Source organism: Planobispora longispora (assembly GCF_016863135.1).
Lineage (GTDB): Bacteria > Actinomycetota > Actinomycetes > Streptosporangiales > Streptosporangiaceae > Planobispora > Planobispora longispora.
The window spans coordinates 1-56,755 of sequence record NZ_BOOH01000009.1; the positions used below are offsets into that span (position 1 = coordinate 1).

Below are 56,755 nucleotides of genomic sequence, written 5' to 3' on the forward strand. Positions count from 1 at the left end.
CTCGGACACCGGTACGGCCTCGGGCACGGACACCTCCGTCCTCCCCGACCGCGCCGTGCCCGACGACGCGGGCGCGCGCGACTCCGGGAGACCCGCGGACCTGTACGGCGCGGCGGGCCCCGAGGGGAGAGGCCGTGACGGCGCGGGACCGGACGAGGAACGGCGCGACGCCACAGAAACGGACAGGTCGGAACAGGGAAGAGCGGAACAGGGCAGTCCGGATGGAGAAGGACGGGAGAACTCCGGGAAGTCCACCGGCGAGGGCGCCGAGCAGTCCGGGAAGGGCACAGGAGAGGCCGGGAAGGGCGCCGAACAGTCCGGAGGCGGGGGCGCCGAGGAGACCGGGGAGGCCGGGAAGGGCGCCGAGCGGGACGCCGGGGAGGCGGCCGGGGACGGGACCGGTGAGCGGGATGGCACGCCGGGCATGCTGGACTACCTGGCGGGGGCCTCGCTCGCGGCGGCGGGACTGCTGGCGGCGCTCGGCCGCAGGCGCAGGGAGCAGCTCTGGCGCCGGGCGTTCGGACGGAGGATCACCCGCCCGCGGGAGGACGCGGCCCAGGCGGAGCTGGCGCTCCGGCTCGGCGCCGACGCCCCGGGCAGCCGGATGCTGGACCTGGGGCTGCGCCTCCTCGGCCGGTCCCTCGCGGCAGGCGGGCGGGTCCCGCCCACGGTCTACGCCGCCCACCTGTCCCCGCGCCATCTCGACCTGTGGATCCACCCCCCGGACTCCGACGCCCCCGAGCCGTGGGGCGCGCACGACGGAGGCCAGGTCTGGCGGCTGCCCGCGCACGAGGGCCGGATGCTCGACGAGCACGCGCTGGCCGACGCGCCCGCGCCGTACCCGGGACTGGTCTCGCTCGGTTCCACCGAGGACGGCCGGGTGCTGGTCGACCTGGAGGCGGCGCACGGGCTGATCGTCGTCACGGGGACCCGGACCACCGCGGCCCTGGCCGCGCTCGCCGTCGAGCTGGCCACCAACCGGTGGTCGGACCGGATGCGCATCACCCTGGTCGGCTTCGGGGAGGAGCTCGTCGAGATCGCCCCCGACCGGATCAGGTGCGCGGGCGGTCTGGCCGAGGTCCTGCCGGAGCTGGAGGCGCAGGCGAACGATCACGGGACCGGCGCCGAGGTGCTCACCGGCCGGATCAACGGCCGTGCCGCCGACCCCGCCTGGTCGCCGCACTACCTGCTCTCGGCGATCCCGCCGAGCGCGGAGGAGGCCCGGCGGCTGGTGGTGCTGGCCAGGAAGGGCGCCCGGACGGCCGCCGGTTACGTCGTCGCGGGTGACGTCCCGCACGCCACGTGGACCTGGGAGATCACCGAGGAGGGCACGGCCAGGGTGGACGCGCTCGGCTTCGAGGTGGACGCCCAGCTGCTGCCCCGCAGGCAGTACCGCGCGCTGGTCGAGCTGTTCGCGACGGCGCGGCGCTTCGAGGGCGAACCCCTGCCGGAGGAGCCCGAGCGCGAGCCCGTCACCGAGGCCCCCTCGATCGAGGTGCGGATCCTCGGCCCCGTCGAGGTCTCCGGCCCGCCGCCGCTGGAGGAGGGCCGGGCCGACCTCGCCGTCGAGCTCGCCGTCTATCTGGCGACCCACCCGGACGGCGTGCACCCGGTCGTGCTCGGCGGCATCCTGTGGCCGCGCGGCGTCCAGTCGGTGGTGCGGGACGCCACGATCGCCCGCGTCGCCGCCTGGCTCGGCTCCGACGCCGCCGGGCGGCCCAACCTCTTCACGGACGAGGCGGGACGGCTCCGGCTCGGCCCCGGGGTGCGGACCGACTGGGCGCTCTTCCGCGAGCTCGTCCGGAGGTCCCACGCGGACGAGGCCGCGCGCGCCGTACTGCTGGACAAGGCGCTCGGGCTGGTGCGCGGACCGCTGCTGAACGGCCGTCCCCGCGGCCGGTACTCCTGGCTCGCCGCCGACGACCTCGAGTACGACGTGACGGCGAGCGTCGCGGACGCGGCGCACCGGCTCTGCGAGGTACGGCTGGCGCACGGCGAGGCCGACCAGGCGGTGGCGGCGGTACGGGCCGGACTGCTGCTGGCCGCCGACGACGAAGGGCTCTGGCGGGACCTGCTGCGGGCCACCCACATGACCGGTGACCTCGCCCGCCTGCGGGCCGTGGCCGACGCCCTGCAGCGCAGGGCCGCCTCCCATCCCTACGGCGGCGGGATGGCGCCCGAGACCGAGGCGCTCATCGACGAGCTGCTGCCCACCTGGCGGATGCGCGCGGCTCCGTCGGCATGAACGGGCACGCCACGCGGACACCTCATGAACGGGCACGGCATGAACGGGCACGGCATGAACGGGCACGGCTCGGACAGGCACGGCATGAACACGTACGGAATGAACGCGGCATGAACACGTACGGCGTAGACACGTACGGCGTGAGCGCGCCGCCGATCGCGCCGACGGCGAGGGCGGCGCGATCGGCGGGCGGGACGTCGGAGGGAGTGCTTTCCCGGTGGAGGCCGAGATGAGGGGTGGCGGAGGCGGGACGCGGGCGGCCATGCCGATCCGCGCATACCGCTGGTCCCGCGCGGCGCGCGCTTCTAGCGTGATCGGCGTGGGTGCCGTGATCGCGCTGGCGCTGACCGGGCTGACGGGCTGCTCCTCGCCGGCCGATGAGGCGTTCGTCCCGGCCGACCGGGTGGCGGGCGCCTCCGGCCCGTCCGGCCCCGGCGACCCGGCGGGCGCCTCCGGCTCGCCGTCGCCCGCCGGGAGCACGCCGGAGCCCGAGACCGTCCAGGCGGCGCCGGGCGTGCGGGTGGTCGTCGAGCCGCCGGCCGCGGCCGACCCCGCCACCGCCGACATGGTCGCCGCCTTCCGCGACTACTACGCCGGATCCCTCCGCGTGATCGCCGCGGGGGAGAACGGCGCGGGGGCGGGCGACACCGCCTATCTCGGCCTTCTGGGGAAGGACGCGGTCCGGCAGGACTACGAGTGGGTGTCCGCCTACCGGGAGAAGCACCGGGCGCTGCGCGGGACGACCCGGCTGTACGGGTTCGAGGTCGAGCCGCTGGAGGACCGCGGCGTACGGCTCAACGTGTGCGTGGACATGTCGCGGACCCGCACGGTGGACACGCGCACGGGCAGGGCGGTCGCAGATCAGGACGAATGGATGCGCAAGCCCTTCCTGCACGCCGCCGACATGTGGGAGGACGGCGACGGCGTCCGCCGGATCCAGTACCTGCGCCACGCCCTGTATCCCAGCGAACGAGCGGAGAGGTGCATACGATGATCGTCAAGGGGATCGCCGTGGGAACCCTGCTGCTCGCGGTGGGGGCGGCTCCGGGGACGGCGGGTGCGGCGCCCGCCGCGGAGACCGGGCGAGCCCCGGCGGCGACGGGTGAGCCGCCGACCGGAGACGGGTTCCAGGACGGCCGCACGGCCGGGGTCCGCCTGCGGAACTCCCAGATCGTCATCACCGGCAACGGCCTCGGCGGCCGGAGCGACGGCTACCGCATCAAGCGTCCCTGCTGGTACGAGCCCGGCCGGAACGCCTCCGACATGCTGAAGAAGCAGGAGGAGGTGCGGGAGTGGTGGTTCCGCTTCACTCCGAACCCGACCGAGGAGAAGTTCCAGAAGTTCCTCGAGCAGTTCAAGGACAAGATCGGCAAGCCGGGGCGCTGGTGGGAGCCCGCCTACAACGCCGCCGATCCCGACGGCACGTCCTGCTGGAACGGGCTGGACCCGTTCGTGTGGGCGGCGCCCGGCGCCACCCCGCCCGGCGGCATCACCCTGGCGGAGCTCGTCGAGATCGCCCGCGCCGCGCTGACCGTGCCCGAGCCGAAGATCAAGCTGAATCCCGACGTCAAGAGCTACGTCAACCTGCCGACCTGGGTCTGGCTGGACGGCGTCGGCCAGACCACCCGGTCGGTGACCGCCACCATCCCGGGCGTCATGAGCGCCACCGTGACCGCCACCCTCTCCGACATCGAGATCGACCCCGGCACGACCGCCGACCGGGCCGAGGTCCGGGAAGACTGCGGCCGGGGCGGCCGGCCGTACGCCAAGGGGGCCGAGTTCACCTGCGGCGTGCGCTACCTGCGCGCCTCGGCCGACCAGCCCCGCGAGGTCTACGAGCTGACGGTGACGGCGGTCTGGCCGATCGAGGTCGAGGACGACGTGGTGCCCTTCGCCTACGATCCCGTCGAGGTCGGGGCCACCCGCGACGTCCCGGTGGGCGAGGTGCAGAGCACCGTCAGGAAGGGCGGCTAGACCGCCCGGCCCGGCCTGCCGGGCGTCCACCCGCCGCGGCGGGGCCTCCCGGCGAAGGCCCCGGGCCCTCGTGGCGGGGAATCCGGCAGGACCCGGGCCCCCGCGAGAGGGACCCGGGCCCGCCGTGCCGGGAGCGGAGGTCAGGCGACGCCCGACTCGTGGGTCAGGAGCCACTGCTTGACCGGGGTGCCGTAGTAGTAGCCGCCGTAGCCGCCCGCGGTCGGCAGGATGCGGTGGCACGGCACGAACGGGGCGATCAGGTTCTGCGCGCAGGCGGATCCGGCCGCCCGGGCCGCCGTGCGGGGCAGGCCCGCGCGCTCGGCCAGCTCGGCGTAGCTGATCGTGGTCCCCGGCGGCACCTCGCGCAGGGCCGTCAGCAGCCGCTGCCGGGTGGGCGTGCCGGGCTGGCTCACCGGCACGGCGTCCAGGGCCTTCAGATCGCCGTCCAGGTAGTCCCGTACGGCCTGGGCGGCCTGCCCCAGGTCGTCGACCCGGGTCAGGCCCTCGGCCCGGAGCGCGGGCGAGAGCCGGGCGAACATCTCCTCGGGGTCGGCGGTGAAGCCCGCCGCGACGATGACCCCCTCGCGGGAGAGGAGCGCCAGCGGCCCGGCCGGGGTGGGGAGGATCTGTGCCTCGATCATGGTGACTCCTTCGGTCGTCGGGCTCGTCAGGGGTGCGGGGAGCGCCGGAGGCGGCGCCGGTGCGGAGGCCGTCACGGGGGTCATTCGGAGCTCCAGAGGTGCAGGGCGGCGTACGCCCGCCAGGGGCGCCAGCGTTCGACGTGGTCGTCGGGGATGCCCAGGCACGCCATGGCCCGCCGGAGCCCGAGGTCGCCCTCCGGCCAGGCGTCCGGGTCACGCAGCGCCCGCAGCGCGATGTAGCCGGCCGTCCACGGCCCGATCCCGGGGACCTCCAGGAGCGCGGCGACGGCCTCGCCCGGCTCCTGCGCCCCGTCCAGGTCGATCTCGCCGCCCGCGACCCTCGCCGCGAGCGCCTTCAGCGTGGCCACCCGCCGCCCGGTCATCCCGAGCCCGTCCAGGTCGGCCTCCAGCAGTTCCCCGGCGGTGGGGAACAGGCGCATGGACTCCCCGGCCGGGGCTCCGTCCGGGGCGCCGGCCGGGGGGCCGCCGGGTCTCCCGGCGCGGGCGACGACGCGGCCCAGGAGCGTGCGGGCCCCGGCGACGGAGACCTGCTGGCCGATCACGGCGCGCACGGCCACCTCGAAGCCGTCCCACGCGCCGGGGACCCGCAGGCCCGGCCGGGCCTCGACGAGCGCGCGCAGCGAGGTCTCCCCCAGGGCGGAGGCGATGGCCTCCGGATCGGCGTCGAGGTCGAGCAGGCGGCGGCAGCGCGCGACGATGTGGGCCAGCCGCCGCGTGTCGTCGATGCTCGCCTCCAGGCGGATGTGCCCGGGGAGCGGCGTCAGGGTGATCACGCCGCCGGGGACGGCGCGGGTGTAGCTCCAGCCGGCCCCGGAACCGTCCGGACCACCGGATTCGCCGGAGCCGTCCGGACCGCCGGATTCGCCGAGCCCGGCGGCGGTGGGCCCGCCGGGCCCGTGCGGGGCCTCGACGCGCTCCAGGCCGGGGATCGCGCGGGCGCGCAGGAACCGCATCAGGGTCTGCGCGTCGTACGGCTCCCGCCGGTGCAGCCGGAGCGTCAGCGCGTCCCCGGAGACCCGCCCGCCCGCCGTGGCCCTCAGTTCGCCGGGCGTGAAGCCGTACGTCTCCTTCATGGTCGCGTTGAACTGCCGCACGCTTCCGAACCCCGCGGCGAACGCCACGTCGGTGATCGGCAGGCCGGTCTCGGTGAGCAGCTGCTTGGCCAGCAGCAGCCGTTTGGTCCTGGCCACGGCCAGCGGTCCCGCGCCGAGTTCGGCGGTGAACAGCCGGTGCAGGTGCCGTTCGGTGATGTGCAGCCGGCCGGCCAGGGCGGAGACCCCGCCGTCGTCGGCCGCGCCCTCCTCGATCAGCCGGAGCGCCCGGCCGATCAGGTCGCCCCGGTGATCCCAGCCGGGGTCGCCCGGGCTGAGTTCGGGACGGCACCGCTTGCACGGGCGGAATCCGGCCGCCTCGGCGGAGGCGGCGTGGCGGTAGAAACGCACGTTGCGCGAGGCGGGCGTGCGCGCCGGGCAGATGGGGCGGCAGTAGATGCCGGTCGAGGTGACCGCCGTGTAGAAACGCCCGTCGAAACGGGCGTCCCGCGCGGCCACCGCGCGGTAACAGGAATCGAAGTCGAGCTCTCTCACGGACACATGAAAGACGTTATCCGCAGCTCCACCCGGACGGCTGGCGGAAATCGGACGCGACCGTCACGATCTTGCGGGGCTCGGCGGGGTACCCGGGAGCCGGCCGCCCGTCAGGGGCCGATCGGCTTCGGAGAGCCGGCGGCCGTCCGGCTCCGGCGGGCTTGCCGGGACCCGGCGGGGGCCGTCACTTGGACGAGATGCCGACCCCCAGGTCGAACTCGCGGTAGACGCGGGCCCAGAACCCGTCGCGGAGCCAGACGCGGGCCTCGGGGAACGGGCGCAGGGAGTGGCCGAGCTCCTTCTCCGCCTCGATCAGCAGCTCGGTATCGATCACCGTCGGCAGCAGCGGTCCCGGGAGCAGGTCGCGGATGTTGTCGCGGCCGCGGGTGAGGATCCACTTCTGGGCGACGTGCTCGCCGACCTCCTCCACCCGGGGGCGGCTGGGGCCGAGCTTGGTGACCTGGCCGGCGGCCGGCGCCTTGGGCTTGATCGTCGCGGGGGAGCGGCCCGCGAAGACCTGGGCGGGGGAGGGTGCGGCCGGGGCGACCGGAACGGGCTGGGGGGCGCGGCTGAAGAAGTCGCGGAGGAAGTCGGCGGTGAGGATCTCGACGGTGTCGGCCTCCCAGACCAGGCGCTCGGCCTGGTTGGTGCCGTAGGGCGGCTCGACGCCCCACAGGTGGATCCGCACGCCGTAGGCCTGGGCGGCCTCGACCGCCGGCACCATGTCCTCGTCGCCGGCCAGCAGGATCGTGTCGCTCACCGCGTGGTGCCGGGCCAGGGCCTCCAGGTCGCTCCTGATCTGGGCGTCCACGCCCTTCTGCTGGCCGCGCGCGTTGAGGTTGCCCAGGCGCACCTTGACCCAGGGGAGCTGGGCGATGACGCGCTGGTCCACGGTCGGCACGCGGTCGCGGGCCGCGTCGTACCAGTAGATCCGGAGCAGCTCCCCCTGGATGCGGGCCTCCGCGTGCTTCTGCAGCGCCTGGATCAGCTCGTCGGCGGAGACACGGTACTCCTTGCGCTCCTTGGCACCGAGCAGCACCTCTCCCGCCGCGGCGTACAGATATCCGACGTCGACGAGGACGGCGTATTTCGCGGTGATGGGACGGGTAGTGAGGTCAAGGATGGCCATGTCGTCCTCCAGGCCTCGTGACTAGCTGATCGGCTGACTATATGCGCCCATTTCTTAGATGGTCCCAACTCTCGCGCGACTTGACACCATGTTCCGCGGATCTATCTTGGCAAGCCGCTTGATCGCCATGCCCCTTGTCCATGTGGAAGAGGCTTTCGTAGGTAATGTGCGGGGTTGCGCCAATTTTCCGACTTTCGCGTGACTTTAGTCTGCGGAATCGTCCGTGATGCGAGGGCGATCACGATTGCGGTGATCTCCTCTGGAGTCGCGTCCCCATTGATGATCTTCAAGTGCGTCACAGCGGGATGTTCCCATGCTTCTTCGGCGGCAGGGTGGCGCGCTTGTTGCGCAGGGCGCGGAGGGCGCGGACGATCTGCACGCGGGTGTCGGACGGTCGGATCACCGCGTCCACATACCCTCTTTCGGCCGCGAGATACGGGTTGGCGAGGGTGTCCTCGTACTCGGTGATCAGCCGGGCCCGCTCGGCGTCCGGCTCCGCGGCGGCGGCGAGCTCGCGCCGGTAGAGGATGTTGACCGCGCCCTGCGCGCCCATCACGGCGATCTGGGCGGTCGGCCAGGCCAGGTTGACGTCGGCGCCGAGGTGCTTGGAGCCCATGACGTCGTAGGCGCCGCCGTACGCCTTCCGGGTGATCACCGTGACCAGCGGCACGGTCGCCTCCGCGTAGGCGTAGAGCAGCTTGGCGCCCCGGCGGATGATCCCGTTCCACTCCTGGTCGGTGCCCGGCAGGAAGCCCGGGACGTCGACGAAGGTCAGGACCGGGACGTTGAAGGCGTCGCAGGTGCGCACGAACCGCGCGGCCTTCTCCGAGGCCGCGATGTCCAGCGTGCCGGCGAAGCTCATCGGCTGGTTGGCCACCACCCCCACCGGGCGTCCCTCGACCCGGCCGAAGCCCACCAGGATGTTCGGCGCGAACTGCGCGTGCAGCTCCAGGAACTCGCCGTCGTCCAGGACGCGGGTGATCACCTCGTGCATGTCGTACGGCTGGTTGGCCGAGTCGGGGATCAGCGTGTCGAGCTCGCGGTCCTCGTCGGTGGCCTCCAGGACCGGGTCGGCGTCGAACGCCGGGGCCTCGTCCATGTTGTTGGAGGGCAGATAGGACAGCAGCGCCCGGGCGAACTCCAGGCAGTCGGCCTCGTCGCTCGCCTCGTAGTGCGCCACGCCCGACCGGGAGTTGTGCGTGTGCGCGCCGCCGAGCTCCTCGAAGGTGACCTCCTCGCCGGTGACCGTCTTGATGACGTCCGGTCCGGTGATGAACATGTGCGACTTCTCCGACACCATGAGCACGAAGTCGGTGAGCGCCGGGGAGTAGACCGCGCCGCCCGCGCAGGGGCCCATGATCAGGGAGATCTGCGGGATCACCCCGGAGGCGTGCACGTTCCGCTTGAAGATCTCGGCGTAGAGGCCGAGGGAGACGACGCCCTCCTGGATGCGGGCCCCGCCGGAGTCGTTGATGCCCACCACCGGGCAGCCGGTCTTGAGCGCGTGGTCCATGACCTTGACGATCTTCTCGCCGAAGACCTCGCCCAGCGACCCGCCGAACACCGTGAAGTCCTGCGCGAAGACCGCCACCGGGCGGCCGTCGACCGTGCCGTGCCCGGTCACCACGCCGTCGCCGTACGGGCGCTCGCGCTCCAGGCCGAAGCTCGTGGACCGGTGCCTGGCCAGCGTGTCGAACTCCACGAAGCTGTCGGGGTCCAGGAACGCCAGGACGCGTTCCCGGGCGGTCATCTTGCCCTTGGCGTGCTGCTTCTCCACCGCGCGGGCGGATCCGGCGTGCGCGGCCTCGTCCAGGCGGCGCTCCAGGTCGGCGAGTTTCCCCGCCGTCGTGTGGATGTCGATCTCGGCGTGTACGGGCTCAGTCACGGGCTCAGCGCTCATTGGTCGCTCACCACTCCTCATTCGCTGCGCGGACCGCTCGTTCCTCGCGATCCGCTGCGCTCACTGCGTCGGGCTCGCTCCGGCTCATAGCCCAGAAGAGTAACCGTCTCCTGACATCCCGAACTATCGGGGTGACCCGTTCGTTGCCCGGGAAGAGCCAGAGATCCCCCAGTAGGAAACTATGACAAAGTGGGCGCTATGACGGGCATCGCGGACGCTGTACGGACCCAGGGATTGTTCAAGAGGTTCGGCCAACAGGTGGCTGTGGGAGGGGTCGACCTCGTGGTCCCCCGGGGCAGCTTCGCCGGACTGGTCGGTCCCAACGGCGCCGGCAAGACCACCACGCTGAGCATGGTCACGGGCCTGCTCCGTCCCGACGCCGGGATCATCCACATCGACGGCGCCGACGTCTGGCGCGACCCCGTCGCCGTCAAGGCCCGCATCGGCGTGCTGCCCGAGGGGCTGCGCCTGTTCGAGCGCCTGTCCGGCAGGGAGCTGCTGTCCTACAACGGCCAGCTGCGCGGCATCCCCATGAGAGAGGTGGAGCGGCGCGCCGAGGAGCTCCTGCGCGTCATGGACCTGGCCGACTCGGCCGACAAGCTCGTCGTCGACTACTCCACCGGCATGCGCAAGAAGATCGGCCTGGCCGCCGCGCTGCTGCACAACCCGAAGGTGCTCTTCCTGGACGAGCCGTTCGAGGGCGTCGACCCGGTCAGCGCCAACACCCTGGTCGAGGTGCTGCGCCGCTACACGGCCTCCGGCTCCACCGTCGTCTTCTCCAGCCACGTCATGGACCTCGTCGAGCGCCTGTGCGACTGGGTCTCGGTGATGAACCGCGGCCAGATCGTCGCGCAGGGCCCGCTGGAGGAGGTGCGCGGCGGCCGGAGCCTCAACGAGGCGTTCCTGGGCCTGGTCGGCGCGCCCGCTAACGGCAACGGGGAGGAGGGGCTGTCGTGGCTGGGAGCGACCTCGGCATGAGCCCGGACGGATCGTCCCCCGTGAGCCCCGCCGGCCCCCCGCCGGCCGCCGGCGGGTCCGTGACGGGTGCTCCAGCGCCGGCCGCCGGCGGACCCGTGACGGGTGCTCCCGGGACGGGCGCCGCGCGGGTGGGCCCCGCGATCTTCGTCCGGCTCAAGCTCCGGCTGATCGCCGGGAACCTGCGCGGCGACACCACGCGCCTGCTCGGCTTCATCTTCACCATGCTCGCCGCGATCGTCGTCGCCTCCTTCGGCTTCCTGGCGATGGCGGCGCTGCGCCTGGCCCCCGCCGACGTCGCGGCGGACGTCGCGATCGTGACGTTCACCGCGGTCCTGGTCGGCTGGGCGATCGTGCCGCTGCTGGCCTTCGGCCTGGACGACACCCTCGACCCGTCCCGGCTCGCGCTGCTCCCGCTGCGGACCGGGCAGCTCGCGGCCGGCATGTTCGCCTCCTCCGTCACCGGCGTCTGGCCCCTCGCCACCCTGATCGCCGTCACCGGCGCGATCGTGGGCCTGGCCGACGGCGTCGGCGGCGTCCTCCTCGGCGTCGTCGCCGTGCTGCTCCAGTTCGCCCTGTGCATCGTCACCTCCCGCCTGATCACCACCTCCCTCTCCGGCGTGCTGCGCACCCGCCGCGGCCGGGACGTGCTGGCGATCTCGGCGATCCTCGTCGTCGTGGCCGCCCAGCTCCCCAACCTCCTGCTCAACCGGGGGATCGGCGGCGACCCGCTGGCGGTGCTGCACGGCCTGGCCTCGGCGTTGCGCTGGACCCCGCCGGGCATGGCCGCGCACGCCATCACCGACGGCGGCGTCCTGGCCCTGGCCGAGCTGGCCGCCCTGGCCCTCCTGGTGGTCGTGCTCGGCCGGCTCTGGATCGCGGCGCTGAGCCGGGCGCTGGTGACCACGGACGCCTCCACCGAGGGCGCCTCGGTCCGCAACTCCCGGGGCCTGCTGGCCCGCGTCCTGCCCGACGGGCAGCTGGCCGCGGTCGCCACCAAGGAGCTCAAGTACGCCCGCCGGGACCCCCGCGGCCGGGTCGGCTGGTTCGCCGCCATCGCGGTCACCGGCATCATGGCCTTCTCCCTGAACGGGCAGGAGGGAGGGACGCCCGGCCCCGCGCTCGCCATCGGCCCCGCCTGCATCGGCGCCCTGATGATCAGCCTGCAGTCGTGCAACTCCTTCGGCATCGACGGCCGCTCGTTGTGGATGAACTCCATGGCGTACGGCACCGCCCGCGACTGGCGGACCGACCTCGCCGGGCGGCACCTGGCCGTGGCGACGATCGCGGTCCCGGCGCTCACCGTGCTGTCGGTGATCGCGGGACTGCTCGCCGGGAACGTCGGCTGGGCGTTCCCCGCCATGATCTCCTCCTGGGGCGTGCTCGGCGTCGGGCTGGGCGTGGGCGCGGTGACGAGCGTGCTGCTGCCGTACACCGTCCCGGAGCGGCTCAACGCCTTCACAGGCGCGGCGCCGGGGCAGGGGGGCATCGCCTTCGCGGCGTCGTTCGGCGCGATGATCGGCACCGCTCTGCTGACGCTGCCCGTCGTGCTGCCCGAGCTGCTCGGCTTCGGCTGGGCCGGCGTGCTCGCCCTGCCGTACGGGATCCTGATCTCCTGGGGCGGTCGCAGGCTCGCCGGGAACCTCGGATTCACCCGGTATCCGGAGATCCTCGGGGCCATCTCCCGGCCCGCCTGAGCCCCTCACCATTGGTCTAGTCCAATAGGTGAGACCGGTCGGCGTCGGCGAAATCGCTCTCGATACCCTGGCAGGCATGTCCGCCAGCGCGCCCCATCAGGCAGAACGTTCTTCCGCTGTCACCGAGATGCCCGACGAGCTCCGCGCGGACGTGCGGCTGCTCGGCGGGCTCCTGGGCCAGGTCATCGCCGAACACGGCGGAGACGACCTGCTCGCCGACGTCGAACGCCTCCGCAAGGCCGTCATCGCGGCCCGTCGACGGGAGATCTCCGTCGATGAGATCTCCGCGATGGTCGCCGAGTGGCCGATCAGCCGGGCCGTCAAAATCGCCCGGGCCTTCACCTGCTACTTCCACCTGGCGAACCTGGCCGAGGAACACTTCCGCATCCGCATGCTCCGGGTCCGCGACACCGGCGGGGAGCCGCTCCCCGAGTCGCTGGGCCACGTCGTGCGGGAGCTCGGCGACGAGCGCGTCGCCGAGCTCGTCGAGGGGCTGCGGCTGCACCCGGTGCTGACCGCGCACCCCACCGAGGCGCGCCGGCGCGCCGTGGTCACCGCGATCCAGCGGATCAGCGGTCACCTCGCCGCCTACAACGACCCCGGGCGCGGCGTCTCCGAGCGCGCCGAGACCCGGCGGCGGCTGCTGGAGGAGATCGACCTGCTCTGGCGGACGGCCCAGCTCCGGCACACCAAGCTCGACCCGCTGGACGAGGTCCGGACCGCGATGGCGGCCTTCGACGAGACGCTGTTCCGGATGGTCCCGCAGGTCTACCGCGCGATGGACGCCGCGCTCGGCGACGACAGCGGCACGCGCGAGCCGCTGGCCCGCCCCTACATCCGCTACGGCAGCTGGATCGGCGGCGACCGGGACGGCAACCCCAACGTCACCGCCAAGGTGACCAGGGACGCCCTGCTCATCCAGTCCGAGCACGTGCTGATCGCCCTGGAGAACGCCACCCTGCGGATCGGCCGCAGCCTCACCGTCACCGCCGAGTACACCCCGGCCTCGCCCGAGCTGCGCGCCGCGCTGGCCGCCGCCGAGAACGACCACCCCGAGCTGGTCTCGGAGATGGCCACCCGCTCCCCGCGGGAGCCGCACCGGCAGTGGCTGCTGTACGTCGCGACCCGGATCGCCGCCACCCGGCAGCGCGGCCTCGACCTGGCCTACCGCTCGCCGGAGGAGTTCCTGGCCGACCTGCGCCTGGCCCAGGCGTCCCTGGCCGCGGCCGGGGCGAAGCGGCAGGCGTACGGCGAGCTGCAGCACCTGATCTGGCAGGCCGAGACGTTCGGCTTCCACCTGGCGGAGCTGGAGGTGCGCCAGCACTCGCAGGTCCACGCCGCCGCGCTGGCCGAGATCGCCGAGGGCGAGACCTCCGAGCGCACGGACGAGGTCCTGGCCACCATCCGGACGATCGGCTGGATCCAGGAGCGGTTCGGCGTGGCCGCCTGCTCCCGCTACGTCGTCTCCTTCACCCGCTCGGCCGACGACATCGCCGCGGTCTACGAGCTGGCCCGGCACGCCCTCGGCGAGCGCGCGCCCGCGCTCGACGTGGTCCCGCTGTTCGAGTCCGGGGCCGACCTGGCCGCCGCGCCCGCCGTGCTCTCCGGGATGCTGGAGATCCCCGGCATCCAGGCCCGCCTCGCCGTCAACGGCCGCCGCCTGGAGGTCATGCTCGGATACTCCGACTCGGCCAAGGAGCTCGGCCCGGCCGCCGCCACCCTGAAGCTGTACGAGGCGCAGGAGGCGCTGGCGGCCTGGGCCGCCGAGCACGATGTGACGCTGACCCTCTTCCACGGCCGGGGCGGCGCCCTGGGCCGCGGCGGCGGGCCGGCCAACCGCGCCGTGCTCGCCCAGGCCCCCGGCTCGGTCGGCGGCCGGTTCAAGGTCACCGAGCAGGGCGAGGTCATCTTCGCCCGGTACGGCCACGAGGCCATCGGCCGCCGCCATCTGGAGCAGGTCACCTCCGCGGTGCTGCTCGCCTCCACCCCGGCCGTCGAGGCCCGCACCGCCGAGGCCGCCGCGCGCTTCCGCGCGGTGGCCGGGCGGGTCGCCTCCGCCTCGGAGAAGGCCTACCGCTCGCTGACCGAGGCGCCCGGCTTCCCCGAGTGGTTCTCGCTGGTCAGCCCGCTGGAGGAGATCGGCTCGCTCCGGCTGGGCTCCCGCCCGGCCCGCCGCGGCCTGGGCGCGCCGCGCTCCCTGGACGACCTGCGGGCCATCCCGTGGGTGTTCGCCTGGGCGCAGACCCGGGTCAACCTGCCCGGCTGGTACGGCCTGGGCAGCGGCCTGGAGGCCGTCGTCTCCGAGAGCGGGGGGATGGAGGAGCTGCGCGCCGCCTACCGCGAGTGGCCGCTGTTCGCCTCCCTGCTGGACAACGTGGAGATGTCCCTGGCCAAGACCGACCGCGAGATCGCCTCCCGCTATCTCGCGCTCGGCGGCCGGGACGACTTCATGGAGCAGGTCCTGGCCGAGTACGACCTGACCCGCCGCCTGGTCCTGGAGATCACCGGCCACACCCGGCTGCTGGAGAACCGCCGCGTGCTGTCCCGCGCGGTCCAGCTCCGCGACCCGTACGTGGACGCGCTCTCCCACCTGCAGCTGCGGGCCCTGTCCCGGCTCCGCGCCGAGGAGGACCTGCCGGAGGACGAGCGCGACCGCCTGTCCACGCTGCTGCTGCTGTCGGTCAACGGCGTCGCGGCGGGCCTGCAGAACACCGGCTGACCGCCCCCGCACGGCCGTACGGCGTTCGGGGAACGGCCTGTTTCCGTGGCCGGCGGAATCCGGTGATTTCCCGAACATCCGCGAAAAGTGCCGTGCCGTCGGGACCTCTAGCCGACCTTCCACCACTGTCGCTGACAGTGATTGTATGATTACGTAATTCGCGCGAAGGTCTGCGAGATCGGACGCTTTACAGTGAGAATATGGGGATGCTTACTGTTGAGATCGACGCGAGTACGGAGAGGATTCTCGCCGAGCTGACTTCTGGCGGTAGGTCTCCGGATGACGTGGTCCGTGAGGCGATCCGTATCGCAGGACGGCTCCGCTGGATGGAGCAGGCCCGCGCCGACGCGGAGAGGCTGGCCGCAGACCCGGACGACCTCGCGGAGATCCGGGCGATACAGCGGGAGTTCGGCGATGCCGATGCGTGGTGACGTCTATCGTGTACGCGCTCCTCGCGATGTGGTCGGTCATGAACAGCGCGGCGATCGGTACGCCGTCGTCCTGCAGTCGGATGCCTTCGCCGTTCTCTCCACTTTGGTCGTCGCTCCGACCTCGACCAGTGCCGCTCCCGCGGTCTTCCGCCCCGAGATCGAACTGAACGGCAAGACGACCCGTGTTCTCGTCGATCAGATGAGGGCTGTGGATATCTCCCGCCTCGGGGACTTCGCGGGTCGTCTCGATCTGAGTGAGGTCCAGGAGATCGGCAGGACGCTCCACGGGTTCCTCGGCCTGCGCTGCCGATAGCATCGGCGGTCGGCTGATCCTGTCCGAGGAACGTGGCCAGGTCGCCCGCCGAGGAGGACCTGCCGGAGGACGAGCGCGACCGCCTGTCCACGCTGCTGCTGTCGGTCAACGGCGTCGCGGCGGGCCTGCAGAACACCGGCTGACCGCCCCCGCGCCACCGTACGGCCCGCGCCCCGGATCACGGGACGCGGGCTGTACGGCGTTCAGCGTCCGGGGCACGGCCGGAGGCGGGCGTCTCAGGCCATGTCCCACAGCAGGCGGTAGTAGGCGATGCGCTCGGGATCGGGGTCGATGCCGTAGGCGTCGTAGACCACGCCGTCGTAGCCGGGACCGTAGTTCCACTCTGTGCTCCACGCCGCGACCGCCAGGTCGGCCCACCGGTCGGCCACACCGAGCGAGCCGAGGTCGACGTGCGCGGCGAAACGGCCGTCATCGTGCAGCAGGGTGTTGGGAACGCAGGTGTCGCCGTGGCAGACGACCAGGCGGTCGATCGCGGGAGGCTCGCCGAGACGTCCCCGGGCCTCGGCGAGGTCCAGGTGCCGGTGTTCGGGGAACCAGTCGGCCGGCCCCTCCCCGGCGGCGATGCGTTCGTCGGCGCGGGCGAGCCGTCGCTCGACGCTCCAGTCGAAGGGACACCGGTCGACGGGCAGGGCGTCGTGCAGCAGCCGCAGCCCGCGCCCGATCCCGGCCGCCGCGGTGGCCGGGTCGGCACTCCAACGGGGGTCCACCGCCGAGCGCCCGGGAACCGCCTCGGTGACCAGCCAAGTGCCCTCGGCGTCCGAACCGCGCTCCAGGACGCGGGGTACGGGCACCCACCGCCGCGCCCAGGCCAACCGCGCGGCCTCACCGGCCAGATCGATCTCGGGGGTGCCCGCGGCGACCCATTTGGCGTATCTGACGCCACCCGTCCCGTGGAGCCGGAAGGTCAGGCCGCCCAGCTCGTTGCACCAGACCGGGGTGACGGCGTCGTCACCGGCGAGTGCGGCGATGACCTCCGGGACGGCCACCGGACCGCTGGGGATCTCAGGGGCGAGAGGGCGGCTCATGAGAGCGATCCTCCCGGCGGCGGGCCACCGTCGGCAAACCGATAACGGGCTCGGTACGGCGGGCCGCCCGCTCCGGCTGATCTCACGGCCACGCCGTACGGTCCCCTCGTCGAGGCCGTACGGCATAGCCCGCACCGTCACGCTCGGAGCAGCATGACGTCGTCGTATTTCTGGATCTCCCCGTCTCGGGTGACCAGCGTCAATCCTTCGCAGCGTGCCTGCGCGATGAGCATGCGGTCGAAGGGGTCGCGGTGGAGGGGCGGCAGCCGGGCCGCGGTGAGGGCGTGCGCGGGTGTCATCGGAAGCTCCCGCAGCTCGGAGTCGAGGATCCGCTCCGGCAAGTCCGCCGGTGCGAGCTTGCCGAGAGCTTGTTTGATGCCCACCTCCCAGATGGTGGCCGCGCTCACGAAGACGTCGATCTCCGTGTCGATCAGGTCTTTGATCTCGTCGGACAGCGTCTCGTCGTCCGAGAGCCACCAGAGGATCACGTGGGTGTCAAGGAGCAGCCGCATGGTCAGAGCCCGAAATCCTCGGCGATGCTCTCGTTGGTCTGGCGGGTGTCCCAGTCCTCGGCCATGGCGAGCGTGCCGCGGAGAGATCCCCGGCCACGACGACGGGTGGACGTCCTGAGTGGTACGACTTTCGCGATGGGCTTGCCCGCACGGGAGATGACCACCTCCTCGCCGTGCTCCACCCGCTCCAATATCTTGGAGAGCTGGGTTTTGGCCTCGTGGATGTTGAACTGCTCCGCTGCTCCGGCAGACATGTTCTCCTCCTCCTGATCTGGCCTAGCTAGACTTAGTCTAGCCGTTTCTCCTTCGCCGGGTACGTAGAACAGCCGTACGGCCCGCGCCTCGGACGGGGGCGCGGGCCGCACGGCTGTTTTCTGATCTGGATCAGTGCGCCGAGGCGCCCTCGCGGGCCTTCTTGGGGAGCATGAAGCCGATGACGAAGGTCGCCGAGGTGAGCCCGATGGTCAGCAGGGTGACCAGCCCGGCGGCGTCGAGGAAGCCGTGCACGTGCGGGCGGTGGCCGACCGTGCTGAAGAAGACGGTGCCGAGGACGGCGACGCCGAGCGAGGCGCCGAGCTGCTCGAAGGAGGACACCAGGCCGGAGGCCGAGCCGATCTCGCGATCGCCGAGGTCGGCCAGGATGATGTCGAACAGCGGGACGAAGATCATGCCCATGCCGATCCCGAAGGCGACCATCGGGGCGGTCAGGTCCCATCCGCCCAGATCGGTCCCCGCGGTGGAGAAGACCAGGTAGAGGCCGACGAGCCCGGCGGTCATCACGGTCAGGCCGATGTGCAGGAGGTGCCTGCCGAGCCTGTTCATCATGGTGCCGCCGAAGATGGAGCCGATGAAGGCGCCCGCGGCCCAGGAGATCATCGTCAGGCTGGCGTCCAGCGGCGTGTAGCCCAGGCCGAGCTGGAGGAACAGGCCGACGGCGAGGGAGAAACCGGTGATCGCGCCGAAGAAGATCACGGCGAACGCCACGCCGGAGGTGTAGGAGCGCTTGGCGAGGACGGCCAGCTCGATCAGCGGGGTACGGCCGGAGCGGGTGCGGCGCAGCTGGTGCCAGACGAAGGCGGCGAACACCGGGACCGAGGCGGCGAGCAGGATCAGCGACCAGGTGGGCCAGCCCAGCTCGTGGCCCTGGACCAGCGGGTAGACGAGCGTGAACATGCCGGTCGCGGCCAGCAGCGCGCCGATCACGTCGAGCCGCTGCCCGCGGGCGACGGGCTCGGCCTCGGGCAGCACCTTCCAGCCGACGATCAGGGCGAACGCGCCGAGCGGCAGGTTGATCAGGAAGATCATGCGCCAGCCGGTGCCGAGGACGTCGGCCTCGATGAGCATCCCCGCGACCACCGGTCCGAGGATCGTGGCCATCCCGATGACCGGCCCCAGGGCGGCGAACGCCTTGCCGACCTCGGCGCCGAACAGGTCGCGGATGAGACCGAAGGACTGCGGCACCATGACCGCGGCGAACGCGCCCTGCAGGACGCGGGCGCCGATGAGCATCTCCGGCGAGACGGCCAGCGCGCAGGCGGCCGAGGTGACGAGGAATCCGGCGATGCCGATCATCATCATCCGCCGGCGGCCGAACATGTCGCCGAGCCGCCCGCCGGTGAGCAGGCCGACCGCCATCGCCAGGGTGTATCCGGCCGCGACCCACTGCAGGGTGGCGAGCGAGCCGCCGAGGTCGGTGCGGATCACCGGGGCGGCCACGTTGGCCACGGTCGAGTCGAGGAGGTTGAGCAGGTCGGCGGCGAGGACGGCGAAGAGCCCCAGCCAGCGGTGGGAGCGCCGGGCGACGGGGGCCGGCTTCGGCGGCTCGGGGGCGAGGACCGGGGCGGAAGGGGCGGTGACGGTCATGGTGGCGTCCTTCGGGCGATGAACCTTTGGATCGGAATGATCTATTCCGATATTATCAGAACGGAATGCTTCATTCCAACACTTGAGAGAGAAAATCATGGACGCCCGGGACTCGCGCCGCGCCGGCCGGACATGACTCCGCCGCGCCGGGCCCTTGCGGGGCGCCGGCGCGGCGGAGGGGTGTCAGGGGGCGGAGAAGCCGGGGATCAGGCGGCGCGGAGCCCCCGGAAGAACTGGCGGAGGTCGCCGATGAGGAGGTCGGGCGCGTCGTGGGCGGCCCAGTGGCTGCCGCGCTCGAACTCGTTCCAGGACACGATGTTGCTGTGGTCGCGCTCGGCGAAGCGCCGCAGCGGAGTGAAGTCGTAGGCGAAGGCGGCCAGGCCGGTCGGGACGGTCGTCGGCTCGCCCGGGTGCTCGGAGTGCTGGTCCTCGTAGTAGAGGCGGGCCGACGACGCCGAGGTGTTGGTCAGCCAGTAGATCGTGGCGTTGGTGAGGACCACGTCCGGGTCGACCGCCTCCCCGAGCAGCTGGCCGATCCAGGCGAGCTGGCCGGCGGGCGAGTCGGCCAGGGCGTGCGCCAGGTTCTGCGGCTTGGTCGCCTGGAGCTGGGCGTAGGCCGACATCTCCGCGTTGAACGACTGGAGGAAGGCCAGCTTCTCCATGTCCTCCGCCGACAGGCCCGCGAACTCGGCCGGGTCGCCGGAGGGGAAGGAGAACAGCTGGTTCACGTGCACGCCGATCACGTGGTCCGGGTCGACCCGCCCGACCTCGGGGGAGATCAGCGAGCCCGCGTCGTTGCCGTGCGCGCCGTAGCGCTCGTAGCCCAGGCGGCGCATGAGCTCGGCCCAGGCGCGGGCGATGCGGTGACGGTTCCAGCCCCGCTCCCGGGTGTGCCCGGAGAAGCCGAAACCGGGGATGGACGGGATGACCACGTGGAAGGCGTCGGCCGGGTCGCCGCCGTGGGAGCGGGGGTCGGTGAGGGGACCGATCAGGTCCAGGTACTCGACGATCGAGTTGGGCCAGCCGTGGGTGAGGATCAGCGGCGTGGCGTCGGGCTCGGCGGAGCGGACGTGCAGGAAGTGCACGGTCTGGCCGTCGATCTCGGTTGTGAACTGCGGGTAAGCGTTGATCTTCGCCTCCCATGCGCGCCAGTCGTAGCCGGTGCGCCAGCGCTCGACGAGCCGCTTGACGTAGGCGGCCGGGACGCCGTACTCCCAGCCCGGCGGGACCGGGCCGGTCTGCTCCTTCTTCTCGTCGGGGTCGGCGGGCAGTTCCTCGGCCCAGCGGGTGCGGGTCAGCCGGTCCTGGAGGTCGTCGAGGTCGGCCTGGGGGATCTCGACGCGGAAGGGGCGGATCTCGGTGCTCAAGGGGTCCTCCTGTGGATCACCTGTGATCGGCGGATCGGAACGATCTATTCCGATAATATCAGAACGGAATGATTTATTCCACACCTCTGGCCGCTCGTGTCCGGGGCGCCGCCGTCATGCGGCGGCTCGGCCACGTCGGCACGGTCACCCCGTCACCGCCGTCATCCCCGTCACTCCCGTCGCTGCCGGAACGGCCGAGGCGCCTCCGATGCTCGCCGACTTCGGGCCGGCGGGCAACGCCCGGCCTCCATGATCGCGGAGCGTCGCGGCGCCTGCACGGCACGACCTTGGCGCGGCATGACATGGACACCGCGCCGGCCTGTGCCGATAATTCAGTGAATCTACGGATCGCGACTTCCGTCATCGCGGCTCCCCGTCAATTCCCGGTGATCTCTCATGCCCGGGTGACAGAAGGGCTGCCCATGAAACGGACCTCCCGCCTCCTGACGCTCGCGGCGGCGCTGCTGCTGGCGATCGCGGGGATCCTCATCACACAGACCTCGGCCCATGCGGCCAACCTGCTCCAGAACCCCGGCTTCGAGAGCGGCGCCCTCTCGCCCTGGTCCTGCTCCGGCGGGCTGGGATCGGTGGTCGACTCCCCGGCCCGCTCCGGCGCCAAGGCGCTCGCCGGCGCGGCCGGCGGCTCCGACAACGCCCGGTGCGCCCAGACCGTGGCCGTCCGGCCGAGCACCGCCTACACCCTGACCGCGTGGGTCCGCGGCAGCCACGTGTATCTCGGCGTGACCGGCGGCGGATCCCGCTGGACCTCGTCGCCGACGGCGTACACCCAGCTCACCCTCACCTTCACCACCGCGGCCGGCCAGACCGCCGCCGAGGTCTATCTGCACGGCTGGTACGGCCAGGGCGCCTACTACGCCGACGACGTCAGCTTCGACGGGCCCGGAGGCGTCCCGACGGGCTCGCCCACCCCGACGGTCTCCCCGACGCCGACGGTCTCTCCGACGGTCTCACCGACCCCCACGGTCTCCCCGACGCCCACGCCGACCGGGAGCACCTGCGCGCTGAAGCCCAGGCCCGCCGGCAAGGTGCTCCAGGGGTACTGGGAGAACTGGGACGGCGCGATCAACGGCGTGCACCCGCCGTTCGGCTGGACGCCGATCACCGACCCCCGCATCCGGCAGCACGGCTACAACGTCATCAACGCCGCGTTCCCGGTCATCCGCTCCGACGGCACCGTGCTGTGGGAGGACGGCATGGACGCCACCGTGAAGGTCGCCACCCCCGCCGAGATGTGCCAGGCCAAGGCCGCCGGCCTGACGATCCTGATGTCCATCGGCGGGGCGACCGCGGGCATCGACCTCAGCTCCAGCGCCGTCGCCGACCGCTTCGTCGCGACCGTCGTGCCGATCCTGAAGAGGTACAACTTCGACGGCATCGACATCGACATCGAGACCGGCCTCACCGGCAGCGGGAACATCAACCAGCTCTCGGCCTCCCAGAGCAACCTCATCCGCATCATCGACGGCGTGCTCGCCCAGATGCCGCCCGGCTTCGGCCTGACCATGGCCCCCGAGACGGCCTACGTCACCGGCGGCAGCGTGACGTACGGCTCCATCTGGGGCGCGTACCTGCCGATCATCAAGAAGTACGCCGACAACGGCCGCCTCTGGTGGCTGAACATGCAGTACTACAACGGGAGCATGTACGGCTGCTCCGGCGACTCGTACTCCGCGGGCACGGTCCAGGGGTTCACCGCCCAGACCACCTGCCTGAACGACGGCCTGGTCATCCAGGGCGCCACGATCAGGGTCCCGTACGACAAGCAGGTCCCCGGCCTGCCCGCCCAGCCCGGCGCCGGGGGCGGGCACATGTCGCCCGCCCTGGTGGCCCAGAGCTGGAACGCCTTCAACGGCGGCCTCAAGGGCCTGATGACCTGGTCCATCAACTGGGACGGCTCGAAGAACTGGACGTTCGGCGACAACGTCAAGGCACTGCAGGGCCGCTGAGAGCGGTTCGGAGTCCGGATCATGCGGTTGAAGTGAGGAGCTTCAACCGCATGATCGAGCCTCGAAGTTCGTCCCGCCGGGAGTGAACGGGGGCTCGGAACACCCGGCAGAACACCCGGCGAGCGGAACACCCCGGCGAGCCGGTCACGGTTCGACGCGGTGCGCCCCGGCGTAGACGTTGAAGCGCTCGCCGCGCAGGAAGCCGACCAGCGTCATGCCGAACTCCCTGGCCAGGTCCACGGCCAGGGAGGACGGCGCGGAGACCGCGCAGACGACCGGCACGCCCGCCGCCAGGGCCTTCTGCATGATCTCGTAGCTGGTCCGGCCGCTGACCATGAGGACGTGACCGGCCAGCGGCAGCCGCCCGTCCAGCAGCGCCCAGCCGGTCAGCTTGTCGACCGCGTTGTGCCGTCCCACGTCCTCGCGGAGTGCCACGAGCCCGCCGTCCGGGGTGAAGAGCCCGGCCGCGTGCAGGCCCCCCGTCCGGCCGAACACGCCCTGGGCCCGCCGGAGGGTGTCCGGCAGGCCGTACAGGACCTCGGCGGGGACCGCGAGGCCGTCCCGCGCGAGCGGCGGGGAGCACCGCTCACGCAGGGCGTCGAGGCTCGCGGTGCCGCACACGCCGCAGGCGCTGGAGGTCACGAAGTGCCGGTCGAGGGAGGGCAGGTCGGGCAGGCGGTCGCCGCGCAGCCGTACGGTGACCGTGTTGTAGCGCGCCTCGGGCGGCACGTCCTCGTCCGCGCAGTAGGAGATGGACGCGATGGAGCCGGGCGCCGCGACGCCCTCGCCGTGCAGGAACCCGGCCGCCAGCTCGAAGTCGTGCCCGGGGGTCCGCATGGTGATCGCCACGGTGCGGCGCCCGCCGCCCGCCCGGATCCGGATCTCCAGCGGCTCCTCGGTGGCCAGGTCGTCGCGGCGGTCCCGGACGGCCCGGCCGGAGAACTCCCGGATCCGGACCCGGCTGACCGGCCCCGGCCGCCTGACCCCGCGACCGGCCTCCCCCGCGGGCGTCCCGGGGGCGCCACGCGGGGGAGCGGGGTCGGCGGGGTTCCCGGCGGTCATGAGGGCAGTTTCGTGATCATGGCCAGGGCGTTGTAGTCGGGGATGCGCGCGGCGGAGGAGCGGCGGCCCGCGTCGAGCAGGACGTTGCCCTCGGGCCAGTGGATCTGCAGGTTGCCGGGGGTCAGCGGGGCGCGCAGCACCCGGCCGCGGAAGACGCGCCCGCCGGTGACCGAGCGCAGCTCCACGGGGGCGCCGTCGGGCAGGCCGAGGCGGTCGGCGTCGTGCGCGCTCATCAGCACCGCCTCGCGGGTGGCGCCGTTGAAGCCGTCGCGGCGCTCGTGGACCATGCTGTTGAACTGCTTGCCGCGCCGGGTGGCGACCATGAACGCCCCGTCGGGGCGCTCCAGGGCGGGCAGCGGGACCGGGGAGAACCGGCCCAGGCCGTCGGCCGTGGGGAAGCGGCCGTCCGGGCACAGGTGCCGGCCGCCGTACTGGACGTTGTCCCCGAACGCCGACAGCCCGGCGACGCCCGCGTAGAACGGGACCGCCCGCTCGATGTCCGCCCGGATCTCGGCGGTGCCCGCGTAGCGGAGCCGGTCGGCCAGCTCCGGCCGGGCGCGGCCGGCCAGCTCGGTGAAGATCTGCCACTCCGGCCGGGCCTCGCCGATCCGGGGGCCGGGGATCTCCGGGGAGAGGATGATCCGCCGCTCGGTGGTCGTCTCGGTGACGCCCCCGACCATCTCGTAGCGGGTCTGGGCGGGCAGCAGCAGGACGTCGCCCCCGGAGCCGTCGGGCCCCTCCGCGGGCACCAGCATCTGCGAGGACAGGACGATGTCGATGTGCACGCGGAGCTTCAGCCGGGACAGGGCCTCGCGGCAGTAGCCCGGGTCGGGCAGGACCTCCAGGAAGTTGCCGCCGCTGGAGACCAGGACGTCCAGCTCTCCCCGGTGGGCCGCGTCGATCATGTCGGTGGCGGTCAGGCCGGGGGCGGTGGGCACCTCGAAGCCCCACAGCTCACCGAACCTGCGGGCGTTCTCCTCGGTGATCGGCAGGCCGCCGGGCAGGCCGGTGGCGTAGGCGCCCATCTCGGCGCCGCCCTGCACGCCGCTGTGCCCGCGGATCGGCATCAATCCGCACCTGTCGCGGCCGACGAAGCCCCGGGCCAGCGCCAGGTTCACGATCGAGCGGACGTTGTCCTCGCCGTAGGTGTGCTGGGTGATGCCCATCGACCAGACCAGCACCGCCGAGCGTGCCCTGCCCAGCAGCTCGGCCAGCTCGAACATCTGCTCCCGGCTCGCCCCGGCCAGCGCCTCCAGCGACTCCCACGACTGCCCGGCCAGCTCCCGCCGTACGGCGTCGAAGCCCGTCGTGTGCTCGTCGATCCAGGCCTCGTCCGCCCAGCCGTTCTCGATCAGGTGCTTGAGCACGCCGTTGAGGAAGCCGATGTCGCCGCCGACGTTCACGCCGAAGAAATGGTCGGTGATCTTCGTGCCGAAGAGCGCGGACTCGGCGTTGGACGGCACCCAGTACTTGTCCATGCCGGGCTCGCGGTAGGCGTTGACCATCGCGATCTTCGTCCCGGCCTTCTTGGCGTGGTAGAGGTACTTCATCGCGACCGGCTGGTTGTTCGACGGGTTGGACCCGATGAACACGATCAGGTCCGAGCCGATCCAGTCGGTGTAGGAGCAGGTCGTCGCGGCCGCGCCGATGGTCTCCTTCAGCGCGACGGTCGAGGGGGAGTGGCAGATGCGGGCCGCGTTGTCCACGGAGTTGGAGCCCAGCGCCCGGACCGCCTTCTGCGCCGCGAAGTAGTTCTCGTTCGGCACGCCCCGGCTGGTCAGGTAGACCCCGAGCCGGGATCCGCGCAGGTGCGGCGCGGCCAGGTCCAGGGCCTCGTCCCAGCCGATCCGGGTGAATCCGGGCTCGCCCGCGCGGCGCAGCATCGGGTACGGCAGCCGCCCGAGGTCACGCAGCTCCGCGCTCTTGCGCCCCTCCAGGGCGGAGACGTCCTCCAGCACGGAGACGTCCAGGGCGGGCATCGTGTTCAGCGGCAGGAGCCGCAACCGGATGTTGCACAGATGGATCTCGTCCATGGTCCAGTCGCGCATGCCCTTGGTGCCCAGCGCGCACCCGTCGCAGGTCCCCTGCGTGAGGATCCGCCAGGCGTAGCGGCGGTTGCCCTTGACCGAGCGGAAGGCCTTGACCAGCTCCAGGTAGTTGTTCGGCTTGCGCTCGCCGATCCCGAAGGGCTTCCAGCTCGCCCAGTTGCGCGGGTCGAGACGTCTCTTCATGCGTCCATTTTCGCCCCCCTGCGGAGGATGCGGATAGCCGGAACGCATCTATCGGTTCAATCTATGATCGCGGTATTCGCTGGTCATCGCCCTGTTCGTGCAGCATTCGGTCGTCCGGGGAGGGAAGATGGAGGGGTGCTGGACTCCCCCTTCACCGATCTCGAGCGCCCGCCGCTCTCCCAGGCGGCGCTCAACCGCGCCCTGGTGCGCCCCGGCGGCCTCTGGTCGGACATCGCCGTCGTCGACAGGACCGGCTCGACGAACGCCGACCTCGCGCAGGCCGCACGTGACGGCGCCCGCCAGGGAGCGGTCATCGTCGCGGAGTCGCAGTTCGCCGGGCGCGGCAGGCTCGGCCGGGCCTGGTCCGCGCCGCCGCGCGCCGGCCTGACGTTCTCGATGCTGCTGCGGCCCGACCCGCCGCCGGCGCGGCAGGGCTGGCTGCCGCTGCTCGTCGGCCTGGCCGCCGTCTCGGCGGTGCGCCGGCTGGCGGAGGTGGACGCCCGCCTGAAATGGCCCAACGACCTGCTGATCGGGGAGCGCAAGCTCGCCGGCGTGCTCGCCGAGCGGGTGGACAGCGCGGTGATCGTCGGAGTCGGGCTCAACGTCAGCCTGCGCCCCCAGGAGCTGCCCGTCCCCACCGCCACCTCGCTCGCCGTCGAGAAGGCCGCCTGCACCGACCGCGACCCGCTCCTGCGGGAGGTGCTGCGGGAGATCGAGACGCACTACCGCGAGTGGTCGGAGGCGGACGGCGACGCGGACGCCTGCGGGCTGCGGGCCGCCTACCTCGCGGCCAGCGGGACGGTCGGGCGGCGCGTCCGGGTGGAGCTGCCCGGGGAGCGCGTGCTCACCGGCCTGGCGACCGGCGTCGACCCCTCCGGGCACCTGGTGGTGGAGTCCGGCGGGCAGGAGCACACGCTCAGCGCGGGCGACGTCGTGCACGTCCGCCCGGACGCCGTCTGACCGCGGGCTGCCGCAGCCGCCCCGCTCGGCCGTCCGCACGCCACCTTGCTCGGCCGTCCGCCGCGCCGCCTCGTCCGGCCGTCCGCCGCGCCGCCCCGCGGGGCGGCGCGGCGTCTTCCCGGGGCCGTTCACCGTACGGCCCCTGACGGGGGAGGCGCGGCCGTGCCACGATGTGCCCCATGGGTCTCCCCGATCACCACCTGACGGAGGGGGAGCGGCGCATCCGGGCCTTCCACCCCCACTGGAAACGCCTGGTCGTCCCCCTCCTGGCGCTGCTCCTCATCGTCGCGGCGGCCGTCGCCGCGATGTTCCTCATGCCGTCCTTCCCCTACGAGGGATACGCGCGCGCCGCGGTGGCGGTGATCGCGGTCGGGCTGCTGGCGGTGTGGTCGCTCGTGCCGTACCTCCAGTGGCGCGCCACCGTGTACGTCCTGACCTCGCACCGGTTCACGATCAGCACGGGCGTGCTGAGCACCTCCCACGACGACATCCCGATGGGCAAGGTCAACACGGTCAGCGCCGACCAGACCCTGCTGGAGCGGATCCTCGGCTGCGGCACGCTCATCGTCGAGTCGGCCGGCGAGCGGGGCCGGATCGTCCTGCGCGACATCCCCGACCTCCAGGACGTCCGCGCCGAACTGTTCCGCGCCATCGACGAGGCCGACGACGGCGACCCGGGCCGCGACGCGCTGGCGTCGCCATGAACACAGGGAAGAAGATGGGCGCTGAGGAAGCGGTGGGGCGGCCGACGGCCGAGGAGATCGAGCGGATCTTCGTGGGGCCCGAGCCCCGCTACACCCGGATCGAGGTCGCCGAGCGCTCCGGGGTCCCCCAGGAGCTGACCGAGCGGATCTGGCGGGCGCTGGGCTTCGCCACGCTGGCCGACGACGCCGTGGCCTTCACCGAGGCCGACATCGACGCGCTGAAGCGGGTGCGGGCGATGATGGAGAGCGGCCTGCTCGACGAGCAGACGGTCATCCGGATGACCCGGGCGGTCGGCCAGACCACGGCCAGGCTCGCGCAGTGGCAGGCCGAGATCATCGTCGGCGCCAAGCTCGACCCGGGCCACCCGCCCAGCCCCGCCGACCTGAAGGAGATCATGGCGACCGCCCAGCGGCTCCTGCCCGACTTCGAGATGGTGCTGGCCCACGTCTGGCGCTCCCAGCTGGCCGCGGCCGGAACCCGGCTGCTGGCGCTGGCCGACATGTCGCAGGAGGCCGTGCCCACCCGGCTGACCCTCGCGGTGGGCTTCGCCGACCTGGTCTCCTTCACCCGGGTCTCGCGGGAGCTCGACGAGTACGGCCTCGCCGAGCTGGTCGAGGGGTTCGAGTCGCGGGCCGCCGACGTGGTCGCCGCGCACGGGGGGCGGCTGGTCAAGACGCTCGGCGACGAGGTGCTGTTCACCACGGCCGAGCCCCGTACGGCCGCCGCGATCGCGCTGGAGCTGATCGAGGCCATCAGGCGGGACGGGCCCGAGGTCAGGGCGGGGCTGGCCTACGGCCCGGTGCTGCCGATGATGGGGGACGTCTTCGGGACCACGGTCAATCTGGCGGCGCGCTTGACGGCGGTCGCCCGTCCGGGGACCGTCGTCATCGACGCGGGCATGGCCGACGCCGTCGGGGCGGAACCCGGCTTCGAGACCCACCGCATCCGGCGCAGGCCGGTCCGGGGGCTGGGGGTCATCCAGCCGTACGTGCTGCGCAGGGCCGAGTGAGGCCGCGCGGGGTGCGTTGAGAGGGGCCCGAGTGGGTCCGTGCAGGGCCCGGACGATCCACTTCCCACGGTGACGGGGATCTAACGTTCCGTGTGTCGCAAATGGCCTCGCCGCTGAGCTGCGATTATGTGGCTCAGCTCACATAGGCAAGCCTAACCAAAGTGAGTTACCTTAGGTGTGCCTTACCTATGTGCTACTCTTCTTGAGAGGTCCCTTCCTCGCCATGTATGTGTGTGTCTGCCGCGCAGTGACTGAGAATGAGGTGCACGACTGCATCGCCGCTGGGGCGAAGAGCGCGCGGCAAATCCGCGACACCACCGGCGCCGGAGGCGACTGTGCTTCTTGCGTGCGCAAGATCTGTGCGATCCTGAAGCGGTCTGAAGAGTTGGCGACCGCATAAGGCAAGGAGCCCGCCGATGCAGGGCGACAAGCAGATCATCGAATTGCTCAACGAACAGCTCACCGCCGAGCTGACCGCGATCAACCAGTACTTCCTGCACGCCAAGATGCAGCAGAACTGGGGTTACACCAAGCTTGCGAAGTACACCCGCGAAGAGTCCATCGACGAGATGCGCCACGCGGAGAAGCTCACCGACCGGATCCTCTTCCTCGAGGGCCTGCCCAACTACCAGCGCCTGGGCACGCTCCACATCGGGCAGACCGTCACCGAACAGCTCCGCGCCGACCTCACGGTCGAGCTGGAGGTCGTCAACCGGATCCGGCCGGCGATCGCCATCATGCGCGACAAGGGTGACATCACCTCCGCCCGGCTCTTCGAGGAGATCCTGGAGGACGAGGAGCACCACATCGACTACCTGGAGACCGAGCTTTCGCTCATCGAGAGCCTGGGCGAGCAGCTCTACCTCGCCCGGTACGCGGAGCCGCCGTCGGCCTCCTGAGGGGTCTTCCCCACACGCCGAGACACGCCGAGACACGCCCAATCGGACACGGTCCGACTGGGCGTGTTCTTTTTGTCGATAATGCGATTAGGGCCGTGCTCTTTCGGGGACTCCCGAGGCGGGCGCCGTACCCGCTCCTCGTGAACCGGTGCGGGATGACTATCCGGGATTTATCAGTGTTTGCCCAGGTCAATAGATAGGTCAACGGCAAGTCAAACCGCGCGCTATGCCGGGGAAACGATCGCTTAAGGTCCTACTCTCTCAACATGACCTGCGTACTTCTCGCCGAGGATGACACCTCGATTTCCGAGCCGCTGGCGCGAGCCCTGCGCCGTGAGGGCTATCAGGTGGAGGTGAGCCCCGACGGCCCGCAAGCCCTGGAGAGGGCTCTGTCGGGTGGCATCGACTTGATCGTTCTTGACCTGGGGCTGCCCGAGATGGACGGCCTCGAAGTGGCCCGGCGCATCCGGGCCGAGGGGCACGGCACGCCCGTGCTCATCCTCACCGCCCGCGTGGACGAGGTGGACACCGTGGTGGGCCTCGACGCCGGGGCCGACGACTACGTCACCAAGCCGTTCCGCCTGGCCGAGCTGCTGGCCCGGGTCCGGGCCCTGCTCCGGCGCGGCACCTCCGAGACGCCCGTGGTCCAGGGCGTGCGCATCGACGCCGACTCCCGCCGCGCGTGGATGGGCGACAAGGAACTGCACCTGACCACCAAGGAGTTCGACCTGCTCCGGGTCCTGGTCCGGGACGCCGGGAAGGTGGTCACGCGCGAGCAGATCATGCGCGAGGTGTGGGACACCAACTGGTGGGGCTCCACCAAGACCCTGGACATGCACATCTCGTGGCTGCGCCGCAAGCTCGGCGACGACGCAGCGAAGCCGCGCTACATCACCACGGTTCGAGGGGTCGGCTTCCGTTTCGAACGCGAGTAGGGATGCGCCGTCGTCTGCTCTCCTCCACCCTGCTCGTCGCGGTCATCGCGGTGCTGCTGCTCGGCATCCCGCTGGGCGTGGCGGTCAACCGCCTCATCCAGGAGGAGGCGACCCAGGAACTCACGGGGGAGGCCAAGAGCCTGGTCGGCGACGTGGAGTACGCCCGGGGGCAGGAGCAGCCGATCGATCCCGAGCAGCTCGCGAAGAAATACCCCGAGCGCTACATCCAGATCTACGCCAGGGGAATCCCCGACCAGGTGATCACCGTGGGCACCGAGCCCCCCCGGGACCGCTCGCTCAAGGCGGACGCCCAGTCGGAGAGCGGGGTCTACGTCGTGGTGATCCGGGACAAGACCCAGGTCGAGCAGCAGGTCCACGCTTGGCTCCTGCTCATCCTCGCGCTCGCCGCGGTGGCCCTCGCGGTGGCGGTGGGGCTCGCCGTCGTGCAGTCGCGCCGGCTGACGCTCCCGCTCCGCGACCTGGCCATGATCGCCGAGCGGCTCGGCTCGGGTGAGGCCCGGCCGAGCAAGCACCGCTACGGCATCCAGGAGCTCGACCGGGTGGCCGAGGTGCTGGACCGGAGCGCGACCCGGATCGCCGACCTGCTGGCCAGGGAGCGCGAGTTCGCCACGGACGCCTCCCACCAGCTCCGCACCCCGCTCACCGGCCTGACCATGCGGCTGGAGGAGATCGTCGCGGCCGCGGACGACCCCGGCGTCGTCAAGGAGGAGGGCGAGGCCGCGATCGTGCAGGCCGAGCGCCTGACCGCGGTGATCGACGAACTGCTCGCCGCCGCCCGGCGGCAGCGCCATGCCCAGACCGCGGTGGTGGAGCTCGACGCCCTGCTGGACCAGCAGTTCATCGAGTGGGGCCCGGCGTTCTCCCGCGGCGGGCGGAAACTGACGCTGGCCGGGACGCGCGGGCTCAAGGCGCTGGGCACCAGCGGAGGGATCAGCCAGGTCATCTCCACCCTGCTGGAGAACTCCCTGAAACACGGCGGCGGCCCGGTGACGGTGACGACGAGCAGCACGGACAAGTCGATCGTGATCGAGGTGGCGGATCAGGGGGACGGCATCCCCGACGACATCGCCCCCCGCGTCTTCGAGCGCAACATGAGCGGGGCGGGCGGCACCGGTCTCGGGCTGACCCTCGCGCGGGCGCTGGCCGCCGCCGACGGCGGCCGCCTGGAGCTGGTACGGCCCCGCCCCGCGGCGTTCGCCGTCTTCCTGCGCCCGGTCGGCGACTCCGGGAGATACCGGGTGGTCAGCGGCCCGGCGTGAGAGACGTCAGCGGACCCTGGTCTCGCCGGGGAGTTCCTTGGGGATCTCCTCGGTGACGGCCGTGGCGGCGAGGAAGACCCAGCGCTTGTAGGACCAGAACCGGAACAGCGTGCCGAGGGCCGTGCCGACCAGGAGCGCGACGTTGTAGCTGATCGGGTCTTCCAGGCCGAGGGTGTAGGTCACGAAGCCGATCACCAGCATCGAGATCAGCAGGCCGATGCCGTTGAGCAGGAAGAACAGGAAGTACTCGCGGGCGAGGCCGCTCTGCTCCCGGTGCCGGAAGGTCCAGTAGCGGTTGCCGAGGTAGGCGAAGGTCGCCGCGATGATCGTGGCGATGACCTTGGAGGTCAGCGGCCCCCAGCCCCAGCCCCAGCGGAGCAGGTTGGTGGCGCCGAAGTCGATCACGAAGGCGATGGCCCCGATGATCCCGAATTTCGCCAGCTCGTGCACCAGGTCGGCGAACCGTTTGTAGGCGTGTCGGAGGAACTGCACGTCTGCTGCACGGTCCTTTCCTGTCGGCTGCGGATCCGCCGTCATCCGGTGGATCTCGGGCGTCGCCCTCAGGCTACCGGGGGCCTCCGGGTCGCCGTGCGAGAGCCGGTCGAATCGTTGCGTCGCCGGTGCTCAAGAACATTTCTATAAATGTCCCACAACGACGGATAAATCAGGGCATCTGACGTTACCCTGTTCGGGTAGATCGCGGGAAGGCTCGGGGGCTCACCTCTCGCGATCGGTTCCAGACGGATCGCCGACCAGACGGCCAGAACCCCGGGACCATCGCTTGCCTCGCCGATTGATCGCCCTGCTCCTCGGCCTGTGCGCCGCGGCGGGCTGCGGCGTGCGGAGCGAAGGACGAGCGGTCCCCGAGACCGGGCCGTCCCCGGAGGCATCCGCCCGTACGGTCGAACGCGCGGAGGCGGTCCAGGCGTTCGAGCTCCTCGGGCAGCTCGACGACGCCTGGCGCGACCGGGACTGCGCGGCGGTCGATCAGCTGACCGCCTGGGCGGAGAATACGCTGGGCGGCCGTGCCTGCGAGGCAACCCGGAACGGCCGCCCAGCTCCCACCCGCCAGGAATACGCCGACCCGGAGTTCTTCCTGCCCGCCCCGGCCGGGGAGGACCGCTGGTTCGCGGCCCTGGCGCGCGAACCCCGCCCGGCCTACTTCCTCTTCGTCCACGAGGACGGCCGCTGGCGGCTCGCCGCGGGGCCCATCCCGGCGGAGGGCGACGGGGCCCCCGAGCCCACCGGCGGCGCCGTACCCTCCGACGACCCCTCCACCGGGGTCAAGGCCCGGCTGGTGCCGCAGCGCTACCTGACCTACCTGACCGATCCCGCCGGCGTCAGCGGAGTGTCGTTCCCCAAGGGCGACGTCGCCGCGGAGCTGCTCGCGGAGCTGGGCAGGCGGCCCGAGACGGTCCGCCCCGACCGGCTCGGCACCGACGTCCGGCTGCTCGTCGGCCCGCAGCGCGCGCTGCTGCTGCCGGCCGGGGGCGCGCTGGTGATCCACGCCCTGGAGATCGAGTACCGGCAGCGGCCGGGGCCCGGCCGGTCCTCCCTCGCCCACCCGATCTACGGCAGGGACGACCTGCGCGGGTTCACCGGGAGCGTCAAGGCCCCCGAGCTGACCGGGACCGAGATCGTGCTCCTCGTCACCGAGGTCACCGGCAAGGGGAAGACCTCCACCGTCGCCGCCCGCCGCGGCCTGGCCTCCCTGACCGCCGACTGACCTGACCGCCGACTGACCTGACCGCCGACCGACGGCGACCTCCGGCCGGGGCCGTACCGGGGGGCGGTAAGCTCAGCGGACGTGAGCAGCACTTCTCCGGCCGGTCGCGCCATCGGCCCCGTCGTCGGCATGATCGGAGCGGGCCAGCTGGCCCGGATGACCCAGCAGGCGGCCATCGCGCTCGGCGTGGAACTGCGGGTGCTGGCCGAGTCCGCCGGTGACAGCGCGGCCCGGGTGGTCGCCGACGCGCCCCTGGGCGACTACCGCGACCTGGCCGACCTGCGCGAGTTCGCCAAGGGCTGCGACGCGCTCACCTTCGACCACGAGCACGTGCCCACCGAGCACATCGCCGCGCTGACCGCGGAGGGCCACGCCGTCCGCCCCGGGGCCGAGGCGCTCGTGCACGCCCAGGACAAGGCCGTGATGCGCGAGCGGCTGACCGCGATCGGCGCGCCCTGCCCGGCCTGGCGGCGGATCACCGCGGCCGCCGAGGTGGAGGGGTTCGCCGCGGAGCACGGCTGGCCGGTCGTGCTCAAGGCCGTGCGCGGCGGCTACGACGGCCGGGGCGTCTGGGTCTGCCGGTCCGCGGAGGAGGCCGCCGAGGTCCTCGCGAGCGGGGTGCCGCTGATGGCCGAGGCGTTCGTGCCGTTCGAGCGGGAGCTGGCCGTGCTCGTCGCCCGCTCCCCGCACGGGCAGGGCGTCAGCTACCCGGTGGTGGAGACCGTGCAGAAGGACGGCATCTGCGTCGAGGTCCTCGCCCCCGCGCCCGGCCTCGACCCCGAGCGGGCCGCGGTCGCGCAGGGGATCGCTCTGAAGATCGCCACCGAGCTGGGCGTGACCGGCCTGCTGGCCGTGGAGATGTTCGAGACCTCCACCGGGCTCGTGGTGAACGAGCTGGCCATGCGCCCGCACAACAGCGGCCACTGGACCATCGACGGCGCCCGGACCTCCCAGTTCGAGCAGCACCTGCGCGCTGTCCTCGACCTCCCGCTCGGCTCGCCCTCGCTGGCCGCCCCCGTCGTGGTGATGGCCAACCTCCTCGGCGGCGACGATCCGGACGTCTTCTCCCGCTACGAGCACGTCATGGCGCACGACCCGGGGATCAAGATTCACTTCTACGGCAAGGACGTACGGCCCGGCCGCAAGATCGGGCACGTCACCGCGCTCGGAACGGACCTCGACGAGGTCCGGGTCCGGGCCCGGCACGCCGCCGCCTACCTGGCCGACGGCGTCTACGTCTGACCGCCGCGCCTGATCGCGCGAGGGGCGGCCGGGCACACCGGACGGCCGGAACGCGGGACGATCGCGGACGGAGGAACGCCCGGGCCCAGCCGGGTACGGCATGAGACGCCCGGGCACACCCGGGCGCGGTAAGAGACGCCCGGGCACACCCGGGCACGGCACGATCGGGCGAGGCGCCCGGCGAAGGAGAGCGCATGGCCACCGTCGGCATCGTGATGGGCAGTGACTCCGACTGGCCGGTGATGCGGCTGGCCGCCGAGGCGCTCGCCGAGTTCGGCGTGGAGTTCGAGGCCGACGTGGTCTCCGCGCACCGCATGCCCCAGGAGATGATCGAGTACGGCGCGCGGGCGGCGGAGCGCGGGCTGAAGGTGATCATCGCCGGGGCCGGGGGCGCCGCCCACCTGCCCGGGATGCTCGCCTCGGTGACCCCGCTCCCGGTGATCGGCGTGCCCGTCCCGCTGAAGTACCTCGACGGCATGGACTCCCTGCTGTCCATCGTCCAGATGCCGGCCGGGGTCCCGGTCGCCACCGTCGCCATCGGCGGCGCCCGCAACGCCGGGCTGCTGGCCGTACGGATCCTCGCCGCCGCCGACGCGGAGCTGCGGGCGAAGATGGAGGAGTTCCAGGCCGCGCTGCGCGACCAGGCCCACGCCAAGGGCGCCAGGCTCCGGGAGGAGGCCGCCGGGCTCGGCGGCTGAGCCCGGCGGCCGCACCCGGTTCCCAGGCCCCGCGGCCGTATCCGGTTCCCGGGTCCGGCGGCGGGGTGCGGCGGCGGGTACGGTCCCGGAGGGGGATGGCCCGGACGGTCCGGCTGGGGTAGTTTCTACGCCCGAACGCCGCCGGATGCCCCGGATGATCTGAGCGCGGCGAACGTTCCGAACACGGTGAGCGCCACGGACGTTCCGGATGCCACGCACGATTCCGGGCGAGGAGAGCGAAGGAGCCCGCCATGGCCGCGACCCCCGTGGAGATCCACGAGCGTTACGTCTGGCTCACGATGACGCGCGACGCCGACGCGCTGGCCGAGATGTTCACCCCGGACGGCGTCCTCGAGTCGCCGCTCGTCCCCGCCGGTCACGTGTTCCCCCGGCGGATGGAGGGGCGAGAAGAGATCCGCAAGGGACTGGCCGCGTACTACGAGCGCCCCCCGACGCGCACCGACCGCGTGCTGAACGTGGACAGATCCCGCTACGTGCTTCACACCACCGCCGATCCCGACGTGTTCATCGTCGAGATCGACGCCGCCTTCGACGAGCCCGCAGGCGCCGCGACCGTGTCGCTCCTGAAGATCTTCCGTATGCGGGACGGGAAGATCGCCCTGCTGCGTGACTACTTCGCGCCGGAGGAGGTGGCCTGAGGCGGCGGAGACCTCTCGCCCGGAGACCCCGCCGTGGCGAACACCGGGGAACGGGGCCGGTGCACCGATACTGTGTATGCCGACTGCGCCGCCGGGAGCATCTCGCCGGCCCTTCCCGTGGCCCGGCGCAGATCCGCGCCCGCCTCGGGCGGGTCCCGCGTGCTCCGGAGGGTCCCGTGCGGATGCCTGCCCCCGGGTGGCGTGACCGATCCGCTGACGAAGGTGGTGGGGATGTGGAAGCGGACCTGAGCGAGGCCGTCTGGCATCGGGCGGCTCCGAGTGACGACCGTGGGAGCTGCGTCGAGGTGGCCGTGGTGGACGACCTCCGTGAGGGCCACAAGGCGGGTCTCGGCTCCTTGTACGTGCTGCGCGACTCCAAGGACCCCGACGGTCCCAAGCTCTTCTTCACTCAGGCCGAGTGGGACGCCTTCGTCGGTGGCGTGAGACTTGGCGAGTTCGACGTCTGACGTCGGCCGGGCGGATCCGCACCGGCCGCCCGGAGGCCCCGGCGCCTCCGTGCGCGGAATGATCTGGCCCCTCGCGCTGGCGGCGGTGCTGCTGTCCGCGTGCGGCGGCGGCCGTATGTCGGCGGGAGCGTTCGAGGACCGCGCCCGCGAGGTCGCGGAGCGCTGGCACGGCTCCGAGGCCGACCGCGCCTGGCGCACGGGCCTGGTGCCGCTGGAAGGGCTGGGCAGAGAGCCGCGGAAGATGCCCGACCGGGTACGGGTGGCCGAGCACAACGGCGTGTGGAAGCTCGGTATCGAACTGCCCGGGGGGCCACCCGCCAGCGGGGAGGTGCGCTGGCCCGACGGGTCCGCGCTGACGGTCCCGCTCATCTCGGCGGCGACGGCGTACGCGGAGGTGAGCAAGCCTCCCGACCTGGTCGAGGAGGAATGCCCGGCCGAGGGCTGCACCCCCCTCCGGCTCGTCGGCGCCGAGCTCGGCGAGCTGCCGCTGCGCACCAGCCGGGGGACGATCCAGGTGCCCGCCTGGCACTTCACCGCCGAGGGCGTCGAGGGAAGGTTCAGCCGCGTGGCGGTCGACCCGTCGGCGATCAGCCCGCGTCCCGTCGCGAGGAAGGGCGAGTTCGAGGAGGTGACCGCCTTCGAACCGGTCCCGGCCAGGCCCCGCGACCTCCTCCTGCACTACGGCCACGGCAGCTGCGACCGGATCCACGGCGTCCGCGCCTACGAGACGAGTGATGTGGTGGTGGTCGACGTGGACGAGGAGACCGGCGACGGGGGGTGCAACGCCATGCTCCGTCTCGCCCGGATCACCGTCACACTCGACGAGCCGCTCGGGAACCGGCTCCTGCTCGACTCCGGGACCGGCCTGCCGGTGCTGCGCCGATCCTGGCTGCCGCACTGAGCCGGCCCTCGTTGTCCTACGGGCGGCCGAGGGCGCGGTAGTGCCAGCCGGCGGCGCGCCAGGTCTCGGCGTCGAGGGCGTTGCGGCCGTCGACGATCTTCCGCTGGGCGACGACGGAGCCCAGCTCCTCGGGGTCGAGGTCGACGAACTCCTGCCACTCGGTCAGCAGCAGCACCACGTGGGCGTCACGCGCGGCCTCCATGGCGGAGGTGCCGTAGGAGAGCTCGGGGTGGGCGCGGCGGGCGTTGTCCAGCGCGATGGGGTCGTAGACGGTGACCCGCCCGCCCTGCGCCGCGATGCTCGTGGCCACATCCAGCGCGGGAGAGTCGCGGATGTCGTCGGAGTTGGGCTTGAAGGCGGCCCCCAGCACCGCCACCGTGCAGCCGTTGAAGGAGCCCCCGGTCAGCTCGCGGGCCAGGTCCACCATGCGGGCCCGGCGGCGCATGTTGATCGCGTCGACCTCGCGCAGGAACGTCAGCGCCTGGTCGGCGCCCAGCTCCCCGGCGCGGGCCATGAACGCCCGGATGTCCTTGGGCAGGCAGCCCCCGCCGAAGCCGAGGCCGGGGTTGAGGAAGCGCCCGCCGATGCGCTCGTCGTACGACAGCGCCTTCGACAGCTGCTTGACGTCGGCGTGCGCGGTCTCGCACACCTCGGCCATCGCGTTGATGAAGGAGATCTTCGTGGCCAGGAAGGCGTTGGCGGCGACCTTGACCAGTTCGGCGGTGGGGTAGTCGGTGACCACCAGCGGCGTGCCGGCCTCCAGCATGGAGGCGTAGACCTCCCGCATGACCTTCTCGGCCTTCTCCGAGCGCACGCCCAGCACGATCCGGTCCGGGTTCATGGTGTCGTCCACCGCGAAGCCCTCGCGCAGGAACTCGGGGTTCCAGGCCAGCTCGGAGGCCTCGCCGACGGGGGACAGGCGGGCCAGCTTGTCGGCCAGGCGGGCGGCGGTGCCGACCGGGACGGTGGACTTGCCCACCACCAGGCACTCGCGGTCCAGGTGCGGGGCCAGCGATTCGATCACCGCGTCGAGGTAGGAGACGTCCGCGGCGTACTCGCCCTTCTTCTGCGGGGTGCCCACGCAGACGAAGTGCACCTCGCCGAAGGCGGCGGCCTCCCGGTAGGAGGTGGTGAAGCGCAGCCGGCCGTTGGCCAGGTTGCGGCGGAGGATCTCCTCCAGGCCCGGCTCGTGGATGGGCAGGTGCCCGGCCTGCAGGCTGGCGACCTTGTCGGCGTCGACGTCCAGGCCGAGCACCTCGAAGCCCAGGTCGGCCATGCAGGCCGCATGCGTGGTGCCCAGGTACCCGGTCCCCAGCACAGTCAGGCGGTAGGCCACTGCGGATCCTTTCGGTTCTCCCCAATCCATCGCGGACAGGTTACCGGCATTCTTGACACTCTCTTTTAATACCCATGCCTCATGCCGCTGACAGGAAGGGTGCGGGCCGTCCTCCGCCCGGTGTCCGGAGGGGTTTCCCGTGACCTTCTCCGCGGCCGCCTGGAGCCGTACCGGGAGGGGGGAGGGTGCTCCACCCCGGCCGCAGCGCGCCGGGGGCGGCCGCGAGGACGGGGGACGCCCGGCCCTCCGGCCGTGACTTCCCCTGCCACCTGCGTAAACGGGGAGCGGCACATATCACACCCCTGAGCCGGTCCACAGTTTGTTGGACGTCCTACTATTTTCCTATGAGCTTCCCTCTCTACGCGCTGCCCGAAGAGCACCAGATGCTCCGGGAGACCGTCCGCGCCCTCGCCGATGAGAAGATCGCCCCCCGGGCCGCCGAGGCCGACGAGACGGGGGAGTTCCCCTGGGACGTCTACAAGGCGCTCACCGCCGCCGACCTGCACGCCGTGCACATCCCCGAGGAGTACGGCGGCGCCGGCGCCGACGCGCTCGCGACGGTGATCGTCATCGAGGAGGTGGCGCGGGCCTGCGCGTCGTCCTCGCTGATCCCGGCGGTCAACAAGCTCGGCACCGTGCCGCTGCTGCTGTCGGCGTCGGAGGAGCTCAAGCAGCAGTACCTCGCGCCGGTCGCGCGGGGCGAGGCGATGTTCTCCTACGCCCTGTCCGAGGCCGAGGCGGGCAGCGACGCCGCGTCGATGAAGACCCGCGCGGTGGCCGACGGCGACCACTACGTGCTCAACGGCGCGAAGATGTGGATCACCAACGCCGGGGTGTCGGAGTACTACACGGTGATGGCCGTGACCGAGCCCGGCGTCGGCGCCCGCGGCATCTCCGCGTTCGTCGTGGAGAAGTCCGACGAGGGCGTCAGCTTCGGCCCGAAGGAGAAGAAGCTCGGCATCAAGGGCTCCCCGACCCGCCAGGTCATCCTGGAGGACGTCCGCATCCCGGCGTCGCGAATGATCGGCGAGCCCGGCACCGGTTTCAAGACCGCGCTGGCCACCCTGGACCACACCCGCATCACGATCGCCGCCCAGGCGCTCGGCATCGCCCAGGGCGCGCTGGACTACGCCGTCGGCTACGTCAAGGAGCGCAAGCAGTTCGGCAAGGCCATCGCCGAGTTCCAGGGCGTGCAGTTCATGATCGCCGACATGGCGATGAAGCTCGAGGCCGCCCGCCAGCTCACCTACGCCGCCGCGGCCAAGTCCGAGCTGGCCGCCCACGGTGAGCCCCAGGCCGACCTGACGTTCTTCTCCAGCGCCGCCAAGTGCGCCGCCTCCGACGCCGCCATGGAGATCACCACCGACGCGGTCCAGCTCCTCGGCGGGTACGGCTACACCAGCGAGTTCCCGGTCGAGCGCATGATGCGCGACGCCAAGATCACCCAGATCTACGAGGGCACCAACCAGATCCAGCGCATGGTGATGGCCCGCCAGCTCCTCAAATAGGTCCTGAGCAGGGAAGATTCTGTTATCACCGAGATCGTCCGGTGGCCCTCGCGGCCGCCGGACGATCTTTTTTATGGCTCTGTCCGATCGAACGCCTCACCGGGATCAAGCCGACACCGCAACTGCCGGAGAAGTCCACCTGCCTGGGTGGCGTTGTGTCCGGGCCCCAGTCCCGGGAGATGCCCCGGCTACGGTGAACCGGACCCGCCGCCCGTGACCTCACAGGTCGACTCGTGAAACGCGACAGCTGAGCGCCCACCCTCGCTCGGAAGGCGTGTGACACTCCGGTTGGATATCCGTTCCAGCGGATGACCTTGCAAGCAGTACGGCCCTTCCGCTGAAGCGGTGTCTCGGGTCGCCCCATGGCTTTAGCCCTCGGGCCTGACAACAGGTCTGGACGATCCTGGGCGAGCGTGGGGTGAGGGGCCCCGTAGGGCCGGCGGGCGGTGGGCTGTCGGGCTGTCCACGTGGTGCGATTCCGGCGGATAGGCGGGCGAAAGATCTTCGATAGCGGCTGATAGTAGCTTTGAGCCGGTCCGGAAGCTGACCGGTCGCCCTCCGGACCAGATGTCCGTAGCGATAACCCCCAAGGTCCGGCCCCGCGGATCCGGACCCGCGATCCCGTCCGCTCAGAGGTCCCTCGGCAGGCGCGGCGGCCCGGGAACGGCGCCGCCGGCCGCCCCACCCTCGATCCCCGACCACCCGGCCGGACGCGAACAAGCGGCAGGCCCGACGCGACGCCGTGCCACGTGACCACGCGGCACGCCGGTCGCCCGCACCTTCCACGGACAAGCCGACAGAAATCTGAGGAAGCCGATGAAACACAGGGATGTGGAACTGCTCGCGATCGGTGCCGGGCCGGCGAACCTGGCTCTCGCCGTGGCGCTCGAAGAACTCGCACCCGCCAGGATGGCGGCCGACTCGCTGGTGATCGAGCAGGCCGACACCGTGGCGTGGCAGCCGGGGATGCTCCTGCCGGAGGCGCAGAGCCAGGTCTCCTTCCTCAAGGATCTCGTCACCCTGCGCAACCCGCGCAGCCGGTTCTCGTTCGTGAACTACCTGCACTCGGTGGGCCGGCTCAGCCAGTTCATCAACATGGGGAGCCTCTGGCCGTACCGGGTCGAGATCTCCGACTACTTCAAGTGGGTCGCGGACTCCCTGTCCCGGGTGCGGCTCGAGTACTCCCGCCGCTGCACGGCGGTCGAGCCGCTGCGGGACGCCGGGGGCACGCTCACAGGCTGGCTGACCCACCTGGCCGACGGCTCGACGATCGGCAGCCGCTACCTCGTCGTGGGGATCGGCAGGGGGGCTTACGTCCCGGAGGAGTTCGCGGGCCTGCCGGAGCGGCGCGTCATCCACAGCACGAGGTACGTCCAGCGGATCGCCGAGCTGCCCAAGACGGTGCCGTACCGGGTGGTGGTGATCGGCAGCGGGCAGAGCGCGGCCGAGATGTTCGACGCCGTCCAGAGCGACCTGCCGGGCTGCCGGCCGACGATGGTGATGCGGTCGATCGGCCTGAAGACGTACGAGAACAGCAAGTTCACCAACGAGCTGTACTACCCGAGCGCGGTGGACGACTTCTTCGGGGCGCGGCCCGAGGCGCGCCGGCAGATCCTCGAGGAGATGCACATCACCAACTACTCCGGCCTCAACCCGGAGACGCTGGAGAAGCTGTACAGCACGCTGTACCTCGACCGGCTGACCGGCAAGGGGCGGCTGCGGGTGGTCACGATGAACGATGTGACCTCGGCGCGCGAGGACGGCGACGAGGTCGTCCTGGAGCTGACCGACCGCAGGACGGGCGAGATCGAGGAGCTCCGCTGCGACCTGGTGCTGCTCGGCACGGGGTTCGAGCACTCGATGCCGTCGCTGGTGCGCGGCCTGGCCGACGCCCTCGGCCTGGAGCGGATCTCGGTGAACCGCACCTACCGGCTCGACGTCCCCGGTCCCGCCACCGCGGGCTGCTATCTGCAGGGCGTCAACGAGGCGACGCACGGCATCGCCGACTCGCTGCTGAGCATGCAGGCCGTGCGCGCCTGGGAGATCACCAACGACATCCTGGCCGGTCGCGCGGGCGGCGGATCCGACAGGCTCGCCGGCGAGCCGGTGGAGAGCACACCGGTGCCGGCCGCCGCCGTGCCCGTCTTCGCCGGCTGAGAGCGCGAAGGAGAGATCGTGGAAGTTCGCAGGCTGGACCGGGACCGGCTGGGTCCCGCCAACAACCACTCCCAGCGGCTCATGCCGTGGGCCGCGCTCAACGCCCCCTTCGAGGGTGCGTGGTGCGTCGTCAAGCCGGGCACGGCGACCACCAGGCACGCCCACCACGAATACGAGATCTTCATCGCGGTCTCCGGTGAGGCCGTCCTCTCGTCCATGGGGGAGAGCAGCCCGTTCCGGCCCGGCGACGTGGTCCACTTCCCCCCGCACACGGATCACCAGGTGATCAACGAGGGTGACGAGGACTTCGAGATGTACGCCGTGTGGTGGGACGTCCCGATGAGCCACCGCTTCACCGCGCGACACCAGATCGAGGACTCCGCCGCACGCGGCCACGACATGATCTTCGCCACACGGAACGAGGGCTGACCTGTGAACGGACGCGACGCCGCCCGCCGGGCCATCATCATCGACACCCCGCCGACCTCCAACGGCGACCTGCACGTCGGGCACCTGGCGGGCCCGTTCATGGCGGCCGACGTGTACGCGCGCTACCTGCGGTCGAACGGCCGTCCCGTGGTGTTCTCCAGCGGAACCGACGACAGCCAGACCTACGTGCTGGCCAGCGCCCGGCGCAAGGGGCTCACGCCGGAGGAGCTCAGCGGCAGGTCGTGGCACGAGATCCGGAGCACGCTCGCCGGCATGGGCGTCTCGCTCGACGGGTTCGCGCCGTACGACGACCGCTACCGGGCCTCGGTGCTGACGTTCCTCACCGGGCTGCACCGGGCGGGCAAGTTCCGCGAGAGGACGGTCATGCTGCCGTACTCCGAGCGCCGGGGCGAGTACCTCGTCGAGGGCCTGGTCTGCGGTTACTGCCCGATCTGCCTGGTGGAGAGCCGGGGTGGGCTGTGCGAGACCTGCGGTCACCAGAACAACTTCGACGAGCTGATCGAGCCGCGTTCCACCGTCGACCCCGACGACGTGGTGACGCACCGCGAGGCCCGCATCCTGGTGCTGCCGATGGAGGAGTACCGCGAGCGGCTCACCGCGTACTACCGCGAGCGCGAGCCGCGGCTGCGGCCGCACACGATGCAGCTCGTGCGCGAGGTGCTGGCCCGGCCGCTGCCCGACTTCCCGATCACCTACCCCATCGGCTGGGGCATCCCCGCGCCGTTCCCGGAGACGCCCGGGCAGCGGATCAACGCCTGGGCCGAGGGCATGCCCGCCGTCATGTACACCACGGCGTACGCCGCCGAGCAGCTCGGCGAGCGGCACGCCGCCGACGACGAGCTGTGGCGCGCCGAGCACGACCCGGAGATCGTCTACTTCATCGGGTTCGACAACGTCTACTTCTGGGGATTCACCCACATCGCCGCGCTGATGGCGCACGAGGGCAGGTACGCGCTGCCGGACACTTTCATCTCCAACGAGTTCTACGAGCTGGAGAACGCCAAGTTCTCCACCAGCCTCGGCCACGTGCTCTACACCAAGGACCTGCTGAAGGAGGTGCCGAGGGACCTCGTGCGCTTCTACCTCGCGATCAGCTGTCCCGAACACCAGCAGACCAACTTCAGCCGCGAGGCGCTGGTCAAGGTGGCCGGCGACCGCCTGGTGCGGCCGTGGAACCGGCTGGCCGGGCTGCTGGGCAAGGCCGTGGCCGACTCGGGCGCCGACGGCGCGTCCCTGCCGGTGTCCGACGCGGGACGGCGGCGCGCCGAGGCCGTGATCGCCCGGTTCCGCGCCTGCTACGAGCTGTCCGGCTACAGCCTCACGCGGGCCGCCAACCTGATCGTCGGGCAGCTCGACCGGATGGTCCGCGAGGCGCGGCTCGTCCACGAGGACGCGGGCGCCGACCGGGCCAGGCTCGGCGATCTCTTCCTGGACGTGCGCGTCCTGGTGGCCTGCGCCTCGCCGATCCTGATCGACCTGGCGCGGGCCGCGGGCGAGGCGGGCGGGTTCACGTGCGGCCTGGACGCCGGCGGGTTCCGTCCCGGGCGGATCGCACCCTTCGCCCTGCCCCTGCTGGAGACCCCGGCGGGCGCGGCGGACGCACGCTGACCCACGTTCGATCCCTCAGTGAATGTGCCTTCAGTGAATGTGGATGGTGGAACACAGTGCTATCGATGATCACGCAGACCCCGGCGCCCAGCGTCGTGCTGGACGGCGCGGACACCGCCGGAGTGCGCGGGGCGGTGCTCGCGGCGCGCTCGTGCGGCGGCCGCGTGGTGGACGACCCCATGACGCTGGCCGCGGCCCGGAACTCCTCCGACCTGCTGCCCCCGACGCTGCGCCGTGTCCTGCGCGAGTTCCGCAGGCACTCCGGCCCGACGGGATCGCTGCTCGTGCGCGGGATGCCGGTCGACGAGACCCTGCTGCCCGCGACCCCCACGGCGGACGGTTCCGTGCAGCGCTCGCTGAGCGACCCCGCCACGATGCTCCTGCTCGTCGCGTGCGCGCTCGGCGACCCGATCGCCTTCCGCGCGGAGAAGTCCGGCGCGCTGGTGCAGGACGTCGTCCCCGTGCCGGGCAAGGAGGAGTTCCAGGGCAACGCCGGCTCGGTCATGTTGTCCTTCCACAACGAGAACGCCTTCCACGAGCACCGGCCCGACTACGTCATGCTCCTGTGCCTGCGGCCCGACCACGACCGCGTCGCGGGCCTGCGCACCGCCTGCTCGCGTGAGGTCCTCCCCCTGCTGACGGAGGAGACGCGGCGGGCGCTGTTCCTGCCGGAGTTCGTCACCGAGGCTCCCCCCTCGTTCGGCGCGAACCGCGACGCCACCTTCCCGCACGGCGTGCTCTCCGGCGCCCCGGAAGATCCCGACATGCGGGTCGACCTCGCCGCCACCACGCCGCTGACGCCGCGTGCCGAGGCCGCGCTGGCCGAGCTCGGCGAGGTGTTCGACCGGAGCGCGCAGAGCGTACGGCTGCTCCCCGGGGACCTCGTCATCGTCGACAACCGGGTCACCGTGCACGGGCGCACCGCCTTCCAGCCGCGTTACGACGGCCGTGACCGCTGGCTCCAGCGCACGTTCGTCGCCGTGAACCTGCGCAGGTCACGGGACCACCGTCCCGCCGACGGCCACGTCCTGGAACGCTAGGCGTCCTGCGGGACGGACCGGAGCGGGTCGGGCTGGAGCGCGGCCCGGACGGGCGGTGCGGCAAGGGCCGGTCTCCGCGGGAGACCGGCCTACGCCGCACGCCCGCCGCCCGCGTATCCACGCCCGTGCTCATGCGCCGGACGCAGCACGTGTTCCTGCGCCGAGCGCAGCCCGTGTTCCTGTACCTGCTGCGGCGCGTGTTCCCGCGCGCCGAGGAAGCGGAGCACCTCCCGGGCGAGCCGGTCGTTCTGCCGGAACGACGGCGCGTTGGTGCGGGGCCGGGCGAACGTCGCGAACTGCCGGATGTTGGTGAAGGGGCCGAGCGCGAAGCGGCGGGGATGCGGGACGCCGTTCCTGGACAGGACGCGGAAGTCCTCGGGTGAGACGTGCAGCAGCCCGGTGCGGTGCACGTATCCGTCGTCGCCGGCCAGTGTGTGCTCGGCCGCGTCGCCGCGACGGTACATCGACCGCAGCAGCGGCTCGGTGCACGTGCGCAGGTCGGCGTCGGGCAGCCGCGCCTCGATCAGGGCGGACGCCTCGACGGTGTCCGGCGTGTTCGCGCCGCTCGCCCGGTACACGCCCTTCTCCTCGTCGATCTCGACGCACATGCCGGCGCCGACGAACCGGACGACGCCGGCCTCCGCGAGCGCGAGGAGCTGGCGGGTCCTCGTGCCGGGCGAGCCGCTGCCGAAGTACTCGAAGAAGCTCTGCCACCATCCGTTGAGGTCCTCGACGCGCGAGCGGACGGGCAGCCCGGCGACGCACTTCAGCAGCGGCATCTGGCCGTACACCGACAGCAGGGCGAGAAAAGCCCCGAGGTCGGCGCTGTGGCGGCGGTCCGAGCGCCGGTCTATGTCCGCCCTGATGTGGTCGCGGAGGTGTTCCTGCAGCTCGTCGGAGCATGGGAGGTCCAGCCCGCGCAGCGGCCTGTCGAGCGCGGCGAAGTCCAGGCGGTCCGCCTCGGCGGGGACGGACGCCTCGATCAGGGCGCACATCGGCTCGCCGTCCCAGTCCAGGCCGGCGTAGGCGGCGGCGAACTCCTCCCACGGGATCGCGACACGGTCCGGGTGGGCGGTGAACAGCTCGTGGTAGTAGCCGTAGGCGATCTCCTTGGCCATGAGCGGCCACAGGTCGGCCCAGAAGTCGATGCGATCGCGACCGGCGAACCGCGCGTCGACCTCGGGCGCGGAGAAGAAGCGCGGCAGCGGCGCGGGGTCGCCCGCCAGCCGGTAGGAGATCTTCGAGCGGTACGGCACCCCGCGGCGCGACCCGACGTGCAGCCGGGGCTCCCTGCCGGAGGGGACGTAGCGCAGCCGGCCGTCCTCCCGCTCGACGTACTCGCCGCCGCGCCCCTCGGTGAGCAGCACCATCAGGTCGATGAACGCGGCCCCCATGCCGCGCATCAGCACGTCCTCACCCGGCCTGAACATCGACAGATCAGCGTCGGCCGAATAGGCGCACGGCAGGTAGCGCAGGCCGTGGCGGTCGGCGAAGTCGGCGAGGAGCCGATGGTCCTTGCCGGGGACGGCGTCCAGGTGCCCCATGGTGAGGATCACCACGTCCGCCGTCAGCGGCTCGTCCCGGTCCTCCAGCCATACGCGCTGGCGGGTGCGCGCGCCGCCCTCGATCTGCGCGGCCCGGGTCGCGTGCACGCGCACGGAGACGTTCGCCGGGCGCTCAGCGACGATCTTGTCGAAGACCCAGCGCAGGTAGCGGCTCTGCACCTGGCGGGTGGCGAACGTCGTGCACGTGACGTCGGTGCAGGCGCCGTCGGCGGCGGCCCACTCGCTCAGGGACGGCCCCGTGCGGAGCGGCCCCTCCAGGGTCACGGTCTCGTCGGGGAACATGGTGACGTTCTCGGCCGTGGCGTTCATCCACATCAGCGGCGACTGCTCCGCGCGCCACACCCTCCCGGCGCCCGGTGGATAGGGGTCGACGAGCTCGATGCTCAGCGGTCGGGTCGGCGGCAGCTCGGCGGCGTTGGCCAGGAGGCGCTCCAGCACTCCCGTCCCCCGGGGCCCCGCGCCCACGATAACGACGACGAACGGATCGTTCTGCGTGTTTCTCATTTATGCACCCGGTCCATAGGTCAGGAAATTGTTGACGGCGGCGCCCGGCCCCGGATTTCCGGGGAGGCGATTCGTTCCGCTCACAACACTGCGCGCCGCGGGGCCCGCGAACCAGGGATACGGAAGTCAGCAAGTTGCCCGGCGCCGACAGCTTCCTGCAACCGGCGTGGATAAAAGAACGCGTGAAGAAAGAATGAAAGGCGTCGAGAATGACGAGAGCCCCCGCCGGAGAGCCTTTCGGCGTGCCCGGCGGGGGCTGGAGGGGGAGGGGGCCGTGCGGCCGGTCAGCGGCTGAGGAGCAGCCGGACGCGGGTCGCCGCGGCCAGCGCGTCCGGGTTCCCGGTGCGCGTGAAGACCTCGGCCGCGGTGTCGGTGAACTTGAGCACGTGCTCGTCCCCGTGGGCGACGGCCGCCGCCATCACGTCGTGCAGGGCGTCGGGGCCCGCGGGCGCGTCCGGCAGGCTGTCCCGCGGCGCGGCCCGCACCGGCTCGAACGCCGCCTGCACCCCGGCGCAGGCGGACCAGATGGCCGACAGGCTCGGCACCCACAGCTCGCGGGGCAGCGCGGGCAGCGTGTGCAGCACGGCGTTCGGCGCGGTCGCGGTGTGCACGAGGATCACCGGGCTCGCGTGCCCGTGGCTGAGATAGCGCAGCGTCGCGGCGTCCACCAGGGCTTCCAGCCGCGCCGGGACGTCGTCCGGGGTGAGCGCGGGCCGCAGCGCGGCGACCGCGTCCGGCCAGCCGGGCAGGCCGGGAAGCTGGCCGAGGCGGGTCCTGACCGGCCCGTCCTGGGAGGGGACCCGCGGAATGTTCTCCATGGCCTCGCCGGGGTCCAGGTCGCCACCGGGTTCGGCGGTCACCGGCATGCGCAGCGAGCGCGCCCCCCAGAAGGCCAGGCCCTGGGCCAGTTCGGCCGCCGCCGGCGCGTTCCGCTCGTCGGTCAGCAGGGTGCGCACGGCGTGGGAGACCCTGATGACCGCGTGGGTGGTGCCCGCGAGGATGCCGGGGAGCAGCCGGGGCCACCAGACCGCCAGCACCTCGCGCCACGGCCGTTCGGCGACCTGGCGGGTGAAGTACTCGGCCCAGTCGCCCACGCGGTCGCCGTCGCCCAGCGCCTCCCGCCAGTTCGCGTCGCGGATCGGGTCGCCGGCGGACGGCAGGTCGTCGAGGCGGCGGGCGTAGGCGTCGATCCAGCGGTGCACGCCGTCCTCGTGGCCGCGCCGGACCAGCACCTCGACGGCCATCGGCCCGTGGTTGGTGAGCCGGCTCTCCCCCCATTCGGGGCCGGTGCCCCGGAACCGTTCGTACGCCTCGTTCAGGATTGCGCTGCTCATCGTCGTCTCCCGAGGATCGTGCCGGGCCACCACCGCGAGGACGCCGCTCGCGCCCCCGGTCCGCAGGAAAGCCTAACCCCGGTGCGCGTCGGCAGGCACTCCCGGATTCGCCCCCGGTGTCCGGAATGATGACCAAAGCACAATCGAAGAAGACACCCGTGACGGGAGCGTATTGACTGGACGCAGGGCAGAGGAGATGGTCTGATGCGCGAAAGCGTGACCGATGGCATCGAATTTCACGAAGCCCGCCCGGTCGCGCCATTCATCGATGCCGGCCACGCCGTTCGCGCGTCCGTTTCCGTACGGCGGGGGCCGGTGAACCGCGCCCCCCGCCCGTCGCGGCGGTCGCGCCCTCCCGTTTCCGGTTCTGATCCCGGTTCCGTCTCGACGGGATTCCCCGGCCGGAGCGCCGGTCCGGATTCCGCCGGTCGTCGTCCGCGACCCGGCGGGACCGGTGGGGGATGCCCTCCGGCGCGTTCCCTCGCCCTGAGCACTATCCACCACCGGCTGACACCTGTTCAGGGAATCGGACATCATGACCACTGACACGAACTCGTCCCGCCCGCCCGCCATCCTGTTCATGGGCGACATGGTGATCGTCGCCAGGCAGCTCCGGCTCATCACCGAGGCGCACCGCCGGGGATACGCCCCGCTGCTGGTCGTCACGCCCGACACCGACCCCGGCGAACTCGCGGCCTGCCGCGCCGACGCCGCGCACCCCCTGTCGCTGCTGGCGGACGTCGTCAACGTCGCCGAGCCGAAGGTCGACCTGGTGGTGCCCGCCGTCCAGCCGCTCCTGCGACGCTACGACGTGCGCGGCGTACTGTGCATCGGGGACCTCTTCGTGGAGCCCGTGGGCATGGTCGCCGCCTGCCTGAACCTGCCGGGCGCGGGGGCGGGCGCCAGCCGCACCAGCCGCAACAAGCTGCTGCAGCGCACGACCGTTCCGCACCTGTCACCGGATTTCCGCGTGGTCACCCCCGGGGAGCGGGAGGGCTTCCCCGTCGACGGCATCTCGTTCCCCGTCGTCGTCAAGCCGGTCGGGCGCTTCTCCAGCCTCGGCGTGCGCCAGGTGAAGAACCCCGAGGACCTTCCCGCGATCCTCGCGACCTACCCCGAGGACGAGACGGTGCTCGTCGAGAGCCGCGTGGTCGGGCCCGAGTTCTCCGTCGAGGCCCTCACCCAGAACGGCGAGGTCATCTGGGCGGGCGTCACCGGCAAGGCCACCAACGAGTCCACCGGCGTCTTCTTCACCGAGATGGGCCACACCTCGCCCGCGCGGCTGCCGGAGGAGGACGTCAGGGCCCTGCTGGACGCCAACGCCGAGGTGTTGCGCCGCATCGGCTTCGGCGACGGCATCACCCACGCCGAGTTCCGGCTCTCGGAGGGGCGCGCGGTGCTGATGGAGGTGGCCACGCGCCTGCCGGGCGACGGCATCACCTTCCTGTGGCACCTCGCCACCGGGCAGCCGCTGGAGCCCGTCATGATCGACCTCGCCCTGGGCGAGCCCGCCTCCTACCCGGCCCCCCGCCGCCGGGCCTACCAGGTCTACCTGGAGCACCCGTACGGCAGCCTGCTCGACGTGACGAGCACCGGGGCCCCGGTGTCCTGGGTGTCGGTCGACAACGACTGGCCGGTCTTCGAGCCGGTCGCCGGCGACGCGCCCCCGCGCGACCACGCCGTCCTGGTCACCCAGCGGCCGGGAGCCGTGCTCGGCCCGCAGACCGACTCCGAGGCGCGTTCGGTCTCCGTCATCTTCGACGCCCCCCTGGACGCGCCGGCGGACGGCCTCGCAGACGAGTACACCGCCGCGGTGACGATCAGAGTGGCGGACGCGGCCCCCGCCGAGGACGGGGCGACCGAGAGCGGGGCGGGCCGGGCGCTCGCGGACGCCGGGAGCCGTTCGTGAGCGACGCCCCGGCCCCGGCCCCGGCCCCGGTCCAGGTCCCGGCCTTCGCCGACGTGACGGGCGGCATGGACCCCGCGCGCTGGGACGCGCTCGCCCGGGACCATTTCTACTCGTCGGTCAACTGGCTGCGCTTCTGCGCGGGGGACGGCGGCATCACCACCGGCGGCCTGCACCTGGAGGCGCCGGGCGCCGGAACGGTCGGCGTTCCGGTGACGGCCGTGCGCTCGATCGGCAACCCCTTCTACCAGTGGGACCGCATCCTCGGCGAGGCGGGACTCCCGTCGCCGGGCCCGAGCGGGCTGCTCGTCGGCGCGCACCGGGGATACCAGGCGAACATCCTCGCCTCGCCGGGCATCTCCCGCGAGCAGGCCGCCAAGGAGCTCCTGTGCGGCCTGGAGGACCTCGCCGGCGAGCTCGCCGCCGCGGGCGCCGCGGGACCGCTCCCGGCCGGCGCCTCCGGCGGCCGGGACGCGGGGGCCGTCCCCACCGTCGCGATGTTCCTCTCCACGCCGGACGTCGTCGCGCTGCGGGCCGCCGGGGTGCGGGCCATGCCGGTGGCGCTCCAGCCGGACGCCTGGATCCCCCTGCCCGAGGGCGGCGGCTGGGACGAGTGGATGCGCTCGCTGCCCTCCAAGCGGCGGGCCGACATCGTCCGCAGGGACCGCAGGAACTTCCTGGAGGCCGGCTACGAGGTCGTCCACACCACGCTCGGCGAGTGCGGCCCGCAGGCCGCCCGGCTGCTGGCGTGCACCGAGCGCCGGTACGGCCACGACGCCGACGTCGAGGAGCTGGCGGAGTCCATCCGCATCCAGGCCGAGGCGCTCGGCGCGGACGCCCGGGTGCTGCTGCTGAGCCGCCCCGGGGAGGATCCCGTCGGGTACTGCCTCTACTACATGTGGGGCGACACCCTGTACCTGCGCGCGGCGGGGTTCGACTACGACCGGCTCGCCGGGGCCGCCGAGTACTTCAACCTCGTGTACTACATCCCCCTGATCATCGCCTGCGAGAACGGCCTGCGCTGGCTGCACGCCGGCATCGAGGCCGCGGAGGCCAAGGTGCTGCGCGGCGCGGAGCTGCGCCCGCTGTGGATGCTGGACCTGTCGCGCGACAGCGTGCTCGCCGGTCGCGACGACGACGTGCGCGCCCACAACGCGGGCCTCGTGGCCCGCTGGGGCGAGGCGTCCCCGGCGATCGCCAAGGCGCTGGTGCGCGACCTGTGGGAGCCGTTCTGCTGACACCCTGATCCCCGGCGCGCGTCCCGCGCGGCGCCGACGGCGCGGGAAACCGCGTGAAGTCGATGTGAAGTGAAGAAGTCCCGTGGCCGGCGGCCACGGGACTTCTTCGTGTCCGGAGGCGTGCCGGTGCTCCCGCGCGCCGCCCGGGGCCGTCACGCCCGGCGGCAGGCAGCAAGCTGCCAGGGCGGGGCAGCTTCCTGCCTCCGTTCTTTCTGTTCCGAGGCCCGCGGAAAGCGCAGAGTTGTTCCTGTCAGAACGAACTCCGGGGCCGATGAGAACCCATAGGGTCGGCCGCCACGATTCTAAGGGAACTTATTCATGACTATTTCCGTGCTGCACACACCGGAAAACAGCGGTAATTTCGCCGCCCCGCCGCGGGAGAGCATTTCCTCCCGGCTCCTCATAAACAAGGACTTCACGAAATTCCTGCTCTCGCAGATCGTCGCGCAGTTCGCGTCGAAAAGCCTCGCGGTCATTCTTCCGCTCATGGCGGTCATCACGTTCGCCGCCACCCCGACACAGGTCGGCCTGCTGAACGCGGCCCAGTTCTTCCCCGTGTTCGTCGTCACCCTCTTCGCCGGCGCGTGGCTGGACAGGCGCCCGCGCAGGCCCGCCCTGATCGCCGCCTACGCCGGCAACGCGATCCTCGCCGCGACCCTGCCGCTGGCCACCTCGGTCGGCCTCGTGCACGTCTACGTGCTGTTCTTCGTGGCGTTCGGCATGGGATCGCTGATCGCCTTCTCGGACGTCGCCTACCAGGCCTACATCCCGAACCTCGTGCGCGGCGAACGGCTCGTCCAGGCGAACAGCCGGCTGGAGGTCGCGTTCTCGCTGGCCATGGTGGGCGCCCCCGGCCTCGGGGGGCTGCTGATCGGCGAGCTCGGCGGGTCCACCGCGATGGTGTCGGCCGTCGTCGCGTACGTGCTCGCCGCGATCGGCGTGCTGGCCATCCGGGCCCGCGAGAAGCACGTGCCCGCGCCGGCGCGCGGCGGAGAGGGCACGCTGAAGCGGATCGCCGAGGGCATGAAGTTCACCGCCAAGACGCCCCTGCTGCGCGTGCTGACCCTCCAGGGCGCCTGGTTCAACCTCTTCGAGCAGGCGGTGCTGACCCTCTACCTGCTGTACGGCATCCGGGTGCTGGACTTCTCGCCCCAGCTCGTCGGCCTCACGATGTCCCTCGGCGCGATCGGCGTGCTGGCGGGATCGGCCGTGGCCCGGCTCATCGGCGACAAGCTGGGCGTGACCCGCGTGCTGATCCTCGGCATGGGCGTGGCGTCCGCCGCCCCGGTCATCATCCCCTTCGCCGCCGGGTCGCAGGCCGCGCTCATCGCCCTCACCACGTCGTCCTTCATCATCTACGGCGTCGGGATGACGGTGTTCAACATCTACGGCATCTCGCTGCGCCAGCGCGCCACCCCCGACGGCATGCTGGCCCGGGTCTCGGCGACGTACCGGTTCCTCGCCTTCGGAGCGATCGGCGTCGGCGGCGTCGTCGGCGGCCTGGCGGGTGACTGGTTCGGCCTGCGTCCCGCCATGTTCTTCTGCATCATCGCGCTGGTCGCCGGCTGGCTCGTCTTCGCCAGGTTCCTGCCGGGCGCCGTCAAGCAGTTCGAGGACTCCGAGCGCGCCGCCGAGGCGGGGAGCGCGCCGCGACCGGCCTGAGAGGAAGGAGGACCGGCGGCCGGGAACGGGAAACGCCGCGGGGCGGAGGGAGATCCCTCCGCCCCGCGGCGTTTCCCGTGAGTCCGGGCCGGCGGGCCCCGTGCCCGCTCCGCGCGTTCCCGCCGACGCCGGAGCTCAGCTCAGCGGGGCGCGCTCGCGCTTCAACTCGCTGAACACCGGCACCGTGGAGAGCAGTCGCATGGCGTCGATGAGCCGGTCGGCCTCGTCGGCCGCGGGGACGCTCGCGACCACCGGCCCGAAGAAGCCGGGCCCGTCGTCGATGGCGGTCACCGGGCTGCCGCTCTCGGTGCCGACCCGGGACTGCCCGAGGCGGTGGCTCTCGCCGATCGAGGTGTCGAACGCGGCGTCGTCGGCGGCGAGCAGCAGGTCGGAGGGGAGCCCGGCGTCGGCCAGCGCGGCGGCCAGCGTGTCCGGTGTGAGGTCCTCGTCGAGGTCGTGCACGCGGTGCCCGATCGCGGTGTACAGCCGGTCGACGGCCGGCTGGCCGTGCCGCTCCTCGGCGGCGGCGAGCACGCGCAGCGCCGCGAGCGACTTCCGGTGCGCCCTGTGCAGCCGCTCGGGGATGTCCTTGCCCTCGTTGAGGATGGCCAGGCTCATGAACCGCCAGGTCACCGACTCGCCGCGGCGTGTGGCGACGTCCCGGACCCATCGTGAGGTGCGCCAGGTGAAGGGACAGATGGGATCGAACCAGAGGGTGATGCTCACGGCGTCACATCCTGTCGTCGGCGTTGTGAGGATGTCGGCGACCACGGCCGCGGCCAGGTCCAGGCTCAGACCGGCCCGGCGAGGTGCGCGGCCTCATCGTTCCATCCGCGTCGGCCCGTGTCTTATCCCAGAATGCCGCTCGCGGGCGGGGAGTCCGGCGCGGCCTCGGCTGCGGCCTTCAGCTCGGCGAGCCAGCGCTCGTGGTTGGCGCGGAGCTTGTCCTCGCTGTAGACGAGTGAGGCGAGCGGCCCGGCGAACGACTCCTCGACCGTGACCCGGGTCCGCCCGTCCTCCAGGGGCTCCAGCACGTGCCGGTCCACCGCCTTGTAGGCGAGGAAGACGCCCGTCCAGGTCAGCTCGCGTCCCGGGGCCACCACGGCGAACCGGGACCGCAAGGGGACGCCGTTGAGCCTCCACCGGAAGGGCGCGCCGGGCCGTACGGCGCCCAGCTCGACGATTTCCGTCTTCGAGGCCCACGACGGCCACGTGGCCAGATCCGCCATGATCTCCCAGACCCGGTCCGCCGGGGCGCCGATGACGAGGGAGGAGGAGGAGATCAGCTGGGCCTGGCGGTCGAGGCGTCCGTGGACCGCGTATTCATCGTGCAGGACGGTGAGCGACGGGCCCCGGTAGAACAGCTTGCTCGCCATGACGACTCCTCGGAGAACGATTCAGAGATCAGTGCTCTCTTGTATGAGCAATGCTCCATCTTTTCTCGGCGCGCGTCAAGAGCAGTGCTCTCGTTTGTGTCTCCCGCTTCCTGTCGGGTCCGGGCGGAAGAGGTGAAGGAGGTCCTGGACCTCCGGCCGACGCGGGTCAGCCGGCCGCGCAGGCGGCCGCCCGACTGAGCAGGGCGGCCCGCTCGGGGGCGTTCCGGGTGAGGGCCGCCGCGCGCTCGAACTCCGCGCGCGCCTCCTCCAGACGGCCGAGCCGGGCCAGGAGGTCACCGCGTACGGACGGCAGGAGGTGGTAGTCCTTGAGCGCCGGCTCCGTGACGAGCGCGTCCACGAGCTCCAGCCCGCGCTCCGGGCCGTACGCCATCCCGAGCGCGACCGCGCGGTTGAGCTCCACGACCGGCGACGGGGTCAGCCGGACGAGCAGCTCGTAGAGGGCGGAGATGCGCGCCCAGTCGGTCTCCCCGGCGGTGGCGGCCTGCGCGTGGCAGGCGGCGATCGCGGCCTGCAGCACGTACGGCCCGGGCGGCCCGCCGAGCTTCTCGGCGCGCAGCAGCGCCTCGAAGCCGCGCCGGATCAGCAGCCGGTCCCAGCGGGCGCGGTCCTGGTCGAGGAGCTGGACGGGCTCACCGGACGGGCCGACGCGCGCCCGGGAGCGCGAGGCCTGGATCTCCATCAGCGCGACGAGCCCGTGGACCTCGGCCTCCTGCGGGGCGAGCCCGGCCAGGATCCGGCCCAGCCGCAACGCCTCCTGGCAGAGGTCCAGGCGGATCCACTCGGCGCCGCCGGTCGCCGCGTACCCCTCGTTGAAGATCAGGTAGATGACCTCCAGGACCGAGGCGAGCCGTCCGGCGCGCTCGGCGCCCTCCGGCACCTCGAACGGCACGCCCGCCTCCGCGAGCGTGCGCTTGGCGCGGACGATCCGCTGGGCGACGGTCGGCTCGGGGACCAGGAACGCCCGCGCGATCTCCTCGGTCGTCAGCCCGCCGAGCATCCGCAGGGTGAGCGCGGCGCGCGACTGCGCGGACAGGACGGGGTGGCAGGCGGTGAACACCAGCCGGAGGATGTCGTCCTCGATGGGCTCGGTGTCGAGGGTGTCGAGGACGGTGTCGAACTCCGGGGCCGGATCCGTGCTCTCCAGCCCGTGCCCGATCTCCTCCAGCTTGCGTTCCAGCCGCTCCTGCCGGCGGATCCGGTCGACGGCCCGGCGCTTGGCGACGGCCATGAGCCAGGCGCCCGGATTGTCCGGCACGCCCGTCTCCGGCCACTGCTCAAGCGCCGAGACCAGGGCATCCTGCGCCAGCTCCTCGGCCAGGCCGATGTCGCGCACCATGCGCGCGAGGCCGGCGATGATGCGGGCCGACTCGATGCGCCAGACCGCGTCGATCGTCCGATGGGTGTCAGAGGCCGTCACCCGGACGATGAGAGCACCAGGGCCGCCCGCGGCGCAAGCTCACGGAGTCCGCGGAGCTCACGAAGTCCGCGGAGCCTGCGGAGCCTGCGGAGCCTGTGGAGCTTGCGGGGCTCACTGCCCGGACAGATCCTCCGGGCCGAACACCTGGTGGATGACGCCCTTGCCGTCACCGACGATCTGCCAGAAGCGCTTGGACAGCTCGATCGCCTCCTCCTTGGTGCGCACCTCGATGAGCGCGAAGCCGACGACGACCTCCTTCGCCTCGGTGTACGGACCGTCGGTCACGGTGACCTTGCCGCCGGAGGACTCGATCCGGGTGGGCCGGGGGTCCAGCCCGCCGGTCGCCAGCAGCACCCCCGCCTTGCTCATCTCCTCGATGAACCGGCCCATCTCGGCCATCATCCCCTCGTCCGGGGGGTTCTGGCCCGCGGAGGAGCTGTCGTCCGTGGTCATCATGAGGAACCGCATCGTGG

51 protein-coding genes are annotated in these 56,755 nt (G+C 72.0%); 31 read left to right on the top strand and 20 right to left on the bottom strand.

Annotated elements, in window-relative coordinates:
* From Plo01_RS04140 to Plo01_RS04150, 3 genes are all read left to right on the top strand, one after another.
* Positions 1-2,245, top strand: a 2,245-nt coding sequence (locus Plo01_RS04140) for a bacterial transcriptional activator domain-containing protein (protein WP_203889137.1), incomplete at its 5' end; no start/stop codon positions are given.
* Positions 2,246-2,564: 319 nt separating this feature from the next.
* The gene (locus tag Plo01_RS04145; RefSeq protein ID WP_203889138.1) at positions 2,565-3,239 is read left to right on the top strand and encodes a hypothetical protein; all 675 of its coding nucleotides are present in this window, start codon (positions 2,565-2,567) and stop codon (positions 3,237-3,239) included.
* Entirely contained in the window at positions 3,236-4,219 is a 984-nt protein-coding gene (locus Plo01_RS04150) for a hypothetical protein (protein WP_203889139.1), read from the top strand. The genes Plo01_RS04145 and Plo01_RS04150 overlap by 4 nt, the downstream gene beginning before the upstream one ends.
* 140 nt (positions 4,220-4,359) lie before the next feature.
* Here Plo01_RS04150 and Plo01_RS04155 read toward each other — a convergent pair whose 3' ends face one another.
* The 5 genes from Plo01_RS04155 to Plo01_RS04175 all read right to left on the bottom strand — a co-directional run bounded on the left by Plo01_RS04155 (position 4,360) and on the right by Plo01_RS04175 (position 9,496).
* A complete protein-coding gene (locus tag Plo01_RS04155) occupies positions 4,360-4,860 on the bottom strand; it encodes a methylated-DNA--[protein]-cysteine S-methyltransferase (RefSeq protein ID WP_203889140.1) in 501 nt (166 codons plus the stop codon).
* Positions 4,861-4,940: 80 nt separating this feature from the next.
* Entirely contained in the window at positions 4,941-6,473 is a 1,533-nt protein-coding gene (locus tag Plo01_RS04160; RefSeq protein WP_203889141.1) for a DNA-3-methyladenine glycosylase 2 family protein, read from the bottom strand.
* A gap of 178 nt (positions 6,474-6,651) precedes the next feature.
* Positions 6,652-7,596, bottom strand: a complete 945-nt coding sequence (locus Plo01_RS04165) for an NYN domain-containing protein (RefSeq protein ID WP_203889142.1) — start codon at positions 7,594-7,596, stop codon at positions 6,652-6,654.
* A gap of 101 nt (positions 7,597-7,697) precedes the next feature.
* Entirely contained in the window at positions 7,698-7,895 is a 198-nt protein-coding gene (locus tag Plo01_RS41270; protein ID WP_203889143.1) for an acyl-CoA carboxylase subunit epsilon, read from the bottom strand.
* A complete protein-coding gene (locus Plo01_RS04175; protein WP_203889144.1) occupies positions 7,892-9,496 on the bottom strand; it encodes an acyl-CoA carboxylase subunit beta in 1,605 nt (534 codons plus the stop codon). The genes Plo01_RS41270 and Plo01_RS04175 overlap by 4 nt, the downstream gene beginning before the upstream one ends.
* 198 nt (positions 9,497-9,694) lie before the next feature.
* On the opposite strand from Plo01_RS04175, the gene Plo01_RS04180 reads away from it, so the two are divergent.
* From Plo01_RS04180 to Plo01_RS39975, 6 genes are all read left to right on the top strand, one after another.
* Positions 9,695-10,474, top strand: a complete 780-nt coding sequence (locus Plo01_RS04180; RefSeq protein WP_203889145.1) for an ABC transporter ATP-binding protein — start codon at positions 9,695-9,697, stop codon at positions 10,472-10,474.
* A 95-nt stretch (positions 10,475-10,569) separates the two neighbouring features.
* Positions 10,570-12,168 (top strand): hypothetical protein, encoded by a 1,599-nt coding sequence (locus Plo01_RS04185; RefSeq protein WP_203889146.1) that lies wholly within the window; start codon positions 10,570-10,572, stop codon positions 12,166-12,168.
* A 127-nt stretch (positions 12,169-12,295) separates the two neighbouring features.
* Entirely contained in the window at positions 12,296-14,887 is a 2,592-nt protein-coding gene (locus tag Plo01_RS04190) for a phosphoenolpyruvate carboxylase (protein ID WP_373871667.1), read from the top strand.
* A 200-nt stretch (positions 14,888-15,087) separates the two neighbouring features.
* Entirely contained in the window at positions 15,088-15,318 is a 231-nt protein-coding gene (locus Plo01_RS04195; protein ID WP_203889148.1) for a hypothetical protein, read from the top strand.
* Positions 15,302-15,631 carry a type II toxin-antitoxin system PemK/MazF family toxin gene (locus tag Plo01_RS04200; RefSeq protein ID WP_239315868.1) on the top strand — a complete coding sequence of 110 codons (330 nt, stop codon included), beginning with the start codon at positions 15,302-15,304 and terminating at the stop codon, positions 15,629-15,631. The genes Plo01_RS04195 and Plo01_RS04200 overlap by 17 nt, the downstream gene beginning before the upstream one ends.
* A gap of 32 nt (positions 15,632-15,663) precedes the next feature.
* Positions 15,664-15,774 (top strand): phosphoenolpyruvate carboxylase, encoded by a 111-nt coding sequence (locus Plo01_RS39975; protein WP_239315869.1) that lies wholly within the window; start codon positions 15,664-15,666, stop codon positions 15,772-15,774.
* Between the two features lie 93 nt (positions 15,775-15,867).
* On the opposite strand, the gene Plo01_RS04205 is transcribed toward Plo01_RS39975, so the two are convergent.
* The 5 genes from Plo01_RS04205 to Plo01_RS04225 form a co-directional block, all read right to left on the bottom strand.
* Positions 15,868-16,677, bottom strand: a complete 810-nt coding sequence (locus tag Plo01_RS04205; protein ID WP_203889149.1) for an aminoglycoside 3'-phosphotransferase — start codon at positions 16,675-16,677, stop codon at positions 15,868-15,870.
* A gap of 137 nt (positions 16,678-16,814) precedes the next feature.
* On the bottom strand, positions 16,815-17,189 hold the full coding sequence (locus tag Plo01_RS04210; RefSeq protein WP_203889150.1) for a type II toxin-antitoxin system VapC family toxin: 375 nt from the start codon (positions 17,187-17,189) through the stop codon (positions 16,815-16,817).
* A 2-nt stretch (positions 17,190-17,191) separates the two neighbouring features.
* Positions 17,192-17,443 carry a type II toxin-antitoxin system Phd/YefM family antitoxin gene (locus Plo01_RS04215; RefSeq protein WP_203889151.1) on the bottom strand — a complete coding sequence of 84 codons (252 nt, stop codon included), beginning with the start codon at positions 17,441-17,443 and terminating at the stop codon, positions 17,192-17,194.
* Positions 17,444-17,573: 130 nt separating this feature from the next.
* On the bottom strand, positions 17,574-19,052 hold the full coding sequence (locus Plo01_RS04220; RefSeq protein ID WP_203889152.1) for an MFS transporter: 1,479 nt from the start codon (positions 19,050-19,052) through the stop codon (positions 17,574-17,576).
* Between the two features lie 206 nt (positions 19,053-19,258).
* Positions 19,259-20,419 carry an epoxide hydrolase family protein gene (locus Plo01_RS04225; protein ID WP_203889153.1) on the bottom strand — a complete coding sequence of 387 codons (1,161 nt, stop codon included), beginning with the start codon at positions 20,417-20,419 and terminating at the stop codon, positions 19,259-19,261.
* 422 nt (positions 20,420-20,841) lie between these two features.
* Here Plo01_RS04225 and Plo01_RS04230 point away from each other — a divergent pair, with 422 nt between their 5' ends.
* Positions 20,842-22,386: a glycosyl hydrolase family 18 protein gene (locus Plo01_RS04230; RefSeq protein ID WP_203889154.1), complete on the top strand. Its 1,545-nt coding sequence runs from the start codon at positions 20,842-20,844 to the stop codon at positions 22,384-22,386.
* A 144-nt stretch (positions 22,387-22,530) separates the two neighbouring features.
* On the opposite strand, the gene fdhD is transcribed toward Plo01_RS04230, so the two are convergent.
* Together fdhD and Plo01_RS04240 are read right to left on the bottom strand one after the other, a co-directional pair.
* Positions 22,531-23,448 (bottom strand): formate dehydrogenase accessory sulfurtransferase FdhD, encoded by a 918-nt coding sequence (gene fdhD / locus Plo01_RS04235; protein WP_203889155.1) that lies wholly within the window; start codon positions 23,446-23,448, stop codon positions 22,531-22,533.
* Positions 23,445-25,679 (bottom strand): FdhF/YdeP family oxidoreductase, encoded by a 2,235-nt coding sequence (locus Plo01_RS04240; RefSeq protein ID WP_203889156.1) that lies wholly within the window; start codon positions 25,677-25,679, stop codon positions 23,445-23,447. Before Plo01_RS04240 ends, fdhD begins: the two co-directional genes overlap by 4 nt.
* Before the next feature lie 135 nt (positions 25,680-25,814).
* On the opposite strand from Plo01_RS04240, the gene Plo01_RS04245 reads away from it, so the two are divergent.
* The 7 genes from Plo01_RS04245 to Plo01_RS04275 all read left to right on the top strand — a co-directional run bounded on the left by Plo01_RS04245 (position 25,815) and on the right by Plo01_RS04275 (position 31,467).
* The gene (locus Plo01_RS04245; protein WP_239315870.1) at positions 25,815-26,639 is read left to right on the top strand and encodes a biotin--[acetyl-CoA-carboxylase] ligase; all 825 of its coding nucleotides are present in this window, start codon (positions 25,815-25,817) and stop codon (positions 26,637-26,639) included.
* A 179-nt stretch (positions 26,640-26,818) separates the two neighbouring features.
* Positions 26,819-27,343 carry a PH domain-containing protein gene (locus Plo01_RS04250; protein ID WP_203889158.1) on the top strand — a complete coding sequence of 175 codons (525 nt, stop codon included), beginning with the start codon at positions 26,819-26,821 and terminating at the stop codon, positions 27,341-27,343.
* A gap of 14 nt (positions 27,344-27,357) precedes the next feature.
* Entirely contained in the window at positions 27,358-28,353 is a 996-nt protein-coding gene (locus Plo01_RS04255; RefSeq protein ID WP_203889159.1) for an adenylate/guanylate cyclase domain-containing protein, read from the top strand.
* A 223-nt stretch (positions 28,354-28,576) separates the two neighbouring features.
* Positions 28,577-28,753 carry a (2Fe-2S)-binding protein gene (locus Plo01_RS04260; protein ID WP_084779571.1) on the top strand — a complete coding sequence of 59 codons (177 nt, stop codon included), beginning with the start codon at positions 28,577-28,579 and terminating at the stop codon, positions 28,751-28,753.
* A gap of 16 nt (positions 28,754-28,769) precedes the next feature.
* Positions 28,770-29,252, top strand: coding sequence for a bacterioferritin (gene bfr, locus Plo01_RS04265; protein WP_203889160.1), 483 nt, complete (start codon positions 28,770-28,772; stop codon positions 29,250-29,252).
* Positions 29,253-29,518: 266 nt separating this feature from the next.
* Positions 29,519-30,187 carry a response regulator transcription factor gene (locus Plo01_RS04270; RefSeq protein WP_012888073.1) on the top strand — a complete coding sequence of 223 codons (669 nt, stop codon included), beginning with the start codon at positions 29,519-29,521 and terminating at the stop codon, positions 30,185-30,187.
* A 2-nt stretch (positions 30,188-30,189) separates the two neighbouring features.
* Complete coding sequence (locus Plo01_RS04275; RefSeq protein WP_203889161.1) at positions 30,190-31,467, top strand: ATP-binding protein; 1,278 nt, start codon at positions 30,190-30,192, stop codon at positions 31,465-31,467.
* Between the two features lie 6 nt (positions 31,468-31,473).
* On the opposite strand, the gene Plo01_RS04280 is transcribed toward Plo01_RS04275, so the two are convergent.
* On the bottom strand, positions 31,474-31,959 hold the full coding sequence (locus Plo01_RS04280; RefSeq protein ID WP_203889162.1) for a GtrA family protein: 486 nt from the start codon (positions 31,957-31,959) through the stop codon (positions 31,474-31,476).
* Positions 31,960-32,248: 289 nt separating this feature from the next.
* Between Plo01_RS04280 and Plo01_RS04285 the strand changes: the two genes are divergently transcribed.
* The 6 genes from Plo01_RS04285 (at position 32,249) to Plo01_RS04310 (ending at position 37,160) form a co-directional block, all read left to right on the top strand.
* Positions 32,249-33,193 (top strand): DUF8094 domain-containing protein, encoded by a 945-nt coding sequence (locus Plo01_RS04285; RefSeq protein ID WP_203889163.1) that lies wholly within the window; start codon positions 32,249-32,251, stop codon positions 33,191-33,193.
* An 81-nt stretch (positions 33,194-33,274) separates the two neighbouring features.
* Entirely contained in the window at positions 33,275-34,435 is a 1,161-nt protein-coding gene (locus tag Plo01_RS04290; protein WP_275415359.1) for a 5-(carboxyamino)imidazole ribonucleotide synthase, read from the top strand.
* Positions 34,436-34,629: 194 nt separating this feature from the next.
* On the top strand, positions 34,630-35,133 hold the full coding sequence (gene purE / locus Plo01_RS04295; RefSeq protein WP_203889164.1) for a 5-(carboxyamino)imidazole ribonucleotide mutase: 504 nt from the start codon (positions 34,630-34,632) through the stop codon (positions 35,131-35,133).
* Between the two features lie 251 nt (positions 35,134-35,384).
* Positions 35,385-35,792 carry a nuclear transport factor 2 family protein gene (locus Plo01_RS04300; protein ID WP_203889165.1) on the top strand — a complete coding sequence of 136 codons (408 nt, stop codon included), beginning with the start codon at positions 35,385-35,387 and terminating at the stop codon, positions 35,790-35,792.
* A 233-nt stretch (positions 35,793-36,025) separates the two neighbouring features.
* On the top strand, positions 36,026-36,259 hold the full coding sequence (locus Plo01_RS04305) for a DUF397 domain-containing protein (RefSeq protein ID WP_239315871.1): 234 nt from the start codon (positions 36,026-36,028) through the stop codon (positions 36,257-36,259).
* A gap of 58 nt (positions 36,260-36,317) precedes the next feature.
* The gene (locus Plo01_RS04310; RefSeq protein ID WP_203889166.1) at positions 36,318-37,160 is read left to right on the top strand and encodes a hypothetical protein; all 843 of its coding nucleotides are present in this window, start codon (positions 36,318-36,320) and stop codon (positions 37,158-37,160) included.
* A gap of 16 nt (positions 37,161-37,176) precedes the next feature.
* On the opposite strand, the gene Plo01_RS04315 is transcribed toward Plo01_RS04310, so the two are convergent.
* Positions 37,177-38,496 (bottom strand): UDP-glucose dehydrogenase family protein, encoded by a 1,320-nt coding sequence (locus Plo01_RS04315; RefSeq protein WP_203889167.1) that lies wholly within the window; start codon positions 38,494-38,496, stop codon positions 37,177-37,179.
* A gap of 344 nt (positions 38,497-38,840) precedes the next feature.
* Here Plo01_RS04315 and Plo01_RS04320 point away from each other — a divergent pair, with 344 nt between their 5' ends.
* The 5 genes from Plo01_RS04320 to Plo01_RS04340 all read left to right on the top strand — a co-directional run bounded on the left by Plo01_RS04320 (position 38,841) and on the right by Plo01_RS04340 (position 45,259).
* Positions 38,841-40,004: an acyl-CoA dehydrogenase family protein gene (locus Plo01_RS04320; RefSeq protein ID WP_203889168.1), complete on the top strand. Its 1,164-nt coding sequence runs from the start codon at positions 38,841-38,843 to the stop codon at positions 40,002-40,004.
* Positions 40,005-40,820: 816 nt separating this feature from the next.
* Complete coding sequence (locus Plo01_RS04325; protein WP_203889169.1) at positions 40,821-42,161, top strand: lysine N(6)-hydroxylase/L-ornithine N(5)-oxygenase family protein; 1,341 nt, start codon at positions 40,821-40,823, stop codon at positions 42,159-42,161.
* Positions 42,162-42,179: 18 nt separating this feature from the next.
* Entirely contained in the window at positions 42,180-42,590 is a 411-nt protein-coding gene (locus Plo01_RS04330; protein WP_239315872.1) for a cupin domain-containing protein, read from the top strand.
* 3 nt (positions 42,591-42,593) lie between these two features.
* The gene (locus tag Plo01_RS04335; protein ID WP_203889170.1) at positions 42,594-44,219 is read left to right on the top strand and encodes a class I tRNA ligase family protein; all 1,626 of its coding nucleotides are present in this window, start codon (positions 42,594-42,596) and stop codon (positions 44,217-44,219) included.
* 65 nt (positions 44,220-44,284) lie between these two features.
* Complete coding sequence (locus Plo01_RS04340; protein WP_203889171.1) at positions 44,285-45,259, top strand: TauD/TfdA family dioxygenase; 975 nt, start codon at positions 44,285-44,287, stop codon at positions 45,257-45,259.
* A gap of 89 nt (positions 45,260-45,348) precedes the next feature.
* Here the strand turns inward: Plo01_RS04340 and Plo01_RS04345 are convergent, their stop codons facing one another.
* Together Plo01_RS04345 and Plo01_RS04350 are read right to left on the bottom strand one after the other, a co-directional pair.
* Positions 45,349-47,328, bottom strand: a complete 1,980-nt coding sequence (locus Plo01_RS04345; protein WP_203889172.1) for an FAD/NAD(P)-binding protein — start codon at positions 47,326-47,328, stop codon at positions 45,349-45,351.
* A 284-nt stretch (positions 47,329-47,612) separates the two neighbouring features.
* Positions 47,613-48,662: a questin oxidase family protein gene (locus Plo01_RS04350; protein WP_203889173.1), complete on the bottom strand. Its 1,050-nt coding sequence runs from the start codon at positions 48,660-48,662 to the stop codon at positions 47,613-47,615.
* Between the two features lie 535 nt (positions 48,663-49,197).
* Here Plo01_RS04350 and Plo01_RS04355 point away from each other — a divergent pair.
* The 3 genes from Plo01_RS04355 (at position 49,198) to Plo01_RS04365 (ending at position 53,468) form a co-directional block, all read left to right on the top strand.
* A complete protein-coding gene (locus Plo01_RS04355) occupies positions 49,198-50,571 on the top strand; it encodes an ATP-grasp domain-containing protein (RefSeq protein ID WP_203889174.1) in 1,374 nt (457 codons plus the stop codon).
* On the top strand, positions 50,568-51,806 hold the full coding sequence (locus Plo01_RS04360) for a peptidogalycan biosysnthesis protein (RefSeq protein ID WP_203889175.1): 1,239 nt from the start codon (positions 50,568-50,570) through the stop codon (positions 51,804-51,806). Before Plo01_RS04355 ends, Plo01_RS04360 begins: the two co-directional genes overlap by 4 nt.
* Before the next feature lie 318 nt (positions 51,807-52,124).
* Positions 52,125-53,468 carry an MFS transporter gene (locus Plo01_RS04365; RefSeq protein WP_275415360.1) on the top strand — a complete coding sequence of 448 codons (1,344 nt, stop codon included), beginning with the start codon at positions 52,125-52,127 and terminating at the stop codon, positions 53,466-53,468.
* Between the two features lie 135 nt (positions 53,469-53,603).
* On the opposite strand, the gene Plo01_RS04370 is transcribed toward Plo01_RS04365, so the two are convergent.
* The 4 genes from Plo01_RS04370 to Plo01_RS04385 all read right to left on the bottom strand — a co-directional run bounded on the left by Plo01_RS04370 (position 53,604) and on the right by Plo01_RS04385 (position 56,750).
* Complete coding sequence (locus Plo01_RS04370; RefSeq protein WP_203889177.1) at positions 53,604-54,194, bottom strand: DsbA family protein; 591 nt, start codon at positions 54,192-54,194, stop codon at positions 53,604-53,606.
* Positions 54,195-54,316: 122 nt separating this feature from the next.
* Positions 54,317-54,844, bottom strand: coding sequence for an SRPBCC domain-containing protein (locus Plo01_RS04375; RefSeq protein ID WP_203889178.1), 528 nt, complete (start codon positions 54,842-54,844; stop codon positions 54,317-54,319).
* A gap of 166 nt (positions 54,845-55,010) precedes the next feature.
* Entirely contained in the window at positions 55,011-56,282 is a 1,272-nt protein-coding gene (locus tag Plo01_RS04380; RefSeq protein WP_239315873.1) for an RNA polymerase sigma factor, read from the bottom strand.
* Between the two features lie 111 nt (positions 56,283-56,393).
* Positions 56,394-56,750, bottom strand: a complete 357-nt coding sequence (locus Plo01_RS04385) for a YciI family protein (protein WP_203889179.1) — start codon at positions 56,748-56,750, stop codon at positions 56,394-56,396.
* Positions 56,751-56,755: the final 5 nt, after the last annotated feature.

What these genes read in the sequence shown, in the direction of transcription:
- Plo01_RS04150 (WP_203889139.1), top strand. Translation starts at nt 3,236, where the DNA reads ATGATCGTCAAGGGGATCGCCGTGGGAACCCTGCTGCTCGCGGTGGGG.
- Plo01_RS04155 (WP_203889140.1), bottom strand. Translation starts at nt 4,860, where the DNA reads ATGATCGAGGCACAGATCCTCCCCACCCCGGCCGGGCCGCTGGCGCTC.
- Plo01_RS04165 (WP_203889142.1), bottom strand. Translation starts at nt 7,596, where the DNA reads ATGGCCATCCTTGACCTCACTACCCGTCCCATCACCGCGAAATACGCC.
- Plo01_RS04175 (WP_203889144.1), bottom strand. Translation starts at nt 9,496, where the DNA reads ATGAGCGCTGAGCCCGTGACTGAGCCCGTACACGCCGAGATCGACATC.
- Plo01_RS04180 (WP_203889145.1), top strand. Translation starts at nt 9,695, where the DNA reads ATGACGGGCATCGCGGACGCTGTACGGACCCAGGGATTGTTCAAGAGG.
- Plo01_RS04190 (WP_373871667.1), top strand. Translation starts at nt 12,296, where the DNA reads ATGCCCGACGAGCTCCGCGCGGACGTGCGGCTGCTCGGCGGGCTCCTG.
- Plo01_RS04195 (WP_203889148.1), top strand. Translation starts at nt 15,088, where the DNA reads ATGGGGATGCTTACTGTTGAGATCGACGCGAGTACGGAGAGGATTCTC.
- Plo01_RS04200 (WP_239315868.1), top strand. Translation starts at nt 15,302, where the DNA reads ATGCCGATGCGTGGTGACGTCTATCGTGTACGCGCTCCTCGCGATGTG.
- Plo01_RS04205 (WP_203889149.1), bottom strand. Translation starts at nt 16,677, where the DNA reads ATGAGCCGCCCTCTCGCCCCTGAGATCCCCAGCGGTCCGGTGGCCGTC.
- Plo01_RS04210 (WP_203889150.1), bottom strand. Translation starts at nt 17,189, where the DNA reads ATGCGGCTGCTCCTTGACACCCACGTGATCCTCTGGTGGCTCTCGGAC.
- Plo01_RS04215 (WP_203889151.1), bottom strand. Translation starts at nt 17,443, where the DNA reads ATGTCTGCCGGAGCAGCGGAGCAGTTCAACATCCACGAGGCCAAAACC.
- Plo01_RS04220 (WP_203889152.1), bottom strand. Translation starts at nt 19,052, where the DNA reads ATGACCGTCACCGCCCCTTCCGCCCCGGTCCTCGCCCCCGAGCCGCCG.
- Plo01_RS04230 (WP_203889154.1), top strand. Translation starts at nt 20,842, where the DNA reads ATGAAACGGACCTCCCGCCTCCTGACGCTCGCGGCGGCGCTGCTGCTG.
- fdhD (WP_203889155.1), bottom strand. Translation starts at nt 23,448, where the DNA reads ATGACCGCCGGGAACCCCGCCGACCCCGCTCCCCCGCGTGGCGCCCCC.
- Plo01_RS04240 (WP_203889156.1), bottom strand. Translation starts at nt 25,679, where the DNA reads ATGAAGAGACGTCTCGACCCGCGCAACTGGGCGAGCTGGAAGCCCTTC.
- Plo01_RS04250 (WP_203889158.1), top strand. Translation starts at nt 26,819, where the DNA reads ATGGGTCTCCCCGATCACCACCTGACGGAGGGGGAGCGGCGCATCCGG.
- Plo01_RS04255 (WP_203889159.1), top strand. Translation starts at nt 27,358, where the DNA reads ATGGGCGCTGAGGAAGCGGTGGGGCGGCCGACGGCCGAGGAGATCGAG.
- Plo01_RS04260 (WP_084779571.1), top strand. Translation starts at nt 28,577, where the DNA reads ATGTATGTGTGTGTCTGCCGCGCAGTGACTGAGAATGAGGTGCACGAC.
- bfr (WP_203889160.1), top strand. Translation starts at nt 28,770, where the DNA reads ATGCAGGGCGACAAGCAGATCATCGAATTGCTCAACGAACAGCTCACC.
- Plo01_RS04270 (WP_012888073.1), top strand. Translation starts at nt 29,519, where the DNA reads ATGACCTGCGTACTTCTCGCCGAGGATGACACCTCGATTTCCGAGCCG.
- Plo01_RS04275 (WP_203889161.1), top strand. Translation starts at nt 30,190, where the DNA reads ATGCGCCGTCGTCTGCTCTCCTCCACCCTGCTCGTCGCGGTCATCGCG.
- purE (WP_203889164.1), top strand. Translation starts at nt 34,630, where the DNA reads ATGGCCACCGTCGGCATCGTGATGGGCAGTGACTCCGACTGGCCGGTG.
- Plo01_RS04300 (WP_203889165.1), top strand. Translation starts at nt 35,385, where the DNA reads ATGGCCGCGACCCCCGTGGAGATCCACGAGCGTTACGTCTGGCTCACG.
- Plo01_RS04310 (WP_203889166.1), top strand. Translation starts at nt 36,318, where the DNA reads ATGATCTGGCCCCTCGCGCTGGCGGCGGTGCTGCTGTCCGCGTGCGGC.
- Plo01_RS04320 (WP_203889168.1), top strand. Translation starts at nt 38,841, where the DNA reads ATGAGCTTCCCTCTCTACGCGCTGCCCGAAGAGCACCAGATGCTCCGG.
- Plo01_RS04325 (WP_203889169.1), top strand. Translation starts at nt 40,821, where the DNA reads ATGAAACACAGGGATGTGGAACTGCTCGCGATCGGTGCCGGGCCGGCG.
- Plo01_RS04340 (WP_203889171.1), top strand. Translation starts at nt 44,285, where the DNA reads ATGATCACGCAGACCCCGGCGCCCAGCGTCGTGCTGGACGGCGCGGAC.
- Plo01_RS04345 (WP_203889172.1), bottom strand. Translation starts at nt 47,328, where the DNA reads ATGAGAAACACGCAGAACGATCCGTTCGTCGTCGTTATCGTGGGCGCG.
- Plo01_RS04350 (WP_203889173.1), bottom strand. Translation starts at nt 48,662, where the DNA reads ATGAGCAGCGCAATCCTGAACGAGGCGTACGAACGGTTCCGGGGCACC.
- Plo01_RS04355 (WP_203889174.1), top strand. Translation starts at nt 49,198, where the DNA reads ATGACCACTGACACGAACTCGTCCCGCCCGCCCGCCATCCTGTTCATG.
- Plo01_RS04365 (WP_275415360.1), top strand. Translation starts at nt 52,125, where the DNA reads ATGACTATTTCCGTGCTGCACACACCGGAAAACAGCGGTAATTTCGCC.
- Plo01_RS04375 (WP_203889178.1), bottom strand. Translation starts at nt 54,844, where the DNA reads ATGGCGAGCAAGCTGTTCTACCGGGGCCCGTCGCTCACCGTCCTGCAC.
- Plo01_RS04385 (WP_203889179.1), bottom strand. Translation starts at nt 56,750, where the DNA reads ATGCGGTTCCTCATGATGACCACGGACGACAGCTCCTCCGCGGGCCAG.